52 protein-coding genes and 3 riboswitches (1 of these 55 running past the window's edge) are annotated in these 57,671 nt (G+C 59.2%); of the genes, 5 read left to right on the forward strand and 47 right to left on the reverse strand.

Translation table 11 applies throughout. The features are described from left to right. Positions 1-252: 252 nt before the first annotated feature. On the reverse strand, positions 253-606 hold the full coding sequence (locus H4684_RS14155; protein ID WP_192624230.1) for a hypothetical protein: 354 nt from the start codon (positions 604-606) through the stop codon (positions 253-255). A gap of 979 nt (positions 607-1,585) precedes the next feature. On the opposite strand from H4684_RS14155, the gene H4684_RS14160 reads away from it, so the two are divergent. Together H4684_RS14160 and H4684_RS14165 are read left to right on the forward strand one after the other, a co-directional pair. Beyond that, positions 1,586-2,026, forward strand: a complete 441-nt coding sequence (locus H4684_RS14160; RefSeq protein WP_192624231.1) for a flavodoxin — start codon at positions 1,586-1,588, stop codon at positions 2,024-2,026. A 74-nt stretch (positions 2,027-2,100) separates the two neighbouring features. After that, entirely contained in the window at positions 2,101-2,403 is a 303-nt protein-coding gene (locus tag H4684_RS14165) for a hypothetical protein (protein WP_192624232.1), read from the forward strand. A 302-nt stretch (positions 2,404-2,705) separates the two neighbouring features. Here H4684_RS14165 and H4684_RS14170 read toward each other — a convergent pair whose 3' ends face one another. From H4684_RS14170 to H4684_RS14245, 16 genes are all read right to left on the reverse strand, one after another. Then, positions 2,706-3,149 (reverse strand): HAD family hydrolase, encoded by a 444-nt coding sequence (locus tag H4684_RS14170; protein WP_192624233.1) that lies wholly within the window; start codon positions 3,147-3,149, stop codon positions 2,706-2,708. 241 nt (positions 3,150-3,390) lie between these two features. Continuing rightward, positions 3,391-3,855 carry a hypothetical protein gene (locus tag H4684_RS14175; RefSeq protein WP_192624234.1) on the reverse strand — a complete coding sequence of 155 codons (465 nt, stop codon included), beginning with the start codon at positions 3,853-3,855 and terminating at the stop codon, positions 3,391-3,393. A gap of 24 nt (positions 3,856-3,879) precedes the next feature. Then, on the reverse strand, positions 3,880-4,260 hold the full coding sequence (locus H4684_RS14180) for a type II secretion system protein GspG (protein WP_192624235.1): 381 nt from the start codon (positions 4,258-4,260) through the stop codon (positions 3,880-3,882). A 29-nt stretch (positions 4,261-4,289) separates the two neighbouring features. Continuing rightward, on the reverse strand, positions 4,290-4,853 hold the full coding sequence (locus H4684_RS14185) for a hypothetical protein (protein ID WP_192624236.1): 564 nt from the start codon (positions 4,851-4,853) through the stop codon (positions 4,290-4,292). Then, entirely contained in the window at positions 4,834-5,712 is an 879-nt protein-coding gene (locus H4684_RS14190) for a peptidylprolyl isomerase (RefSeq protein WP_192624237.1), read from the reverse strand. The genes H4684_RS14185 and H4684_RS14190 overlap by 20 nt, the downstream gene beginning before the upstream one ends. Before the next feature lie 35 nt (positions 5,713-5,747). Then, positions 5,748-6,956, reverse strand: coding sequence for a type II secretion system F family protein (locus H4684_RS14195; RefSeq protein WP_192624238.1), 1,209 nt, complete (start codon positions 6,954-6,956; stop codon positions 5,748-5,750). 10 nt (positions 6,957-6,966) lie between these two features. Beyond that, on the reverse strand, positions 6,967-8,613 hold the full coding sequence (locus H4684_RS14200) for a GspE/PulE family protein (RefSeq protein WP_192624239.1): 1,647 nt from the start codon (positions 8,611-8,613) through the stop codon (positions 6,967-6,969). After that, a complete protein-coding gene (locus H4684_RS14205) occupies positions 8,610-9,767 on the reverse strand; it encodes a type IV pilus twitching motility protein PilT (RefSeq protein ID WP_192624240.1) in 1,158 nt (385 codons plus the stop codon). Before H4684_RS14205 ends, H4684_RS14200 begins: the two co-directional genes overlap by 4 nt. After that, positions 9,764-11,575 carry a type II secretion system protein GspD gene (locus H4684_RS14210; RefSeq protein ID WP_192624241.1) on the reverse strand — a complete coding sequence of 604 codons (1,812 nt, stop codon included), beginning with the start codon at positions 11,573-11,575 and terminating at the stop codon, positions 9,764-9,766. The genes H4684_RS14205 and H4684_RS14210 overlap by 4 nt, the downstream gene beginning before the upstream one ends. Then, positions 11,572-11,955 carry a hypothetical protein gene (locus H4684_RS14215; RefSeq protein ID WP_192624242.1) on the reverse strand — a complete coding sequence of 128 codons (384 nt, stop codon included), beginning with the start codon at positions 11,953-11,955 and terminating at the stop codon, positions 11,572-11,574. The genes H4684_RS14210 and H4684_RS14215 overlap by 4 nt, the downstream gene beginning before the upstream one ends. A gap of 17 nt (positions 11,956-11,972) precedes the next feature. Beyond that, positions 11,973-12,515 (reverse strand): type 4a pilus biogenesis protein PilO, encoded by a 543-nt coding sequence (pilO, locus tag H4684_RS14220; RefSeq protein WP_225940453.1) that lies wholly within the window; start codon positions 12,513-12,515, stop codon positions 11,973-11,975. 11 nt (positions 12,516-12,526) lie between these two features. After that, on the reverse strand, positions 12,527-14,089 hold the full coding sequence (locus tag H4684_RS14225; RefSeq protein ID WP_192624244.1) for a hypothetical protein: 1,563 nt from the start codon (positions 14,087-14,089) through the stop codon (positions 12,527-12,529). A gap of 12 nt (positions 14,090-14,101) precedes the next feature. Then, positions 14,102-16,117, reverse strand: a complete 2,016-nt coding sequence (locus H4684_RS14230) for a type II secretion system protein (protein ID WP_192624245.1) — start codon at positions 16,115-16,117, stop codon at positions 14,102-14,104. Then, on the reverse strand, positions 16,117-17,082 hold the full coding sequence (locus tag H4684_RS14235; protein ID WP_192624246.1) for a type II secretion system protein: 966 nt from the start codon (positions 17,080-17,082) through the stop codon (positions 16,117-16,119). Before H4684_RS14235 ends, H4684_RS14230 begins: the two co-directional genes overlap by 1 nt. A gap of 94 nt (positions 17,083-17,176) precedes the next feature. Further along, complete coding sequence (locus tag H4684_RS14240) at positions 17,177-18,253, reverse strand: type II secretion system protein (RefSeq protein ID WP_192624247.1); 1,077 nt, start codon at positions 18,251-18,253, stop codon at positions 17,177-17,179. A 95-nt stretch (positions 18,254-18,348) separates the two neighbouring features. Continuing rightward, positions 18,349-18,433, reverse strand: a riboswitch (cyclic di-GMP riboswitch). A gap of 390 nt (positions 18,434-18,823) precedes the next feature. After that, positions 18,824-19,045, reverse strand: coding sequence for a hypothetical protein (locus H4684_RS14245; RefSeq protein WP_225940447.1), 222 nt, complete (start codon positions 19,043-19,045; stop codon positions 18,824-18,826). Between the two features lie 538 nt (positions 19,046-19,583). Here H4684_RS14245 and H4684_RS14250 point away from each other — a divergent pair. The 3 genes from H4684_RS14250 to H4684_RS14260 all read left to right on the forward strand — a co-directional run bounded on the left by H4684_RS14250 (position 19,584) and on the right by H4684_RS14260 (position 20,806). Further along, complete coding sequence (locus tag H4684_RS14250) at positions 19,584-20,024, forward strand: flavodoxin (RefSeq protein ID WP_192624248.1); 441 nt, start codon at positions 19,584-19,586, stop codon at positions 20,022-20,024. A gap of 74 nt (positions 20,025-20,098) precedes the next feature. Further along, on the forward strand, positions 20,099-20,347 hold the full coding sequence (locus H4684_RS14255; protein WP_192624249.1) for a hypothetical protein: 249 nt from the start codon (positions 20,099-20,101) through the stop codon (positions 20,345-20,347). Between the two features lie 117 nt (positions 20,348-20,464). Beyond that, on the forward strand, positions 20,465-20,806 hold the full coding sequence (locus tag H4684_RS14260; RefSeq protein WP_192624250.1) for a GGDEF domain-containing protein: 342 nt from the start codon (positions 20,465-20,467) through the stop codon (positions 20,804-20,806). Positions 20,807-20,904: 98 nt separating this feature from the next. On the opposite strand, the gene H4684_RS14265 is transcribed toward H4684_RS14260, so the two are convergent. The 30 genes from H4684_RS14265 to H4684_RS14410 form a co-directional block, all read right to left on the reverse strand. Beyond that, complete coding sequence (locus H4684_RS14265; protein WP_192624251.1) at positions 20,905-21,585, reverse strand: energy-coupling factor ABC transporter ATP-binding protein; 681 nt, start codon at positions 21,583-21,585, stop codon at positions 20,905-20,907. Next, the gene (locus H4684_RS14270; RefSeq protein ID WP_192624252.1) at positions 21,576-22,328 is read right to left on the reverse strand and encodes an energy-coupling factor transporter transmembrane component T family protein; all 753 of its coding nucleotides are present in this window, start codon (positions 22,326-22,328) and stop codon (positions 21,576-21,578) included. Before H4684_RS14270 ends, H4684_RS14265 begins: the two co-directional genes overlap by 10 nt. Beyond that, positions 22,325-23,599: a cobalt transporter CbiM gene (gene cbiM, locus H4684_RS21150; protein WP_318779645.1), complete on the reverse strand. Its 1,275-nt coding sequence runs from the start codon at positions 23,597-23,599 to the stop codon at positions 22,325-22,327. Before cbiM ends, H4684_RS14270 begins: the two co-directional genes overlap by 4 nt. Beyond that, positions 23,586-24,599, reverse strand: a complete 1,014-nt coding sequence (locus H4684_RS14280; protein ID WP_192624253.1) for a sirohydrochlorin cobaltochelatase — start codon at positions 24,597-24,599, stop codon at positions 23,586-23,588. The genes cbiM and H4684_RS14280 overlap by 14 nt, the downstream gene beginning before the upstream one ends. A gap of 172 nt (positions 24,600-24,771) precedes the next feature. Then, positions 24,772-24,972: riboswitch (cobalamin riboswitch) on the reverse strand. 138 nt (positions 24,973-25,110) lie between these two features. Further along, entirely contained in the window at positions 25,111-27,366 is a 2,256-nt protein-coding gene (gene metE, locus H4684_RS14285) for a 5-methyltetrahydropteroyltriglutamate--homocysteine S-methyltransferase (protein WP_192624254.1), read from the reverse strand. Between the two features lie 154 nt (positions 27,367-27,520). Beyond that, positions 27,521-27,633: riboswitch (cobalamin riboswitch) on the reverse strand. Between the two features lie 482 nt (positions 27,634-28,115). Further along, positions 28,116-29,111: an ABC transporter substrate-binding protein gene (locus tag H4684_RS14290; protein ID WP_192624255.1), complete on the reverse strand. Its 996-nt coding sequence runs from the start codon at positions 29,109-29,111 to the stop codon at positions 28,116-28,118. Between the two features lie 22 nt (positions 29,112-29,133). Next, complete coding sequence (locus H4684_RS14295; protein ID WP_192624256.1) at positions 29,134-31,026, reverse strand: TonB-dependent receptor plug domain-containing protein; 1,893 nt, start codon at positions 31,024-31,026, stop codon at positions 29,134-29,136. A 72-nt stretch (positions 31,027-31,098) separates the two neighbouring features. After that, on the reverse strand, positions 31,099-32,274 hold the full coding sequence (locus tag H4684_RS14300) for a tetratricopeptide repeat protein (protein ID WP_192624257.1): 1,176 nt from the start codon (positions 32,272-32,274) through the stop codon (positions 31,099-31,101). Positions 32,275-32,277: 3 nt separating this feature from the next. Beyond that, a complete protein-coding gene (locus H4684_RS14305) occupies positions 32,278-32,949 on the reverse strand; it encodes an energy transducer TonB (RefSeq protein WP_192624258.1) in 672 nt (223 codons plus the stop codon). 1 nt (position 32,950) lies between these two features. After that, on the reverse strand, positions 32,951-33,373 hold the full coding sequence (locus H4684_RS14310) for an ExbD/TolR family protein (RefSeq protein ID WP_192624259.1): 423 nt from the start codon (positions 33,371-33,373) through the stop codon (positions 32,951-32,953). Further along, complete coding sequence (locus H4684_RS14315; RefSeq protein WP_225940448.1) at positions 33,370-33,960, reverse strand: MotA/TolQ/ExbB proton channel family protein; 591 nt, start codon at positions 33,958-33,960, stop codon at positions 33,370-33,372. The genes H4684_RS14310 and H4684_RS14315 overlap by 4 nt, the downstream gene beginning before the upstream one ends. A 5-nt stretch (positions 33,961-33,965) precedes the next feature. Next, a complete protein-coding gene (locus H4684_RS14320) occupies positions 33,966-35,384 on the reverse strand; it encodes a MotA/TolQ/ExbB proton channel family protein (RefSeq protein WP_225940449.1) in 1,419 nt (472 codons plus the stop codon). Continuing rightward, positions 35,381-36,181: a DUF3450 domain-containing protein gene (locus H4684_RS14325; RefSeq protein ID WP_192624260.1), complete on the reverse strand. Its 801-nt coding sequence runs from the start codon at positions 36,179-36,181 to the stop codon at positions 35,381-35,383. The genes H4684_RS14320 and H4684_RS14325 overlap by 4 nt, the downstream gene beginning before the upstream one ends. 326 nt (positions 36,182-36,507) lie before the next feature. Further along, positions 36,508-38,931, reverse strand: coding sequence for an efflux RND transporter permease subunit (locus H4684_RS14330; RefSeq protein ID WP_192624261.1), 2,424 nt, complete (start codon positions 38,929-38,931; stop codon positions 36,508-36,510). Positions 38,932-38,950: 19 nt separating this feature from the next. Next, positions 38,951-40,198 (reverse strand): DUF1302 family protein, encoded by a 1,248-nt coding sequence (locus H4684_RS14335; RefSeq protein ID WP_318779646.1) that lies wholly within the window; start codon positions 40,196-40,198, stop codon positions 38,951-38,953. 6 nt (positions 40,199-40,204) lie between these two features. Beyond that, complete coding sequence (locus H4684_RS14340; protein WP_192624263.1) at positions 40,205-40,999, reverse strand: outer membrane lipoprotein-sorting protein; 795 nt, start codon at positions 40,997-40,999, stop codon at positions 40,205-40,207. 22 nt (positions 41,000-41,021) lie between these two features. After that, entirely contained in the window at positions 41,022-42,044 is a 1,023-nt protein-coding gene (locus tag H4684_RS14345; RefSeq protein WP_192624264.1) for a methyltransferase, read from the reverse strand. A gap of 354 nt (positions 42,045-42,398) precedes the next feature. Beyond that, positions 42,399-43,130, reverse strand: coding sequence for a DUF4405 domain-containing protein (locus H4684_RS14350; protein ID WP_192624265.1), 732 nt, complete (start codon positions 43,128-43,130; stop codon positions 42,399-42,401). Between the two features lie 39 nt (positions 43,131-43,169). Next, positions 43,170-45,251: a TonB-dependent receptor gene (locus H4684_RS14355; protein ID WP_192624266.1), complete on the reverse strand. Its 2,082-nt coding sequence runs from the start codon at positions 45,249-45,251 to the stop codon at positions 43,170-43,172. Positions 45,252-45,489: 238 nt separating this feature from the next. Next, a complete protein-coding gene (locus H4684_RS21155) occupies positions 45,490-46,476 on the reverse strand; it encodes a helix-turn-helix transcriptional regulator (RefSeq protein WP_192624267.1) in 987 nt (328 codons plus the stop codon). Then, a complete protein-coding gene (locus tag H4684_RS14365; protein WP_192624268.1) occupies positions 46,443-47,024 on the reverse strand; it encodes a methyltransferase domain-containing protein in 582 nt (193 codons plus the stop codon). The genes H4684_RS21155 and H4684_RS14365 overlap by 34 nt, the downstream gene beginning before the upstream one ends. Beyond that, positions 47,014-47,595 carry a tRNA (N6-threonylcarbamoyladenosine(37)-N6)-methyltransferase TrmO gene (gene tsaA / locus H4684_RS14370; protein ID WP_225940450.1) on the reverse strand — a complete coding sequence of 194 codons (582 nt, stop codon included), beginning with the start codon at positions 47,593-47,595 and terminating at the stop codon, positions 47,014-47,016. Before tsaA ends, H4684_RS14365 begins: the two co-directional genes overlap by 11 nt. Positions 47,596-47,635: 40 nt before the next feature. Then, positions 47,636-48,184, reverse strand: coding sequence for a flavodoxin family protein (locus tag H4684_RS14375; protein WP_192624269.1), 549 nt, complete (start codon positions 48,182-48,184; stop codon positions 47,636-47,638). 14 nt (positions 48,185-48,198) lie between these two features. Continuing rightward, positions 48,199-49,464 carry a hypothetical protein gene (locus H4684_RS14380; RefSeq protein ID WP_225940451.1) on the reverse strand — a complete coding sequence of 422 codons (1,266 nt, stop codon included), beginning with the start codon at positions 49,462-49,464 and terminating at the stop codon, positions 48,199-48,201. Beyond that, the gene (locus H4684_RS14385; RefSeq protein WP_192624270.1) at positions 49,461-50,294 is read right to left on the reverse strand and encodes an outer membrane lipoprotein-sorting protein; all 834 of its coding nucleotides are present in this window, start codon (positions 50,292-50,294) and stop codon (positions 49,461-49,463) included. Before H4684_RS14385 ends, H4684_RS14380 begins: the two co-directional genes overlap by 4 nt. Positions 50,295-50,442: 148 nt before the next feature. Continuing rightward, complete coding sequence (locus H4684_RS14390; protein WP_192624271.1) at positions 50,443-53,073, reverse strand: efflux RND transporter permease subunit; 2,631 nt, start codon at positions 53,071-53,073, stop codon at positions 50,443-50,445. 54 nt (positions 53,074-53,127) lie between these two features. Then, positions 53,128-53,598 (reverse strand): MarR family winged helix-turn-helix transcriptional regulator, encoded by a 471-nt coding sequence (locus tag H4684_RS14395; protein WP_192624272.1) that lies wholly within the window; start codon positions 53,596-53,598, stop codon positions 53,128-53,130. 193 nt (positions 53,599-53,791) lie between these two features. Further along, a complete protein-coding gene (locus H4684_RS14400; protein WP_192624273.1) occupies positions 53,792-54,673 on the reverse strand; it encodes a DUF4198 domain-containing protein in 882 nt (293 codons plus the stop codon). Positions 54,674-54,801: 128 nt separating this feature from the next. Beyond that, positions 54,802-56,970: a TonB-dependent receptor gene (locus tag H4684_RS14405; protein ID WP_192624274.1), complete on the reverse strand. Its 2,169-nt coding sequence runs from the start codon at positions 56,968-56,970 to the stop codon at positions 54,802-54,804. A gap of 222 nt (positions 56,971-57,192) precedes the next feature. Next, positions 57,193-57,671: the end of an ABC transporter permease gene (locus H4684_RS14410; RefSeq protein WP_192624275.1), read on the reverse strand. 2,893 nt of this gene lie beyond the right edge of the window; 479 of the gene's 3,372 nt are visible here — the last part of the coding sequence; the start codon falls outside the window, past its right edge — the gene reads right to left on this strand; the stop codon is at positions 57,193-57,195.

Raw genomic sequence — 57,671 nt, forward strand, 5'->3', positions numbered from 1 at the left:
ATTCTTTTGAATACTTGGCTGATCTTCCCATGTGTGTCTCCTCATGAGCGGAAGATAACCTCTCAAGCCGTGTCCGTCATCCTTAAGGCAGTCCACTCCACACACACTTCCACACACCATTCCACACACCATTCCACACACCGAAGGCAAAAATAAACAATAAAGAATCAAAAGCAATCAAAAAGTTTAACTACCTATATGGTCAAAATTATGTAATAAATATTAATGTTTGGAAAAGATTAATAATATCCATCAGTAAAAATTGATAGCCTCCGGAGCTAAAGGCCGCAAGTTCGATTCTTGCATGCGCACCAAATAAATCAAAGGCTTATGAGTTAATGACTCGTAAGCCCTCTTTCCTTTTCCAGCACCATTTCCCGCACACAAATCCGCGACCCGATGACATAGGGGGAAATCGCCTGCAGCCCATACCTTGTCTGCCTGGATACGGATGTGACCGCTTTCCACCAGCAAGCCGGAAATTGCCGCATCGCCCACAAGACGTAGCCCGGCGCTCACGGGATCGAGATATTTTGCGGTGAAGCCGAGCGTGCTCAGGAGTCTGATGCCGTCCACGATGCCAGGTAATCCGACCAGAATCGCCAAAAAGTCGCCGTCAGGGGCGGAGCGGCAAAACCGGCCGCCACCACTGCGTGCAATCTTGGATCAGGGTGGAGAGCTGGCGAAGTCTTGGAACGACCGGGCAAAGGCGGCCTTGGGCGTTTTCAAGGTTTAGTGGGGAAATGCATTCGTCCGGCCAGGCAGGGTATAGAACCCTTTTCGAACCGCCCTCCGGGACTGCCGGTCAGGGAGGGCGGTTCGAAGCAGGTTGATCATGGCGTTTTCAGGGCTTGCTGCTGGATTTGATGTCCGGACCTCCCTCTCACGCGTCCTCCCCCTGCTCCGGGGGAGGACTGGCGCATATTGAGGAGTTTGGAGGTAGCGAGTGAAATTTTATTGTTCCGGCACTCCGGGATAAGCTTCTGCAGCACCTTGTCGTGTTTGGGTCCGAGATTTGTTGGTGTAGACTTGACGATGTCAGTCACTTTTCGATTTCACCGGTTGAAGTTTTGCCTTTGATGTCTGGGCCTTTACGAATCTGTCCGGAATGGCTCCGGAAATTAAACCTTATTCGGTATGCACCGGGGAGGCCCGACCTGGGCCCGGGCCCTTCCCCCGGCGTCCGTGAGTCCAGTATTTAGGGATATTGTTTAGACATTACTAACTCTGGAAGCCAAATTTCTAACGCTACAGGCCATTGTTTGCTATTTTATTGGGCCCGGAGAGAATGCCCATCATTTCAATGTCGGGTTGGAGTGTCTTGCTTTTTTGCGCTTATCCCTAGACGGGATACCCTACATGTTTGTTTCGCAATATTATATGTTGTTCCGGCGTTCCGTGCACTGCGGCTTTGGCATTTGGTTGAGACAGGGCATTGTTTTTCGATTCTCCCTGCTCAGTGTCCTGACGATTGAAGCCGCAAGGTTTTGCGAAAATATGGCTCCCAGCGTTAGTCGTGTGGGCAGGTATTTCTATAGAGAAGATGTTAGTCATTTCAAACTTTAAATCAGGCAAGGAGATATCCATGGCCAAGGCTTTGATTGTTTTTGGTTCCACCACGGGCAACACCGAAGGTGTGGCGGACGACATCCTCAAGATTCTGAACAAGAACGGCATCCCGACCGAGGTCAAGAACGCCGCCGACGTGTCTCCGGCCGGATTGGCCGAGGGTTACGACACGGTGATCATGGGTTGCTCGACCTGGGGCGACGAGGACATCGAGCTGCAGGACGACTTCATGGACATTTTCGACAACATGGAAAAGGTCGGGCTTACCGGCAAGAAGGTTGCGGTCTTCGGGTGCGGGGACTCGTCCTACACGCATTTTTGCGGGGCCGTGGACGTCATCGAGAAGAAGGCCGAGTCTCTGGGGGCCAACATCATCGTTGGTTCCTTCAAGATAGACGGAGATCCTGAAGCCTCGGCAGTCGAGGAATGGGCCGCCGAAGTCATGCGCATGATGTAGTGATCACGCGCCCCGTCGGACCGCGTCCAACGGGGCGTTCTAGGCCGTGCCCTTGAGTGCGGCGAGGAGGACGTATGTGTTTCAAGCTTGATAACGGATCCGAGCTGTTTTCGGTGCAGGACATGCAAAAACTGAAGAAATCCGCCAGCGGGCGCATGGGGTCTAAGCATTGGGTCGACGTCAAGGCATCGTCGCCGGTCGCAAGGGATGGCAAGGAAGAAGGGCACGGTTGCGGGTGCGACGAAAATTGCGGGTGCAACGGGAAATGCGTGACGTGTAAATGCGCCGAAAAGCATGAATGGCAGGGCTTCGAGCACGATGCTGGCAAAAATCGTGGCCAGTGCGTTGTATGGGCCGACATGAGGACCGGCAGGTAGAACGAGGATCATGGTCAGCACGATGCCTACGGAGAAAAGCGTGCCTATGGTTCCCTGTCCGGAGATGACCGGTTTTGAAACGGTTGGAGGAGATGATGCTGTGTTCGACATTGTGGGGAACTGTCATGCACGATCGCAGTGGTCAAGGCCTTGTTACGGTACGCATTTCTCGTTTTTTCAGGCGGATTTAACGACAGAGTGCGTGTTCCTTTTTGGAAGGAATTCGGCCCTCGTCAAGAAGCTCAAGCCCTCCGCGCGAAAAAATCACATGGCTAGCGAGAGGTGGCCATCGACTACGCGGGTCAGATTCTTCCCTCCAAGGGCCGTCCAGCGGAGAGGTTTGTGAGCCCGGGTTTTTTGATGTGCCGGGCCGTGCACAGGGCGCGCAGATCGTCGTTCAGGATGACGGCCTGGGCCGAGGCCCTGGCAAGGTCGCCGTCGTGGGCCATGCAGATGCCGAGGTCCGCGCTGATCAGGGCCGGGGCGTCGTTGACCCCATCGCCGACCACGGCCACGTTGTATCCTTCTGCTTTTAGTTGGCAGACCACGCGTGCCTTGTCCTCGGGCGTCAGTTCCCTGCGTACGCCAATCACGCCGAGCAGGGAGCCCAGGTGCGCTTCCAGATAATCGAAGTCAAGCAACCCGTGACGCAGCACCCCGCCCTTGAGCCGGATACGGCGCGGCAGTTTATGAACCACGCGCGGGTGCTGTTTGCGGATGGCGGGCACGCCAGGAGAGGTGATCATGATGCTCCCGGGTGCCGTGTTTCGCGAAAGAGGGAGGTGGTCAGTGTTTGGGGCCGCCACGTGTCTACTCCGTGTTCACGATTTCTTTGCATTTGGGAAAACCGGCATTTCCCCGGAATTTTCTGGCGTTCGGCGCTTCTGTAAGGCTTTTCCGCAAGACCTTGCCGGTGCTTCATTTTGGGCGGCCCCGATGCGCCGCGTTATCTTTTCCGGAAATGATTTATCCTTGTTTGGCCTGGGGTCAGTCCCGGCGGGCGGAGTTTTGTTTCATGATATCAAGGCATCTGTTCACATCCTCGGCCAGTTCCTGGAAGGCGTCACCCTTGCGGAAGCGCACGGGCTGAGCGGGGAAGTTTCCTTGCGCGGCGTCTTGCAGAGTCCTACGGATCTTGCAGACCGGGCCCGCGATGGAATGGGTGCGTGCAACGGTCCAGATGACGACGCCGGCCAGCATGAAGGCCGCGATGATTCCCGCCTTGGTCCAGAACATGCTGTCGGTATCCGCCCACAGGCGGTCGTTCAGGAAATAGATGTAGAACCAGCTGGTGGCCATGGCGGTGACCAGCATGCAGACCAGGGCCATGAGCAGCATGTTTCCAGCCATGGTCAATTGGAACTTCTTGTCGATGAAGAGCTGCCGCCGCAGGATGCGTTTTACGAGGCAGCGGCAGTTCGTGTCGCACGTCTGTTCAAGAGTGGAATTCATGGGGTACTCCATTGCGCAACAGATTCAGGGTCCCGTGATGCGCAGGTCGTCAAGAGTGTTGGGAAGGCCATCGGGTCCGGCGCTTGAGAGCATGAAACGTTTGCGGTCCTCGCTTGAGGTGTAAATCAACAGAGTGTTCCAATGATCGTACCCCAGCTTGTCGGTTGGGCTTTCCTTGAAATTGGCCTTCATCCAGCTCATGAAGTCGTCCTGCTCTGGATAGCGGCCCGTCTTCATGAGCTGGTAGTCGAGCATGGTGCCAATGCTGCGTAGGTCGGCGGCGGTGGCCAAATGGCGCGCGCTCTCAACGGTTTCGTCGTAGAATCTGGTGAATTCGTCAGCATTTCCGCCGATGACGCCAATGGCAAGGCCCGCCACGAGGAGCCGCCTGATGATATCAACCATGAATGGGCCTCATCGAGTCTTATGGGTGTTTACGCATTGCTCGTTGCTTGCGCCTGACGGACGGCTCTTGCCTGAGCCTTGCGTTCCTCCCGTTTCACATGCCACAGGGCCACCGGCGACAGGCAGGACAGCACTCCGAGGATGATGGCGATGCGTTTCCAGCTTGTTTCCCAATAGTATCTGGTCTTGGTCACATAGGTATAGATATCAACAGGTTCGCCGCCGTCCTTCGGCTGGTGCCGCCAGATTCCTCCGGCGCCGCGCTGGATGCGCATGCTGTCCTCGAAGGATTTGTTGCCCTTCTTGTCCAGGGTGATGAAGCGGACCAGGGCCGTATCGCCTTCCTGTTCAACGGCAACGAATTCCTTGACCACGAAGCGGTTCTCGGTGGCAGGGGTGTTGTCGCTGTAAAGGAGGCGGTGCACGTAGGACTCGACGAAATAGGCCACGTCGTCGATGGCGGGGCGGTCTTCCTTCAGTTCAACCTTGACCCGGTCCGCCGTGCTGTGCGCAAGGGCCTGTCCTGCAGTCAGGATCACGGTGCACGCGACTATCCATAAAATCATGTTTGTCTTAGCCGTGCTTGTGGTCATGACCGTCCTCCGGGTTCAAGAAATGCTGCAGTTTGTGCTCGTCGACCTTGAGCTTGTGCTCACTCTTGAGTTGCGTATAGACCTGCTCCCAGGCTTCGCGGTACTTGGAATAGAGCAGGTCGTTGCGGACATAGGCCTTCTTTTCCTCGAAGTCCGGGGCTTCGAAGGAGGTCTTGTCCGTGACCTGGAACAGGTACCAGTCGTTCTTGATGCGCACGGGTTCGGATATCGAGTTGATTTCCAGATTCTCGATGGCCGCGCGCCAGTCAGGGCGGTAGCTGGTGATGGCCCGCTTGCCTGCGTAGCCTCCGTCCTCGCGTGTGGAGTTGTGGGTTGACAACTCCTGGGCCGCTGTCTCGAAGCTCTCCTCGCCAGCCAGGATACGTTCCCGCACAGTTTTGAGCACGTTCTTGTCGGGATTCTCGATGACACGCACGCCGTATTGGGTCGGTGGGATGTAGCTGGCGATGTTGGCGTCGAAATAGGCCCGAACTTCCTCTTCAGTCAGGGAATCGCGGTCGAGCTGGGGTACCAGGTGGTCCTGCATGACCTTCAGGAAAAGATCGGACATGAACTCATGAATTTCGGCCCGGATGCGCGGATCCTGATGCAGCTTCTCCTTTAGGGCCTTGGCGATGATCATCTCCATGTTCACGGCGTGTTCGTAGACGAACTCCGGGGTGATCCTGTCGGGGTCCTTGTTGAACCGGGAACTCTTCTTCATGATGGCCTGATGAGCCTTGAGATCCTCCAGGGTCAGGCTGCCGCCGTCAAAGGTGACCACGGCGTTGTCGTTCTTGGTCTGGTTGCAGCCTGCCAGGAAAAGCAGGCACAATATCACGAGCGCTAGATTCTTCATGTTTCTCTCCGTTATGGTTGCGGGAATCGTCCCCGTTAATTTGCACCGTACATGGCCAGCATTCCGGCCACGAGTCCCCAGGCCACGTAGCCGACCACCCCGCCCAGGACGATGATGAGCATGGGCTCGATCATGGCCGTCATGCGCGAGATCTTGTCCTGCAGGATCTTTTCGTGCAGCTGTCCCACGGTGTGCATGGCCTGGTCCATGAGCCCCGAGTGCTCGCCGATCTTGACCATGGCCTTGACCATGGGCGTGAAAAAACGGTCGCTTGCAAAAGCCGAGGACAGGGTTTCACCGGCCACGACCTTGTTGTTCATGTGCTGGATCTGCGCCCGCGCCGCTTCGTTGGTCACGGTTTCGGACGCGGCCCGCAGGGCGTCGACCAGGGTGATGCCGCTCTCGAGCAGCGCGGCCAGGGTCTTGGAGAACTGCACGATGACCCCGAAGCGGAAAATTGGGCCCAGGACCGGGATATGGATTTTGTACCTGTCATAGATCAGTCGCGAGGCGGGGATGGTCAGCATGAGCGCGAAGCCCAGGGCAGCTGCGGCCGTGGTGGCGATGATGGTCATGGCGTTTTTGGTCAGGAAGTCGGCCGTGTCGAGCAGGAACTGGGTGTTGGCGGGCAGCTTGGCTCCGCCCAGCAGGATGGCGAACTTTGGGATGACGAAAACCACCAGGAACACGACTACGACCACAGAGACGACGACCACCACCGCCGGGTAGATCATGCTGATGATCATCTTGGAGCGCAGGGCCGCCCTGGCCTCCAGGTATTCGGAGATGCGCTCCAGGACCACGTCGAGGATGCCGCCGAGTTCACCGGCGCGGATCATGTTCACGGCCACGATGGGAAAAACACGGGGGTGCTCTGCCATGGCCGAACTCAAGGGCTCACCGCCTTCGATTTTCCGGCGCACCTTCTCCAGCACGCTTTTGAGTTTTCTGTTTTCGGTCTGCTCGTGGAGGATTTCGATGGATTCGGTCACCGTCACCTGGGAGGCCATCAGCGCCGAAAACATGCGGAAGAAGAGTACGATGTCCTTGGTGCCCACCCGGCCGAGCATGGCCAGCGCGTCCCCGGCGCTGGGAGAACCGCCCGCCTGGGTCTCGGCCACGTCCGTGATCATGATCCCCTGGGCGCGCAGGCGTTCGGCGGCGGCGCCCAGGTCCGAGGCCTGCACCACTCCCCTGGCCCTGTCGCCCTTGGCGTTAAATCCGCTGTATTTGAATTGTGGCATGATCCCTTTCCTACTCGATGGTCACGCGCATGATTTCTTCGGGGGTGGTCAGTCCGGCGCGGAGCTTGGCGATGCCGTCCTCGCGCAGGGTGCGGAAGCCTTTGCGCTCGATGGCCGCATCGCGCAGGGTCTCGGGCGTGGCCGCGGCCATGATGTGATCTTTGAGACTCGTGTCCACCTCCAGCAGTTCGTAGATGCCCATGCGCCCCCGGTAGCCGAGGTGGCAATGCGCGCAGCCCGTGCCGCGCCGGATGGGAAAAGGCTCGCCGTCAAGGCCGAGCATGCGCATCTCGGCCGAAGTGATCATGACCTCCTCCCCGCATTCCTTGCAGACCTTGCGCACCAGGCGCTGGGCCAGCACGGCCCGTACCGAGGCCGCCACCAGGAAGGGCTCGGCGCCCATGTCGATCATGCGGCTGAAGGCGCTCGGCGCGTCGTTGGTGTGCAGTGTGGAGAGGACCAGATGGCCCGTGACGGCGGCGCGCAGGGCGATGCGCAAGGTCTCGCTGTCGCGGATCTCGCCGACCATGATGATGTCCGGGTCCTGGCGCAGGATGGCGCGCAGGGCGTCGGCGAAGGACAGCTTTTCCCCGGCGTCGACCTGGGTCTGGTTGACCCCGCGTACGGTAAGTTCCACAGGGTCTTCGATGGTGGTGATGTTGGTGGTCTCCGAGCGCAGCAGCTGCAGGGAGCCGTACAGGGTGGTGGATTTGCCGGAGCCCGTGGGGCCGGTGACCAGCACGATGCCGTAGGGCGTGCGCAGGAGTTTTTTGAAAAGGTCGAGCATCTCGGGTTCCATGCCCAGCCCATCCAGATCGATGATCTCGTCGTGGGGCGGGAGCAGGCGCAGCACTCCCTTTTCCCCGTTGACCACGGGTAGAATGTTGGCGCGTACATTCACTCCGTCGATGGTCAGGTCCAGACTTTGGGGGGTGAAGGCAAAGGAGCCGTCCTGGGGCTTGCGCCGCTCAGCGATGTCCATGCCGCCCATGACCTTGATGCGCGAAATGAGCCTGTTTGCCAGGTCATAGGGGAGTTCCTCGGTCCTCAGCAGCATTCCGTCCACACGGAAGCGCACGATGAGGGCGTCCCTCTCCGGCTCAATATGAATGTCCGAGGCACCCATGTTGATGGCCCGGACCATAAGCTTTTCCAGCATCTCGATGACAAAACCCGAGTCGTCGATCTCCACCCTGGTGTTCAGCTTGATGGAGGTGTCGAAGTCGCGGCTGAAGAACATGTTCTGCATCTTGCGCAGCCGGTTGGGCGAGGTCAGGACCAACCGGATCTGACGCTTGGCCAGGCGTGAGATGGTCTGTAGCATGGCTTGGGGCAGAGGTCCGCTGCAGGCCAGGAGCAGTTCGCCACCCGGGCCGGAGCCTACGGGCAGCACGCCAGCCTTGAGGGAGAGCTGCTTGGGAATGGCCAGGGTCACGCCCTTTTCGATGGTGTCCACGGAACTTTTGAACAGGGGGATGCCCAGGAACTCGCCCAGATATTCGGTCAACTGGTCGTCACTGAGGAGCCCTTCGCGTACGGCTATGGTGCCGATCTTTTCCCTGACCATGCGCTGTGCCGCAAGGAGTCGGGTCAGGTCATCGCGTCGGATTGCTCCCTTTTCGATCAGAAATTCGCCGAAGCGTTCGAGTCGGGTCATCTCGAAAAACACCTCTTGTACTCGGGAGCCTTCACGGGTTCCGGTCCGGCGGCCAGACGGCGGGCCGAGAGGCGCTGACGGAGCAGGTTTTCGTTGCGGGCAGCGGACAGCCCTGTCTCCATGCCGATCTTGCCTTCGGTTATAAGCCGGATCAGGCACTGCTCCATGGTCTGCATGCCGAGCTGCATGCCCGTTTCGATGGAGGAGTAGATCATGTCGTCCTTGCCCTGACGGATGAGGTTGGAGATGCCGGGGGTGGAGACCATGATCTCCACGGCCGGAATGCGTCCCGTGCCCGAGGCGTTGGGCAGCAGACGTTGCGAGATCACGGCTTTGAGCGTCGAGGAAAGCTGCTGGCGGATCTGGGCCTGCTCGCCCGCCGGGAACGCGCCGACCAGACGGTTGATGGTCGAGACGCAGTCGCGGGAGTGCAGGGTGGAGAAGACCAGGTGCCCGGTCTCGGCGGCCATGATGGCCGTGCGCATGGTCTCCAGGTCCCGCATTTCGCCCACCAGCAGGACGTCCGGGTCGGCGCGAAGGGCGTCGCGCAGGGCGTCGGCGAAGGTCGGCACGTCGGAGTGCAGTTCGCGCTGGTGGATGATGCTCAGGTTGTTCTGGTAGACGTACTCGATGGGGTCCTCGATGGTGATGATGTTGCGCCGTGAGGTGGCGTTGATGTCATCTAGGACTGTAGCCAGGGTGGTGGACTTGCCCGAGCCGGTTACACCCGTGACCAGGATCAGTCCGTCGCGCAGTCTCGTCAGTTCGGCGATGGCTCCGGGCAGGCCGAGGCTCTCGAAGGATGGGATCCCCGCATGCAGGAGGCGGGCGGCTACGCTCATGGCGCCGCGCTGGTAGTACACGGCGATTCGGAAGCGGCCTTCGCTGGCGCTGACCGCAAAATCCACGGAACGCTTGTCTTTCAAGACCTGGGCGTGCCGGGCGGTGAGCATTTGGCCCACCAGAATCTCGATGTCAGCTGGACTGTACGGATCGCAGCCAGCCCGTTGCAGTTCCCCCTTGATGCGGAAAATGGGCGGCATGTTGGCCGTGATGTGCAGATCAGAGGCCTTGCGGCGCACGGTTTCGCGGAACAGCGCCGTCATGTCGCAGGGCCTCTGCTCGGTCACGGGAGGGATGGGGCACAGGGTCATGGCTGGCCTGTCTTGCTGGTTTCTGGTTCGAGGATGTTCTCCTTGCCCTCGGTGATCTGCTCGTGGGAGCTCTTGCGGCGCATGAATTCTCTGGATACGGCCTCGGCCTGGGCCGGGTGCATGATGACGTGCGGAGTGAGCAGGATCACGGTTTCGGTCTTCTTCTTGGTGTTCTTGATTTCGCTGAACAGCAGGCCCAGGCCCGGGACATCCCCCAGGCCCGGCACCTTGTTGGTGTTGTAGTCCAGGGACTCGCGGATGATGCCGCCGATGGCGATGGTCTGCCCGGACCTGGCCGAGAGGATGGATTTGAGTTCGCTCTTGCTCTTGCCGTCCAGTGGGAACTCCAGCACCTCACCGCTTTTCTCGTTGACCACGGAGATGCTGCTGTAGTTGAGGATGGGCGCGGAGATTTCGGCCTCGAACTCCATGGTCACGGTGCTGTCGGCGTTGATGAAAGTGGTCATCTCCACGTCCGTGCCGAGCTCCTCGCGGATGATGTTGACCTGAAAGGTGGTGATGGTGTCGCCCTGGTCGCCCACGGCCACGGTCTTGGTGGTCACGTCGTCGCGCAGGGGCGTCTCCTCGCCGACGAAGAATTCGACCTTGCTGTTGTTGGCCGTCATCAGGAATGGTGTGGAGATGATCTCGGCTCGGCCCGCGTTCTCATACAGAGCCAGACGCGCGTATAATTTTTCAGAGTTGAATAAAAAGTTCAGAGTGTTGGAACCCATGGACGTGCTGCCACCTAGGCCCAGAGTCGCGGCATAATCGCCCATGATGCCGCTGCCCGAGATTACATCCCAGTTCACGTCGAAGAAGCTTTCGAACCCGTCGCCTAGCGTCAGTTGCAAAATCCTGATTTCCAAAAGCACCTGGCTGGTGGGCGTGTCCAGGGCCTCGATGATGCGGCCCATCTCGTTCAGGAGCCCCCCGTCCAGGGAGCGGGCCACGATGCAGTTGTTGCGCTTGAAGACCGTCAGGATGGCCATGGTCGGCTTGGCGCCAGCCGATCCGCTTCCTCCCATTCTGGCTCCGGTGGTGGCCGGTTCGAGCAGGGGTACGTCCTGTCCGTCACCTTTGCCCGCGTCCACGGACAGGGTCGGGGAGCCGCCGCTGTTCTGGTTGATCACGGCCGCTTTTTCGGGGTCGATGTGGCCGTAGATCTTCTCGTCCTCGATCACCGCCAAGTGTACTTCCTCGCCCATGGATGCCTTGATCAGCTTGGCCATGTCCGCCGCATTGGTGTAGCGCACGTAGAAGGCCCGGGTCTGGTCGCTCTGTCGGGCCTGGATGTCCTGCACGTATTCCTCGCGGGTCATGAGGGTGATGATGCCCTGGCCTTCACGGTACCACAGGTTGTTCAGGCGGCAGATGGCGTTCAGGGCCTCGCGCAGGCTGATGTTCTGCAGAAAGATGTTGACGGGACTTGCGGCCACGGTGTTGGTGGCCACCACGTTGTAGCCGCAGATGTCGGTCAGCAGTTCGGCGATGGCCCTTACGTGCACGCCGCGAAGCATGAGGGATCCGATATGGGCGTCCATGCCTCCGCGCAGGGGAGCGTTGGCCTGGGCCGTCATGTCGCGCAGGGTCGTCTCCACATCATCAACGGGTTGCCCCTTGATGACGCGCACGATGGGGCCGGAATCCTCCAGCAGGGGCAGCGCCTCGGCGGAGAGGAAGCCCTGGTTCCCGGCGGTTTTGAAGGTGGGGCCGCCCTTTGGGGCGATTTTTTCCTTCATTCCGGCGCATCCGGCGAGCAGCAGCATTGTCGCGCACAGAATCGCAAGTCGCACGGAGCTGCTCATAGCAGGAAGACCTCATAGGAGAAGGTCTCGGGATCTTCACCTTTTTTGGAGTGTTTTGGCCCGGCCTCGAAGCTAATGCTGCGGGGGGTGACCTTCATGATCTTGAACTCGTGGGGCAAACCCTGGAAGTTCACGGCGATGGTGTCCCCGCCCTTGAACACCGCCAGTTCATCGTAGCCGTTTATCTGGACGATGACCCGTTCAACCTTGCCCGCCATGACGATGCCCATGACCACCACTTGCTGAATGGCCTGGGCATACTGGTAGGGATTGGTGATGGCCTCGGTTTGCCTGAACGGGTCGCGCTGGGCGTTATCCGCCCTGGCCGGAGCCGATTGGAGCAGAAGTGCCAGGAGCAGGGCCGCGATTATCTTGTGCATGTAAAACCTCTGCATGTTCAGATCATGAGATTGAAGGTGATTTCCAGAAATTCGCCGTTACCGGCCGTAAGTGCTACCTCGTCGACCCTGATGGCGTCGGGCATGTTTCGCAGCGACTCCAGCAACTGCAGAAAGCCGTGAAAGGAGCCGGACAGGCTGAGCTGGAAGAGGTTCCATTCCAGTTGCAGCAGGGTGTCCGATTTGCGCCCTCCCGGAGTTAGGGACACTACCTTCAGTCCGCTTGCCGCCACATGCTCGTTGATCTGACGCAGCATGTGGGTGACCTCCCTGGCCTCTCCGGTGTGCATGAGGGTGCCCTTGAGCCTTTTGTTCACTTCCTCAAGGTCCTTCTTGGCGTTTTCCAGTTCATGTTTGACCTGGATCAGGGGCGGGATTTGCTTCAGCCCGTTGACCTCTCCGACGACCTTGTTCAGGGCCGCCACGGTCTTTTTGAACTCCTTTTCCTGGGGTTCGTAGACCTTCTTCATGTAGAAGAAGGTACAGGCGATGATGATGGCGGCCATGATGCCGTACTTTTCGAACTGGGACAGTTTCTTCATGCTCACGGCATTCACCCCTTGATGTTGACGGTCATCTCGAATTCCAGCCGTCCGACCCCGGCCGTGATTTTGTCGATCACGGCCGAGTCGCACCAGCCCCGCTCCTGTAATTTGGCAGCGTAGGATCCCAGCGCCTCCAGATCAAAAGCGCTGCCCGTGAGCTTGAAGGCGCTTTTATCCGCCTGGGCAAAGGATTTGAGGACAATGTGTTCGGGCATGTCCTGCCCCATGTCCCGGAAGAATTCGATGAATCTGTTCATTTCCTGATCGGCCTGGGTTTCCATGTAGTGCAGCCGTTTTCCGGCTTGCTCCACTTCCTTGCCCAGCTTGTCCTTCTCGGCGAGGAGCCCCTCGTAGGTGGCTATCTCGGCCTTTCTCTTTTTGAGGTCGGTTTCGTAGATGGCGATTTGCGCCTTGTAGTCCTGTTCCTGGTATCTCATGAAGGCGTAGTGCCCGGTCAGGCTCAGGACCAAAATGCCTGTGATGGCCACGGGCACGAGGTAGGCGCTCTGTCGGATACGCACGGAGAGGGGCACGCTGTCGTCGATGCCGGCTTGACGCGCGCCCGCGCCATGCAATTCGCGCATGGCCGCGCCGACCACAGTGCCGTATACGGCGTGGGAGGGGTCTCCCTTGGCGTCAGCCAGTCCGGCCGAGCGAGGCAGATCCAGGGGCATCGCGCCATTGGGGCAGAATTCGGAGATGAAGTCGACGATGTCCCTGTCCGTGGCTCCCAGACCCGAAAGAATCAGGGGTTCGGGCTGGGGCACCTGCCGCACCGTGAAGCGCATGGTGTCGACCAGGTCCTGGGAAACGAGCTCTCCTGAAACATGGGCAGCAATGGACTCCTGGCTGAGGCTCAGCGTGTTGATCTGCTGGGGGATGCCGCCGCTCAGGACCGCGAAATTCGAATAGTCCTGTCCTACCTCCAGCACGGCCCGAGGGGTGTCGCGGCCGTCCATGTGCAGGACGTAGTAGAAGCAGGCTTCGGGCGGATAGATGCGCGTCAGGCGAAAGCCCGCCACCTTGAAGCGCTCCCGCACGGCCCGGTACACGTTGCGTTCGATGGCGGCCACGTTCACCGTGGTCTGGTCGTCGTCCTCGTAGACGATGTCGCCGGGCTTGGCTTTGAGTTCGGGTTTTCGTTCCACGGCGATGAGGGCCGTGACGCCGTTTATGCCCGTGTACGGCTCCACTTCCCACTTCACGGCCTCGCGCAACTGGTAGGCTTTCATGCCCCTGATCTTGGCCCGGTCCATGAGCAGTTCGAAGGCCCGGGCCAGGGGCGAGACGAGAATGGCCGCACCGCCGCTCACGCCCAGGCGTTCGGCCAGGGCCTTGAGGCTGGCCACGTCGGGCAGGTCTTCGTGGGTGTCGGGGCGCTTCAGGGACGCGTAGTCGATGATTTCGAAGCCCCGGCCCTGGCGGCGGACCACGGCGGCGCGGATGTCGTCGCCGGCCATCTCCACGGCCAGGATGCGCCTGCCGGGCGAGGGAAGACGAAAACCGCCGCTGCTTGATCCTTTCTTGGAGGAACTCGCCCGCCACGGGCGCGGCATCTTGGGAAAACGCATCAGTTCATATCCTTAAGGCAAGAGGCCAAAGTCGTCGGTGTCCACGGTCAGGGCCGTTTTTTGCCCACTGCCGGGAGCGGCCGTGACGGGGAAGAGTAGGATAGTTCCGCTCTCGCTCGCCTCGGGTTCGTCGTCTCCGTCGGTGTCGTTCCAGAAGATCAGGCAACGCCCGCCGGTGGTGGCATTGGTTGCCGAAAAATCGGAGTAGGCGAAGACAGGCGGGCTGGTGGCGTTGCCTGCGGCCCAGTCGCCAGCGATGGCAGCTTCAAGGATGTCCACACCGGCCACGGGAGCCTGGGTGGAGGCGAGAAAGCGGGCTTTGGTCGTGGTATCGGCATTGATGACTGTGAAGCGTTGCAGTTCGAAAAAGCCCTGCCGCCACTGTGTGCCGCTCACGATGAGGTGGCGGTTGTCCTTGTTATCGTTGAGCAAGGCATCGTAGTCATCCACGTCAAAGGCTTCCGTGAGAATCGTAGGGTCGGTGCCGTTGTTGCTGCCGAAGTCGAACTGTCCGTCGAACCCGCGTGACAGGACCAGCATGGCGTCGTTGGTGTCATCCTTGAAAAAGAGGAATTCCCGGCCCCAAGCGTCGCGCAGCACGTTGTCCGCGCCTGCCTTAAAGGGAGCTCCGATATAGGGGTGCCGCCAGCCAAGTCCAAAGCGGGTGGCGTTAAGGTCATCGTCGGCCAAGCCCGGTTTGTCGGTCCACAGGCCGCGTGGTTGGCCCGTGGTGTAGGGGGTGTCCGAGTCGTCGGCGTTGTTCCAGAAATCGTCGGAAGGATCGGTTGCCGTGTCTTTGTCGTCCCAGCGGAAAAGCTCCGGCCAGGCGGTCATGTCGCCGGTGTAGCCGGTGTTGAGCCCAAGCAGGCCTTCGCCGATCAGGGCGCGGCGGATGCGGTCCAACAGTTCTTCGGTCTCCCTGGTTTTGCGGGAGTCTTCGGCGTCAAAGATGGCTTTCCAGTCGCGGGAGTGGAGCTTCATGACGATGTTGTCGCGGTTCTTGGGGTGGTCCGGGTCATAGGCTTTGGACATGATGTCGTCGGCGTTTATGGTCCAGTGAAAGGACGAGCATTCGCCTTTGGTCGGGTAGAAACCCTCTCTGTCCGGGCCTTCGGACAGAATCCAGAAAAGGGTGTGCCCGGGGCTGTCGGGATCGGCGGTGATGAAGAAGCGCAAGGCCCGGTCCCAGCCGTCGGCCAGGCGGTCGGCCGTCTGCAGGAGGCGGAACGATTCCTTGTCATCATAGAATTCTCCCAGTTCACCGTCTGAGGGTGTGTAGTCACCGTCTTCCCAGGTCGCGTTGGTGACTTCCCAGCGTGGCTGAAGATTGGCGTACATGTCGTCGTCCGTGGCCCAGTGGTCGGAGTCGGCGGGTTTTCCTTCCTGGGGCGGGGTCAGGTACGGCCCTTTCCAACCGTCGCCGAGCACTTCGCCGGGCGCGGGGTGTCCGGGGTGTTCGGGAAGGTCGACAGGAAGATCTTCGACATACCGGGTCCATAGACCACGCGGTTGGCCTTCGTTTTCCGTTTCCGGGCCGCCGATGTGGTCGTCGTATTTGTCTTTGTCGTCGATGAGCTTGCGGTAGGGCTGGTTCCAGACCCATCGATCACCAGCGAAACGACCCGAAGGACGATAGAATACCAGAGTCGGGTCCATCCGGTATTCAGGGCCCTGGCCCACGTTTTTGCCGGACAGGGTGGCCGGGACGGACCAGTCGACACCCAGAACATTGGGCTTGATCTCGGCCCGCGCTTCCCACAGGTCCGGCCACTCCCGCATGTCGCCCACGTAGCCGCCGATGATGGGGCGGCCCTGCTCGTCGAAGCGGCCCTCGGGGCCAAGGATGGCGTCGCGGATCTGGTCCATGCGCTCGCGGGTGCGGCGCTCGCGTTCCATGTCGTCGAGCATGCCCACGGCCGGGACCATCATGGCCGCCAGGAAGCCGAGGATTGTCAGCACCACCAGCACTTCCAGTAGGGTGAAGCCGCGTGGGGCAGTGAAAAAAAGATGTATGGCCGGGCGGCGCATCAGTTGATGTCTCCGTCGGCGTTGAAGTCGATACCCCAGCCGGTCATGTCCACGGAGGGGTGAATGAGGCCCTCACTGTCCAGAATGGCGAAAAAGGCCGGGTGCTGAGCCTCGTAGGCGTCCAGGGTGCGGCGAGCCGCCGTGGTCAGTGCTGCACCAGGCAAAACGCCTTCGGCGGCGTAGGCTGTAATGGTGCCATTGGAGCTTGTGCCCAGGGGATTGTCGAGGCGTAGCCGCTGTGCCGTGGCCTTGAGTCGGGGCAGGAGCAGGCTGTACCATTTCCACTCGTAGTTGATGGGGTCCTGGCCGCTTTCCGGGCAAGTGGGCGCGCCGTGGACCTGTCCGTTCTTGATCAGGGAGGTTTCCGAACCCAGCCCGAAGACCATGCGAAAAAGGGTTTCAGGGTGATCGCGATCTTGCTCAGTCAAATCGGCGGTAATGCTGCCCGTGGCGTTGTCCCCGCCTCCGGTCATGAGCACGGCCACATTGGCAGCCACGGGTTGCATGTTGGGAGAGCGGGTGGCCACGTCGCGGTCATAAGGAGAATTATAGTTGTAGACGTGCAGTACGCCCCTGCCGCGCAGTTCTAAGGCTTCAGCCTCGCTCAGATGATGGATGTGCAGACGGTGGCGTTGGTCCATCCTGTGACCGAGGACTTCGTATCCGGTTTCCGGGTCCTGGTCCGAGACCATGGGCTTGTGGTAGGCCCCCGTATTTTTATCTACGGAAACGATATTGATCATGCCCGTTGGGTATTTGCCGTTTTTTTGAAGATCCGCAGTGACCAGTCCGATGAGGGCTGCCATGTTGGTGCGGGTGACTGTGGCCAGGGCCTCGCTCCCGATCCCGGCCAGGCGCGGGGCGACCATTGCGATGACAAAGCCCAGAATGACCAGCACTACCAGCAGCTCCATGAGGGTGAAGCCGCGCTGGCGGAAATAATGTGGCTGGGGTGATCTGGACATGAATGCGCGGGTCCTTGAAAAGAATGACGGGTGAAGAAAAAGGGCGGGGAGAGGATCTCCCCGCCGGATGTCAACCAGAGGTCAGATAAGATGTTTAGTCGATGTTTCCAACAGTACCAGCGATGTCGATGCCCCAGAATTCTTCGTCGTCAGCCGGGAACATGTGGCCTTCCGGGCACTGGGTGGCGTACTGCCATTTGGGCTGTGCCGTGGTGATGTCGAAGGTACGAACTTTCAGGTTGTCGCCGTTGGTGGCGATAACGTAATCCGCTGCAGGCTCGTCATCATATGCAACAGCGACCAACTTGCTGGGAGTAGCCGTAAAGTCGGTTAATGTGCCGGTTTCGATCCTTTCAGCAGTTGCCTCCAAGCGCGGAAGTACGATGTTGTAGTCGTTGTAAGTCACGTTGTCGGTGTTCTGGATACCGCCGGGGCAATGAGCTGCATTGGCGACAATGCCGGAGGTGACCAATCCGTTTTCTGGTCCAAATCCCAGGACGATGCGCCCGAACCAGTCAGGCTCGCCCCAATTGCGTTCGTCTGTATGAACGTCGAAAGTCGGATCGTCGGCATTATCTTCAGCCCCCATGCCAACCATGGCCACGGCGATGCCGCTGTCAATCAGGACGGAATCCATACTTGCATTACGAGCATTAGCGGCTACGTATGTATAGCCCAAGTCATCAGCCTGGGTGAAGCCAGATTTAACAGCACCGTTGTCGTCGTCCATGGCATCATATGCGTTCAGATTAAGAACGCTGACGATTCCCAAGGTTTTCAGTTCCGCAGCTTCACGAGCATTGAGGTAGTGCATGCGAAAATGATTGCGGTCCATAAATTCAGATGCCAAAGTTTCAGGCCCATTATCTGGATCGTCATCAGAAACGGCTGGAAGCTGGTAGGTGTTGGCACCGATTTCTTCCACCAAGTTGGTCAGCTTATTGGGAAAGCGACTAGTCTTCTCAAAATATCCGCTCATCATAGACACCATGCGGTTCTGGTTGCTATCGCAAACCGTATCTACCGCGTCACCCGAAATACCCGCCAACCGCGGCGCGACCATGGCAATCAAAAAGCCCATGATGGTCAGGACGACCAGGATTTCGAGCAGCGTGAAGCCTGCTTGCCGTTTCATTTTTTTGGCCAATTTCTTGGCGATGCTTGCGTGCATGAAAAAAATCTCCCTTGAACTGTTTTCCGTTTCGTGCGCACAACCCCGCCGCAGGGTCTGTCCCGCCTGATGCATGTACCTCTGTGCCATGTATTTCCGGCGGCCCAGCCATCCCCAGCACCCGCCTGGGGATCCGTGACTTTCCGTCCTCCGGTTGCCCGGAGTTTGGCTATGGTGCGGAAATTCCATCCTTCAGGCTCCTCGCCATGACAGAATGATATGTGCGCGTGTCTTTGATTCACCTCCTTATAGTCTCTTGCCCCAAAGGACCTTTTTCAGATCGCTCACCGCAAGCTCCAGGCAGGGGAGGGCGGTTCGAAACAGGTTGATCGTGGCATTTTCAAGGTTGTTGTGGTCAAATTTTTTAAATCGAATGTATTGATTTAGAACCCTTTTCGAACCGCCTTCCGGGACTGCCGGTCAGGGAAGGCGGTTCGAAGCAGGTTGATCATGGTACGTTCAAGGCTTGCTGTCGGATTTCAAATCCGGTCCTTATTCTCAAGTCCTCCCCCTGCCCCGAGGGGGAGGACTGCCGCGTTTTGAGGAGTGTGGAGGTAGCGAGTGAAAATTTTACTGCTCGAGCACTCCTGGATAGTTGATTACGAACCGGTACTCCTTGCCGCAATTGATGAGCACTTCCTTCTGGCCTTTTTTGAGGAAACGCATCTCCAGATGCAGGGTTCCGTAACCGTCGTGCCGGAACAGGTCGCGATAGACGGTGAAAAGTTTCTGCAGAACCTTGTCGTGTTCGGGTCCGAGATTCGATGGTATGAACTTGTCAATGTCAGTCACTTTTTGATTTCACCGTATATAGTTATTATTAAGATTCACGGCCTTTTGGGAGCTGTTCTGTATATTGCTGAAAAATTGAATTTTTTCGGTATACACCGGGGCGGCCCGTCTTGGGCTCGGGCCTTTTCCCCGGCGTCCGTGAGTTCAGTATTTAGGGATATTTTTTAGACATTACTAACTCTGGAAGCCAAATTTCTAACGCTACAGGCCATTGTTTGCTATTTCATTGGGCCCTGAGAGAATGCCCATCATTTTAATGTCGGGTTGGAGTGTCTTGCTTTTTTGCGCTTATCCCTAGACGGGATACCCTACATGTTTGTTTCGCAATATTATATGTTGTTCCGGCGTTCCGTGCACTGCGGCTTTGGCATTTGGTTGAGGCAGGGCATTGTTTTTCGATTCTCCCTGCTCAGTGTCCTGACGATTGAAGCCGTAAGGTTTTGCGAAAATATGGCTCCCAGCGTTAGTCGTGAGGGCAGGTGTTTCTGTAGAGAAGATGTTAGTCAATTCAAACTTTAAATCAGGCAAGGAGATATCCATGGCCAAGGCTTTGATTGTTTTTGGTTCCACCACGGGCAACACCGAAGGGGTGGCGGACGACATCCTTAAGATTCTGAACAAGAACGGCATCCCGACCGAGGTCAAGAACGCCGCCGACGTGTCTCCGGCCGGATTGGCCGAGGGTTACGACACGGTGATCATGGGTTGCTCGACCTGGGGCGACGAGGACATCGAGCTGCAGGACGACTTCGTGGACATTTTCGACAACATGGAAAAGGTCGGGCTTACCGGCAAGAAGGTTGCGGTCTTCGGGTGCGGGGACTCGTCCTACACGCATTTTTGCGGGGCCGTGGACGTCATCGAGAAGAAGGCGGAGGCGCTGGGGGCAACGGTCATCGTGGGCTCCCTCAAGATCGACGGAGATCCAGAAGCTTCGACGGTCGAGGAATGGGCCGCCGAGGTCATGCGCATGATGTAGTCAATCACGCGCCCCGCCGGAATGATCCCGACGGGGCGCTCTGGACCGTGCCTTCGAGCGCGGCGGGAGGACGTATGTGTTTCAAGCTTGATAACGGATCCGAACTGTTTTCGGTGCAGGACATGCAGAAACTGAAGAAATCCGCCAGCGGGCGCATGGGGTCTAAGCATTGGGTCGACGTCAAGGCATCGTCGCCGGTCGCAAGGGATGGCAAGGAAGAAGGGCACGGTTGCGGGTGCGACGGGAAGTGCGTGACGTGCAAATGCGCCGAACGTCGTGCCCGTCAGGGCCATGAAGCGGAGCGTCTGCGCGAGGTTTCCTGACGGACAGCAAGGTCCGCCCGGCGGACGATTCTTGCGGAGCGCTCTTGGATTGCGCGGATCAGGGAGAGATCGTGACAGCAGTATTGTGTGAAATTGGCAGAGGTCTGAGATTTCAACATGACCCACTGCCAGGAGACCGGGGACCAGATCCGGGCCTTCCTGGGCAAGGTCATTTTGTTTTCGGTGCGTGAATCCGTGGACATCCCTTTTCGCTTCGGCCGCGACGTGTTCGGCGTTGTCTGTGGCATCGGGTACACCTTCTGCATGTTGGCCTGCGAGCGGATCCGCCAGCGCTTCGCGGCGGACTACGCATGCGGCTGCACGGTCTCCATCGGACTTACCACCAGGAGCCTGGAAGTGGGCTCCGATCAGGCCGGCCTCCTGTCCGCCTGCGAGCGGGCTCTGTACCAGGCCAAGAGCCTGGGTTGCAACAGGGTGTGGGCGACGCCGATTCTTTGACCCTGCAGAGAACCTTTCCGGCAATATTCCCGCCCCCATTACAGCTTTTTCAGAAGCGCTCGTAGCGATAGCCAAGAGCTTTTTTGGCAAGCTATCCGCTAAAGTCCCTTGGAACCGCCCGTAATCCGGCCTTCCATTAGATGGATGCGCCGTGTGGTCAGCGCGTCGAGGAAGCGTTCGTCGTGGGAAACAACCAGCAGAGTCAGACCGCTTCGCGGCAGATAGTCCTCCAAGACGGCGCGGCCTTTGGCGTCGAGGTCATTGGTGGGTTCATCGAGGATGAGTAGTCGTGGTCGCATGGCCAAAGCCGTGGCCAGGGCCACCATGCGTTTTTGCCCTCCCGAGAGGGTGTGCGTCATGCGCTCGGCCAGGACGGCGACGCCCAGTGACTCCAGGATTTCCAGAGCCCTTTGCCGGGCTGCGGGAGGGGTGAGACCGATGTTCAGAGGCCCGAAAGCCACATCTTCCAGCACAGTGGGGGAAAAAAGCTGGTCTTCGGCATGTTGGAACACAATGCCTGCCTCCTTGCGCAAGGTGAAGAGCGCCCGCGTGTCTGCCACCGTCCGCCCATGATGGAGAAGCCGCCCTGAGCGCAGGGGGCGCAGCCCGATGAGCGCCAGCAACAGGGTGGTCTTGCCGCTGCCGTTGTCTCCGGTCAAACACACTCGCTCGCCGGAATGCAGGGCAACATCCACGCCGTCCAGGGCTGGGGAGGGGCTGGAAGGGTAATGCACGGTGGCATTTTCCAGAGCCAGCAGGGGGCTTTCTTTCATATCCATTTCTGGTCCAGAGCCAGCAGTACTACCCCGCAGAGCAGGGCGGTCAGGGCCAGGCCAACGGTCTCCGTCCGCTTCCCGCTGGGCTCCTGCAGCACATGGAACACTCCGTCAAAGCAGCGCGCCCGCATGGCGTCACGGATACGCTCCGCCCGGTCCAGGCTGCCCAGCAGCGTCTGGCCGAAAAGGATGGCGATGGTGCGCCATGTGTGCAGGGACATGCGTGGCGTGAAGCAGCGCGCGGCCAGAGCCTGTCTGCGGCGTTCCCATTCATCGGCGGTGACGAAAATCTGGCGGTAGGAGAAGGCCAGCAGCAGGACCAGCTTTTCGGGCAGTCCAAGGCCACGCAACCCGTGGGCCATGGCCGCCACGCTGCTCGTGCGCGACAGGGCCAGGAGCAGACACAGGGCGGCGTTGCTTTTGATGGCGATGCGCAGGCCCAGGACCGCGCCCTCCACGCGTACCATGGGCCATGGCTCCCACGCTGTACCGGGGTAGGTCAGGGCCAGGGATGCCGCGAGCATCAGGAGCAGGCCATTGGCCGGAGCCAGCCGTCGAGCTGCTTCCGCCGGTGAGACGCGGGCCAGGGTCAGGGCGGAGAGACCCACGCCCAGCGCGGCCAAGGAGCCCTGCGTCGTGTGCAGGAGGGACGCAACGCAGACAAGCCCGCCGGTTGCGATCAGCTTGATGCGGACATCCACCCGGTGCAGCATGGTCTGGCCCGGTCGATAGGGTTCGCTGATCATGCCTGGGGCGGGCGCGATGCGCCTCGACTCGGCCTGCGCACCAGCACGGCCACTCCGGCCAATCCCAGAATCCAGCCGATGCCGCCCACGATGTCGGCCACGCTCGGACCCTGTTTCTGCAAGGCCCGCAGCTCGCGTCGCAGGGGCTGCAGCTGTTCCTGCACCACGGCGCCGACTTCCTGGCGCACCAATTGTTCCAGGAGGTCGGCATCCATGCGGGAGTCCCCTGCGTCGTCCAGCCGGATTTTATCATGGGGCGTCGTCGCGCCAGGCTTCGTGGAGGCTGAATTTGGCAGTGTGAATTCGTCCGCCGGGACCGAGCAGGTCGCCATATGGCCCTGGCCCCCGTCTGCTGTGACCTGAAGATCATTTTCGGCCTTACGCACCGTCTTGGTAAGCGGCAGGCTCAGCATGCCGTCCTTGTCCGCCACGCCCTGCATCAATACCTGGCCTGAGGCCAGATCCTTCACCGTGACTTCGGCTCCGGCACCGGTGCTTCCGTCGCCAAAGGCGGATTCCACCAGCAGCACATCGCCTTCGGTCCAGGCGGTCACCAGGAATTTGTGGGCCTCGGCCGCGCTCGGCAGAGCCAGACAGCAGGCCAGCAGCAGGAGCGAACGGACCGGCATGCCTGACCCGGAAGGTGACACGGGCTGTTTTGCCGGAATGTCCGCTTGGATGCCCAGCAACTCTGGGCGGGTGCGGATAAGAAAGGTCACGGCGAACATGGTGATGATACCTTCGATCAGCATGACGGGCAGGTGGGCCAGGACCACGATCTTGGCGGTTGGCAGGAAGCCTTCGTCGCTCAGACCAAGGCAGATGGCCACCATCAGCGCGGTCCCCAGAACGGCTCCGGCTCCGCTCATAAAGCCGCTTATGGCGGCGTATCGGCCACCCTTGCTCATGAAGCCCCGCAGGAAGAGGTGGCAGAGCACGGCGGGCAGGGCCACATTGAGGGTGTTCACCCCCAATACGGTCAGGCCCCCGAACTGGAACAGTACGGACTGGAGGATGAGCGCCACCAATATGCAGGGGAAAGCAGCCCAGCCGAGCACCAAGCCTGCCAGACCGTTCAGCAGCAGGTGCACGCTGCTGGGGCCCAGGGGCACATGGATGAGGGATCCGACGAAGAAAACGGAAGTGAGTACGGCCGTGGTAATCATGTTGTCGAGGTCAAGGCGGCGCAACCCCATCCAGACACCTGCCAGGGTCAGACAGGCACCTCCGACGAGTACGGGCGCGGCCAGGGCGCCATCAGATATGTGCATGGTGTTCTCCGTGTCCGTGGTTGGAAGCCGCCTTGTTTTCCAGATGGAGCGAGGCAAAGGCATGGCGCAGGTGATCCATCCACAGCGCCCGGAACGGGCAGTGCTCCAGCGTGCCCGTGGGTTCTGACAGAACCTCGATGCCCGCCGCCTGCAGTCTGTGCTTCCAGGAACGGGGGGATTCGCCCAGGATGTCCACCAGCACATGGTGACCGGGTACGCTCATGAAGGGCAGCAGCCTGCAACGGCTGATGTTGGCCTCTTGCAAGCGTGAGATGATTGACGAGACGCCCAGGGTTTCCCCGGAACGGCTCATCAGGGCCCCGAGGAATACGTGTGGGTCGCGAAGTCGTACGCGGGCCTCGAAGTCAAGGTAACGCTGCTGTCCTTGATGATAGGTGCCATGTCCCACCAGGACCACGGCTTCATCCGGCAGGCGCTCGGCGGGAATGTAGCTTTGCAAGGCTAGAGCGGCGCGATCAAGGTCCTTCTCGGAGGTCAGCAGCGGCGCACCGAGCGCGATCTCCCGGAATCCCTTGCGGGGATGCACGAAGGCCATGGCCTGGGAGTGGGTCCAGTGGTACTCGACCCCGGGCACGGTGTGCAGGGACTGTACAGCAAGGTGCGTCACGCCGTCGTCATGCAGGCGCGAAAGTGCCACGGCCACGGAATCGTGTCCCTGGCCCATGGCTGCCAGTTTCTTGCGCACCTTGTGGGCCGTGTAGGCCCAAGCCACGGGGATGCCGGGAAACTGTTCCCGGACCTCGGCTTCCATCTGTTCGTAGCCCCTGCGAGCTTGGGCCATGGCGACTCCGAAGGCGGCCAGGAGAATGCCCGGTCGAACGGGCTTGGGGCGGACATGGTCGTGACCGTGATCATGATGGTGGTCATGGTCGTCGTTACGGTCGTGATGGTGGTTATGGTCGTGATCGTGATGGTCATGGCCGTGGTCATGCCCGCTCCCGTCATGGTTGTGGGGGTGGCAGTGCAAGGGTGTGTTCATGGGTTGGTGTCCGTTTTGAGATCATCAGATGTCCACGTCATTGCGGGACATATAGAACTCCCAGCAAATTTTTGGTTGCAGGGAAACGGGACAAGCCGGATTGAAGAGGAGGAAGGACACGCGCAAGGATGAGGGGCGGGGCCGTCTTCCCCGTGTCGGCAAAGACCCGTTGCCTAGGGAAAAGTGTCTGGCAGGTCTTCTGGCTCCCTCGGACTTGGCCTCGCCTTCCCGTCCGCGAAGGACAGTGGCGTAAATGAGGCGTTGTGCTTCCCTGCGTGTGCAGGACCGAGGTTACAGCGGCGGGTCCGCTCCGGATTCACACCGGATTCCCTATTATGCTCCTGTTCGGAGCACCAGATCTTGATTCGTTATCTTACGGTGATACGGGATGTCAAATCGTCAGTGGCGACGGATGCGGAGCCGGTAGGGGAAAATCCGGCAAGCGGAAAGTGTTTTCCGCTTGCCGGCAGGGTCGCCTATGGATGCAGGCAGTGAAGTGCTGAGTGGTCCATCAGCTCAGGCTGGCGCGCACTCTCCGGGCCGCCTCCACCATGTTGCGCAGGGAGGCCAGGGTTTCGGGCCAGTCCCTGGTCTTGAGCCCGCAGTCCGGGTTGACCCACAGCCGCTCCTTGGGGATGAACTCCAGAGCCCGGCCCAACAGATTCTCCATTTCCTCCACCGACGGTACTCTGGGACTATGGATGTCGTAGATTCCGGGGCCTATCTCGTTGGGATAGGAATATTCCCGGAAGGCCTCCAGCAGTTCCATGCCACTACGGCTGGACTCGATGCTGATCACGTCGGCGTCCATGGCTGCGATGGATTGCACGATATCGTTGAATTCGCTGTAGCACATGTGGGAATGGATCTGGGTCGAATCGGCCACACCGGAAGTCGCCAGGCGGAAGTTCTCCACTGCCCATTCCAGGTATGCGCCCTTGTCTCTGGACTTGATGGGCATGCCCTCGCTGAAGGCGGCTTCGTCGATTTGGATGATGCGAATCCCGGCCTTTTCCAGGTCCGTGACCTCCTGGCGGATGGCCAGGGCCAGCTGGCGGCAGACTTCGGCTCGTTCCATGTCGTCGCGCACGAAGCTCCAGCACATGATGGTCACGGGTCCCGTCAGCATTCCTTTCATGGTTTTTTTTGTCAGGGATTGTGCGTAGGTGATCCACTTCACGGTCATGGGCATGGGCCGGTCGATGTCGCCGTGGATGATCGGCGGCTTCACGCACCGGCTGCCGTAGCTCTGGACCCAGCCGTTGGCCGTAAAGCAGAAGCCGTCCAGTTGCTGGCCGAAGTATTCCACCATGTCGTTGCGTTCGGCCTCGCCGTGTACGAGTACATCTAGACCGAGGTCTTCCTGGATGCCTACCACTTTGTTGATTTCGTCGCGCATGGATGCTTCATAATCCTGGGTTGTGATGTCCCCGTTTCTGAAGAGGCTGCGCTGTTTCCTGATTTCGGGAGTCTGGGGGAAGGAGCCGATGGTCGTGGTCGGCAACAGGGGCAGACCGAGCCAGGATTGGGCATTTTTTCGCGCGGGGTACGGGGCGTTGCGTCGGGTCATTTTCTCGTCAACCCGGGCGCACCGTTCGCGTACCGCCGCGATGGTCACCTGGGGACTTTGCCTGCGAGAGCGCATGGAGATGGCGTTGGCTTCAAGCTCGGCCGCGCAGTCCTCGCCGTTCATGGCCCGGGCCAGCAGACGCAGTTCCGCGCATTTCTGGACGGCGAAAGCCATCCAGCCTTTCAGCTCCTTGGGCAGGGCCGTCTCGAGTTCCAGGTCCACCGGGGTGTGCAACAGGGAGCAGCTGGAAGCGAGCATGATCCGATCCGCACCCAGACCGGCGTGCACGATGTCGAGTGTGCGCAATGCGCGGTCGAGATCGGTTTTCCAGATGTTTCTGCCATCGACGATGCCTACGGACAGGGTCATTTCGCGTGGCAACCCCTTCAGGATGGAGTCCAGGGCCCTTGCTCCCCGGGTCAGATCCGTGTGCAGACCTGCACATCCCGAAGTCAGGGCCAAATCCATGTTGTCATCAAGGGCATCGAAGTAGGTGGTCAGGAGCAGTTTCGCTCCGGCCTGATTCAGGATTTTGTAGGCATGGGGGAAGGCGGCCCGCGCAGCCGGGCTCATGTCCGCGCACAAAATGGGCTCATCGATCTGGATCCAGGAGCACAGGGGCCGAAGTTTATCCAGGACGTGAGTGTAGCGGTTCAATACCTCGTCCAATTTGTTCCATGGATCAAAGCCTTTCACGCCCTTGGCCAGAGACAGGTAGGTGATGGGTCCGAGCAGCACGGGCTTGGCCGAGCAGCCAAGATCCAGAGCCTGAAGGGTGTCCCGGACAATGGTTTGCGAACCAGATTTCAGCGGAGCGGCTGAGATCTCCGGGACCATGTAGTGATAGTTGGTGTTGAACCATTTGGTCATGTCCAGGGCCGGAACATTGCGCTCGGCATCGCCGCGCGCCATACAAAAGTAGGTGTCCAGGTCCGGTTGGTCCGTGGTCAGGAATCGCTCGGGGATCGCACCAAGCATGAGAGAGGTGTCGAGAACGTGGTCGTAGAGGGAAAAATCACCCGTGGTGACGTGGGTCAGACCGGCCTTGGCCTGGATCGTCCAGTGGCGTCGGCGTAGTTCCTGGCCCATGTCCAGAAGGTCTTGCCGGGTGGCCTGCCCTCGCCAGTAGGCCTCCAGAAGGCGCTTGTGTTCCCTGTTGGCTCCGATTCGCGGGAAGCCGAGAATGTGGGTTTGCATCCGTGTAACTCCTTTTATTGAGGTGGAATAAAAGGAGCACAAACACTCGAAATGAAGACAACGCAAAAAGACGGCCCATCCCAGGGACGTAACGGCCGGTTTTCGCAGGATGCCTGTCTTATCGCGAGACAGTCGTGCTCCATGCGTTCAGGGCGTCTCCTGGCTTCCGGTCCGTTTGTGCCCTGGCCTTCCCGCTTTCGCAGTGACCATGGCCGGATTTTGTTCCGGTTACAGTGGCGCGTCCGCGACGGATTTTCACCGTCTTCCGTGTCCTGAACGCTTGTACAGAGCGCGCCAATAGCCCGGCGTGCCCGGGATGGCAAGGCGGGTTCGAGGGCGCGCGGCGGGGCCAATCAGAGCGGGTTGGTTCTGGAAGGCCGCCTTTTCTTTTTGGGTGTGTCCAGACAATTCAAGTCCTCCGGCGGATTCATGGACAATCAGGGCGATGGGTGCGGTAGCCAGCGCTTGAGTTCGACTTACCGCTGGTACGTCTTTTTCGACATTGTTGAACGTGCGCCATCCAGCGAGTCGCGCGATTCTGTGCTAACTGGGATTTCATGAAGCCTTTCTTGAATTGGATGCCCGTTATTGCACATGAAAAATTAATGGATGGATGGATACGGATCGATGAGCGCTTAAGTTGAAGTGGATCAAGGCCGGACTCGCTCGGGGATAGCGGGATGCGAAAGACCTCCGGACAGAAGTCCGGAGGCCGCTGTTAGGGATGATCGAATCTGAATCTCATGACGTCACTCACTCAGGGCGTCGGCCCAGAGAAAGAGTGCTTCTGGATACTCCAGAACCCCGGAATCAACATACTGGGGCAGCACGTATACGGCGTGATTCCTGATGGCCGGGATTTCGGCCAGGGCCGGGTTCTGGCGCACGGCTGCGGCCAGGGCCTTCTGAACGGCATAGGCGTTGCCGAAAACGGCGATGACGTCGGGCGCGTTGGAGAGCATGGGCTCAAGATGCACCCCGTGTTTGCGTTTGGGGGCGGTGAAGTATCCCTTGCTGGCCGTGGCGTTGTTAACGGCGAAGGCGTCGCCGACATTGGTTGCGTCCATTTTGGACAGAATGAAGCGATCTGTGTAACCGCCGGGGGCTTCAATCTGGACCGTGATCTTGCCCGTGCTTTTCTGCTGGATGCCGCTCAACATGAGCACTTTCTTGCCGGGTTTGACAGCCTTGGCTTTGTCTTTCGACGTGGCCAGGGCCGAGGCGTATCCGTCGAGCACCGCGCCGACCCTGTCTTCTCGGCCAAGTAGCTTCGCGGTTTGCCGCACGGCGGAATCAAGGCCCTGGTTGAAATCGACGAATTCAACGCTCAGTCCCTTGCCTTCAAGCAGAGGAACTGCCTTTTCCGGACTGACAGAAGGCATGTACGTGCAGAAATTGGCGTTCTTTTCTATGATGACCCTGGTTATGCCCAGGCGTTTGGCCGCCTCGGGCACGGTTTCGGGTTTTTTGATCGCCCGACTAGGGCAGCCCAGGATCTCGGAGCCGCCTCGAAATGTTTCGGTCAGGGGCCATAATGTGGCGCGTACGGCCATGGCCTTGGGCAGCACGCCCAGATTGTAGGCCACGTCCACCAGCCGGTCGCCGATCATGATGACCTCGGCGTGATCAGGGGCCGGGTTTCTTTCGGCCATGACAACATCTGCCTGGAGAACGCTCAGCCCCAGGAATATCGAGGCCACTGCAAGAATTCTATTAAAGGTCTGGACTGATCTGTATTTCAACATGGGCATTTCTCCTGATAGTTGCTTAGAATTTCATGGTCAGACCGGCGTACACCGTGACCGGTTCAATCTGCTCTACGTCGTTGCGATTGAGACGGGTGCCGAAGATGTTTTCGGCGCCGGTGAAAATCTCGAAGTTGTCATTGATGTCTTTGGCCAGATAAACACCGCAGATTGTGTACGATTCCTTGTCGCCTTCGGCATAGGTCATCTGGTCCACAAAAGAGGCATGGAAGTTTGCGCGAAGACGATACTCGGGCAGGGTGTAGCCGAGTTTGGCGAAGGCCTTGAATTCGGGTTGACCGCCAACATCCTCGCCGGACTTGTTGTCCGCGTCCAGCCAGATGGCGTTTCCGTCCAGGGAGAAGCCCAAGGGCAGCTTGACGCCAGCCTGAACCTCCACGCCCTGCAAGGTTGCCTCGGCGATGTTTTCGTAGATGTAAAAATCCTTTTTGTTCTTGCCGGTACCTTCGGAGCGATCGAAGACCGACTCGATCAGGTTGTCCACCTCGGTCCGAAAGAGGGTGACACCGCCGTACATGTCGCCGTATTCGCCTTCGACTCCCACCTCGTAACTGGTGGATTCCTCTTCCTTGAGGTCTTCGTTGGCCTCGTAGACCAGTTTGCCCTTCTGGCGCAGGGATTTGACATACAGTTCCGACAGGGACGGAGCCCTGAAGCCCTGGCCGAAGGAGCCCTTCAGGCGTAGCCCTTCCAGAATGGTGTAGACTACGGAGGCGCGCGGAGACCAGTGCTCGCCGAATTCGGAGTGGCTGTCGTAACGCAGGGACAGGGTCAGGGTCAGAGGATCGAGGATCTGGAATTCGTCCTGGAAAAAGAGGCTGTAATTATCCGTGTGCTCGTTGGTGCCCATGTCGTTCTGGGTGTCATCCAGGCCTTCGCGACGAACTTCACCGCCAGCGGTAAGCAGGTGGTTGCCCAGGAAGAGGCCTGAATAGCGAGCTTCGAGCTGGTTGGTGTACTGCTCCGTGACGCGCTCTCCGGAAGCGGCAAAAGGAGTGAATCCGAGTTCGTTGTCGAATTCCGAGCGGTTCAGACGGACCATGACGTTGTGCACGTCCATAAACGCGGCGTCGTATTGCAGGAAGTATCCCTGGCGACTTTCGTCGGCGGTGCGTGTGCGGTCCGATCCTTCATAGAACTGGAGCCCGTCGTAGGTGTTCTGCATGTACTCCGCACCCGCGCTCAGGGACTGACCGTCGGTCAGATCCCAAGCCAGACGTCCGGCCAGAAAAGCGGGTTCCTGCGAGAAACCGTCGTCCGGGGCGGCGCCATTCCTGTCCCATCCGTTTTCATGCCCGGCCTCCATGGCCAGCAGCGTTCGCACCTGATCCGTGCCCCCACCGAGATACCCGCCGAAATTGAAGCGATCATTTTCGCCGTCAATCTGCCTTCCGTATTGGCCACTGGCCTTGGCCGTCACTTCACGTGACGCCTTTTTGGTTATGATGTTGACCACGCCGCCAAGGGCGTCGCTGCCGTAGAGGGAGGAAGCCGGGCCGCGAACGATTTCAATGCGTTCGACCATGGTGGTGGGGATCTGGCGCAGGTCGACCATGTCGTTGAACCCGTAAGCCAGACGGCGACCGTCGAGCAGAATCAAGGTGTGCTTGGCGCGTGCGCCACGGATGGAAGGCACTTTGACCCGTCCGGATTCGTTGCTGACGATCAGGCCCGTTGCTGACTCCAGGGCCTGGGCCACTGTCTGGGCGTTCAGTTCGGTTATGTCCTGGGCCGATATGACTTCGATGCTGCCCGGAGCGTCTGCGATGCGTTTTTCGGTCATGGTCGCGGTGACAACCATTTTATCCATGTTCTGATCGGTTCCTGCATGTGCGGCCGCAGTGGCGAAGAGCAGGGCGCCGAGCAGGGCCAGCCGAAAGAGGTGCCTTGGCATGTCTTGATTTCCTTTGTTTTTGGCCGTTCGCCGGTCCGGCGGCGCTGCGACACGTTGATGATATCCGGACGCTTAGAGGGTTGCGGCGACCTTGAGCAGCGCTGCCGCCTGGGCGCGGGTGTTGGGAAAATGCTGGGCCCGCTCCAGGGCGGTAAGGGCCATGTCGCGGTTTTTGATGCGCAGGGCGCAGTAGCCGCGCATGAGGTGGGGATGGCCGTCGCCGGGATTTAACTGGGCGCTGTGCGCAAAGGCGTCGGCGGCCTGGTCGTATTCGCCCAGTTCGAACAGTGCGCGCCCCATGGCCTGCCACAGGGCTCCCGATGGCCGTTTGTTGATGGCTGTCTTTGCACTTTCCACGACCTTGGCCGGATTGCGTGCCGCCAGATGGGCGTTGACCATTTTTTCGCGCAGTTTGGGGCAATCCTTGCGCACCAATGCGTGTTCGTAGCTTTCTGCGGCCTTGGCCGGGACACCGATGGCTGCGTACAGGTCGCCCATTAAAACCAGTTCCTCGGGCGTGGGTTGGTGCATGCTGGTGTATATTTCCCAGGCGGCCAGACTTTTCCGGTATTCGTTCTGTCGGGCCTGGATCTGCGCCAGGAGCTTCCAGAGTGCGGCATTGTTCCCGTCATTCGCCAGCATGCCGTCCAGGATCCGGGCCGCCTTTTTTTCCTGTCCCAGATCCAGATAGACCTTGAGCAGGGCTTCCAGCCACGGAGTCTTGGGGTGTCCGGCCTTGCCCGAGGTCAGGTGTTCCAGGCCGGACAGGGCCTTCTTGGCTTCGCCACCCAGGATATGGGCCGCGCAGGCGTGGAAGAGCAGATCATGGTCCTTTTTTCCGCCCAGTTCATAGGTGCGGGTCAGGGCTCGGCCGGCCAAGGGATGATCGCCCAGATCCAGGGCGGTTTTGCCCAGGTTTTGCCAGCCCGGAGCGTAGTCAGGCTCAAGCTCGGTGCAGCGCTGGTAATGGGGTAGCGCATCCTTGGGTTTGTTTTGCATGGACAGGGCGTTACCCAAGGTGAATTCGACCAGATGGTGAGGAGTATCGGCATGGGCTTGCCGAAATTGGCGTAAAATCTGGGTGGCCTTGGCGTGGCTGCCATTTTCCATGGCCTGTCCGGCCTCGTACAGGGTCTTTTGCACAACCGGGGGCAGTTCCGAAGCCTGGAGCACGGTAGCCATGGACAGCAGAATCAGAACGGTCAGGACCACCGGTCCTCTGTTCGCGGAAAAGAAATACGTAGTCATTGCTCAACCCTCGAATTTGAATTCAATGGTAGTCACGAACCATGTGCGCACGGCGGTTCCGGACTTTTGGCCCGGCGTGAATTTCCAGCCGGACAGGGCCCTGCGCACGCTTTCGTCGAAAACGCCCTCGGGTCTGGCCGAGATGATCTCGACATTGTGGACCGCTCCGGTTTCATCCACCAGGAAACGGACATCCACAGCTCCATTCAGGCGCATGCGCTTGGCTCGCTGGGGATAGATGGGCTTGATCTGACTCAAAGGTATCGGAATCTGGTCGACCTCGCCCATGGCGTAATCCTGGCCGAAGGCGGCAACAGGAGCGGACGAACGGCCAACCGGTGCGGCCACTGGGGCACCCGTGGCCAGTTTGGTGTTGAGCTCGAAGTTCAGGCTGGGCAGGACCAGGTCCATTTTGGGAATGTCGGGGCGCGTGCTGGGCATGGACATGGGCGGCAGCTCCTTGGGCGGTTCCCGGGGCGGTTCCTCCTTGGGTGGAGAGTCCTCTTGCGGTGGGGGCGTTTCGCGACGGAGTTCCACCATGTTGACGACGTTCAGACTTTCCAGGTCCATTTTGGTCACGGGTTTACCCACCGTTGCCGGAAGCAGGGCAAACAGGAGCAGGTTGACCGCCAGGGCCCCGGCCAGAGCCGCGTAGATACGGAAACGAGCGGTCATCTCAGCTTTCCCCGTCGGTCCGGGAGGCGGCAATGCTCACGTTTTCGGCACCGGCCAGGCGGCATTGGTCCATGACCTGGATGACCACACCGGTGTTGCTCTCTTTGTCGGCGACAATGACCACCGCGCCTTCGGGATTCTCGGCCAGGGAGCGCTCCACGTGGGCGCGCACGCTGCGCACGTCTATTTCCTTGGATTCCAGGAAAATCTTTCCTTCGGAGGACACACCGACGAGAATGTTGCCGGCCTCCTTGAGGGTGGCCGTGGAGGCCTGGGGGCGCTGAACGTCAACGCCGGTTTCCTTGACGAAGCTCGTGGTCACCATGAAAAAGATGAGCAGCAGGAAAACCAGGTCGATGAGCGGAGCCATGTTGACTTCGGCGGTCTTGCCCCTGCCGCGTAGGTTATGTCGGGCGTTGATCACAGGCACCTCTTAAGGACAGATACGGTTTCATCGAGTCGGCCTTCGAGGCGCGTGGCCCGGCGATGGAGGAAGACACTCATGAACAGGCCCGGAATGGCGGCCAAGAGTCCGCTCTGGGTAGTGATGAGCGCCTCGGAAATGCCGCCAGCCATGGCCTTGGCGTTGCCGGTTCCAAACAGGGATATGACGTCGAAGGTCGTAATCATGCCAGTCACGGTGCCGAGCAGGCCGAAAAGAGGGGCCACGGCGGCCAGGGTGGTGATGATCGCCAGGGAGCCCCGGATGAGGGGTCTGGCGCGCATGGCATGACGCTCCAGGATGCGACGGTCGATGTCCCGGCGGCCGGTGCGTTCATCGAGGAACTGTCTGACCAGATCGGCGCGTAGTCCCCGACACTCTGTTGGCAGGATACGATCCTTCAGGGCGTCCATGGCCTGGCGGAGGCTGATGTCCCGGCGGGCCTGATCGGCGAACCAGATCCCGCGCTCGATGATCAGTACCCACATCCAGCAGGATGCCCCGATGAGCGGAATCATGATCAATCCCCCGGGACGGAGGTAGTCGAAGGTGGTGCTGAACATGTCCATGGCTGTCAGTTGCAGGCTGATTCGCGATAGATGATATTGGTCAGGGCCACGGCCTTTTCCTCCATGTCACCGACGATGTGGTCCACCTGGCGGTTCAAGAAGGTGTGTGCGAGCATGATTGGAATGGCCACAGCCAGGCCGAGCATGGTCGTGACCAGGGCCTCGGAAATGCCGCCGGACATCATTCGCGGATCTCCCGTGCCGTACAAGGTGATGACATGGAAGGTGCTGATCATGCCGGTCACGGTGCCGAGCAGGCCCAGCAGAGGTGCTACGGCCCCGAGCATGTTCAGCATGGGCAAAAAACGCTCCAGGCGCGGCAGTTCCTTGAGGATGGCCTCTTGCAGGATGCTTTCGAGAGTCTCGCGGTTCTCGCCGCGCGCGGTCAGGCCGGCCTTGAGCACGTTGTAGACCGGACGGTCTTTTTTCTCCCGAACCATGTCGTCGCATTCGGTCCAGCGGGCTTGCAGGGCCAGAGTGTTGACCTTGCCCATGACCCGGTCGGCGTTGTCGTGGACGCGTTTCAGAAAGATGGTCCGCTCCACGCTCATGAGCAAAGCCAGCACGGCGATGGCCAAAATGGGCCAGACGAGCAGTCCGCCGTTCTTGATCTGGTCGATGAGGGAATTTGTGTGCATGATTTGTCGCAGTGCCGCGCCGCCGGTGATGTCCAGGGGCATGGTCTCGGACTTTCCGTCGAAATAGAGGTCCAGGGTCCGGCGCATGAACCAGTCCGGCAGGGCCGAGAGAGCGAAGAACTGACCCGTTTCCTCTGAATAGCGCAGGAATCCGGTCTCCGTGCCGGTGCGGTAGGCGGCGGTGAAGGGGCCGACGACCAGGACGTCGCCGTCCACGGTCTGACCGTCGCGGCCGACAAACGCGTGTTTGCGCAGGGATACTCCGGCCGTATGCTCCATTTCCCCGAACATGAGCTCGCCCATGCGGGCTGCGTCGGCAAGGCTTGGAAAGCGGTCCTTGTCTATCATGGGGGCCAGGATTTCGCGGCGATCGGGGAGCAGGGCCGTGGTGGGGGATTGGTTCAGGGCTGCATCCAGATCGCGGGCGACCACGCGAAGAGTTCCGATCAGTTCGCGCTGGCCCAGTTCGCTGTCCGCACGCTGGAGTTCCAATTCCTGTTTCTGTCCGACAAGTTCCGTGATCTCTTTGTTGAGGGACTCCAGTTCGTCCGCGAGCCTGCGGACATCTCGCTCCAATCCGCCAACTTCCCCTTCCAGGGCATTTCGGTCGTTGAGGATGCGTTGTCGGGCTTCCTTGGCCTGGATGCCCGCAGCTTCGTACTCGCTCTTGGCCTTGCGGGCCGCCGCGCGCATGTCTTCGGCCCCGGCAGGCAGGACCAGGCTCAAGCCGAGGGCGAGAGCGCAGGCAGCTATAATGATGTGGTGCATGGTGAATATGATTTTCATTGCGGTTCGATCCTTCCGATGGGGAGTTCAAGCAGTTCGGCCGTGCGTTCCCGCCGGGCTACCTCCATGGCTTTGGTCACCTGGTCGAGGCTGTCTTTGGGCAGGGGTGTGAATTGCCGCGTGACAGGGTCGAAATGTCCAGCCAGGAGGCCGTCGGGAGTGCGCCAGAACAGGCTGATCCGACCCAGACGCAGAATGTCGACCAACAGCGGGACGCCATCCACGGACACAGTGTCCTGATAGACCTCGACACTGCGGCCGTAATCGGCTTCGATCTGCAGTGCCTCCATGATGCGGCGCAGTTTTTCGGCGGCCGAGGCGTCAGGCCTGATCAGGATCTCGTGCAACTCGGCCAGACGCTGGGAGCGTTCCTGGGGCAGGAAAGGCAGATCGCGGGCAATGGCCTCCTCCAGACGGGTCAGGGTTTTTTCCAAAAATGGCATGAGGTCACGCTCGAACTCCGTCGCCCCCTCGATGCTCCTGCGGGTCTCGGCAACCATTTTGGCCTCGAGATCACGCCGCTCCATAGCCAGCGTGCGTCCGGCCTGGAGGCGTTCCTTTTCCGCAAGCAAATACTCGTGTCTGGCTTGCAGTTCCTGTTTGCGGCCGGACCATTCGTCGGTTTGCTTTTGTGTCTGCTGGTGGATTTCGATGGCCTGCTCCATGGTTCGCTGCACCTGGACAGGGTCGTCGGCCAGGGCTGGGCAGGCTGTTCCCAAAGTCAGGCATAGGGCCAGGCTGGCCAAGCTGTTGCGAACGAAAAGACAGGCTTTCGGTTTGGTTGTGAACTGTCTCATTTTTCTCGCCTTTGGTGTGATTGCGCGTGTGCTTTGATGTGGCTGGATTGTTACTGGCATCGTATTTTTAATCCCGACTTTTTTTGTAAGAAATTGTTTCAAATAAATATGTTAAACATGAAAGCGACTACTTTTCCTACATGTAAATTTAGTTTTGTCTAACGCATGCGGCCAGGAATTACCGGTGGAAGCCAAAGGCTGCTGTATCTTAAACAGGAAGGCGATTGCCTTTCCTACATGCAAATTTAGTTTTGGCTAACGCGTGCGGCCAGGGATTGCCGGTGGAAGCCCACAATCCCTGGTGCGTCCAGATGGATCGAAACTGGTCAGGAGGACGGAGAGTCCGCCGGGTGTTGGCCTTGGGCGTGAACCGGCCCTGATCGGTTTGATGATATCGCAGCTCGGTTTCTTGTCGTTTCCGGTCCAAAGGGGCGCAGACGGTTCAAAAGAACGGGGGTCACGAAATAGTCCGCGCCCAGAGCAGCCAGTATACCTGCGGCGACGAGGAAGGACATGTTGACAAAGACCTTGGCAGCCGAAGCTGCGTAGGCCGAGAAGCACAGGATGAGGACCAGGGAGGTCAGGAGCAGGGCAGATCCTACGGATTCGAAAACTCGGCGTACGCTTTCCCGGTAATTGCCGGTGCGTTCGAATTCGAGCTGGCAGTGGTTGATGAAATGAATGGTGTCATCAACGGCCAGACCGAGGAGCATGGGGATGATGGTCACGGTCATCATGTCCAAGGGGATACCGGCCAGGCCCATGATGCCGCCCACGACCATGGCCGGAGCCAAATTGGGGACCATTGCCACGAGGCCCAGGGGCAGACTGCCGAAGACCAGGGACATGAGTATGGCGATGACGGTCAGGGCGATGAAGAAGGATTTGATCTGGCCCCAGGTCACGTAGTCCTGCATGACCGTGAACTGCGAGATGGAGCCAATGAGCAAGACCTTGGCGTCGGGAAAGAGTTCGCGGCCACGCTCCTGGATGAGGCGCAGTTCCCGCACGGCTTCGCCGGAATTGTAGTCGTCGATCTCGACCATGAGCCGCAATCGCTGGTATTCATAGTCAATCCACTTTTCCGCCTCGGATCCCCCTGCGTTTTCATAGAGTAGCAGCACCTGGGCCACGGCGTTTCGATCTTCGGGAATGGTGTGAAAGTCGGGGTCGCCATTGTTCAGAACCTGGTGCGTATCCTTGATGATATCGATCAGTGATGTGGTCTTTTTGGTCAGGGGCAGTGTGTTGATCTCTGAGATGAGCTGGTCGAATTTCTTCAGATTTTCCGGTTCCTTGGCCTCTCCGGGTTGGCCGAATTCCAGGGCGACACCGTAGGAGTAGAGGGAACCGACCCTGGTGTGACCGATGTAGTCCAGACGTTCCACGTAGGGCACATCCATGCCGAAGGTGCGGCGGATGTCGAAGGACACTTCGAACCGGGCGATGCCCAGCAGGCAGACCACGGTGATCAGGCCAAGGGCGGTCATGGTCAGTCCGGGACGGTTCAGGACGCGGGTTCCGAGGATTTCCATCACCCGGTCCAGACCCGCCAGTACCCCGGCTCTTTGCTGCGTCTGTGGTACCTTGTCCCGGCCGAAGCTGAGCAGGGATGGCAGCAGCACTATGACCAGGATGTACGTCACGCCGACCAGGCAGGCCCCGGTCAGGCCGACCCAACGGATTGGCCGCAGCGGGATGAACATGAAGGAGCACAGGGCGGCCATGGTCGTCAGGGCGCTGAACAAGAGCGGCCAGCCTGTCTCGGCAACGGCGTGGATCAGGGCAGGCCGTCTTCGTCCCTCGGTCGCCAGTCCGTGCTTGAAGGCGTTGAAGACATGGATGGAGTAGCCGATGGCCTGGGCCAGGCTCAGGAATACGGGAAGGAAGATCATGGATGGGTCGTTGCGGATGTCGAGGAAGCCCTGGGCTCCGAAGACGATGACGTTGGTGCTGATGGCGGTGAGCAAGGGAAAGGCAACCCCGCGCACGCTGCGCAGGGACACGGCCAGGACGGCCATGGTCAGCAGGAGGGAAATGCCCAGCAGGCGCGGAGTTTCCTTGGCGAAGAAATTCCGCTTGTCCACGTTGATGACTGGTAGGCCCGTGGCCTTGGGCTGGAGAAAGGCATATTTTTCCTGGGAAATGATCTCGGTGACGATGCGTCCCACCGACAGGTCCGGATTTTCCGTGGAGTCCTTTTCCCAGTCGTCTGGAATAGGCTTCATGCGCAGCATGATCCAACTTTGTCGGGCGTCCTCGGACACGATGCGATTTTTGAACAGCGGCTTGGCCATGGCCAGATCGCGGATGCGGGCCAGTTCCCCCGGATCGCTTGGGATGGTCGCGGGCACAAGGTCGATGATTTCCATACCGTCCTCGGTCCCCAGGGTGAACTCGAAGTCGGTCAAGGAGACTATGTCGTCGGCGTAGGGGACTTTGGTCGTCAACTCCCTGCCCATCTCGCGGATGGCCCCGAGCACCTCTGGCGTGTAGACATTGTCGGCCTCGACCAGGATGGCACAGAAGTCCTCATTGCCGAAGATGTCCTCGAAGTGTTGTTCGGTGATCCGTAGTTCGTCGTCTTCCAGGAACCAGTTGTCCTGGTCGATGTCGCTTTCCAGTCGGGTCAGGCCGACTCCGGCGGCGAGCAGGACGCCAAGAAACAGGATGATGTTCAACCAACGGTATTTAATTATGATTTCGGCGACTGCCCGGAACCGGGAATTGATCTTCTGAATGTTGAGCATGAGCACCTCCGTGCGGATGTCAGAAACTGTATTTGAGTCGGACCCAGACCTGGGAATTGTCTTTGTAACGTCCGAACTGACCGTCATCGCCGCAGAAATAATCTGCTCCGACCAACAAATGGATGCCGTCGCGGATCTCGTAGTCGGCCTTGACGCGGTCAAAGATTTCGCCGTCGTTCAGATCGCAATAGAGCATGTTGGACAGGGTCAGGATCTGGCGCATCAGTTTTTTGGAAATATTGAGGGTGACCATCGAGGAGAAGGGCTCATCGCTGAGGTCGGACTCATGGTCCAGGATGTGCGTGCCGATCATTTGCGCGGTCACGGTCCAGTCGTCGCCGGGCGTCCAGTCCAGTCCGGTCAGCCATTTCAGGCCGTCCTTTTTGCGCGGATTGACGAACACCGAGTCCGTGTTCCTGTACTGGCCGAGCGTGTAGGCCGCCTCCCCCCGGAATACGAAATCGGACCAGGGCCGTGAGCATTCCAGCCCTAACACGGTCAGACGATGGTGTTCGGGCCTGTAGTCCACGTGCAGGATGTTCCCCTCGGTCCAGGCCGTGCGATGCATGGTCGCGAAGTCGTCCCAGGTATGAAAGACCGAAGCGGCTACGTCGAAGCCAGGCAGGTAGGCCGAAACCTTTACCGCAAGTTCGCTGTTCTCCAGGCTTGTGGCCGGTTCATCGGTTGAACGCTGGTTGATTCGCATGGAATCCGACACGGATTGTTCCACGGCCCACGGATTGTCGCCCTCTGGCAGGACCGCCGCCCTGAAGACCGGAATCCAGACGAGTTCCGTGTCGAACCACGTGCCCAGCAGGCGCAGTTTCATGGCGTCCACGGGCATGCGGATCTCGTCCAGGTCGCGGGACATGGATTCGGTGTAGTCCGGCGGCGAGATGAGATCCGTGATCTGCACCCCATCGGCCTTGCCCCAGATGACGATTTGACGGCCCAGACGCACGTCCCAACCTTCTCCAACATATTCGAGCCATGCCTCGTGCAGGTCAGCCCCGGTTTCCGAGTCGATGGTCCAGTTTTTTTCCGCGTCGGCCGAGGTAAAGAGATAGAGCCGGTCCAACTCGGCCTCGGCTTCCAAGCGTAGCTTGGCCCTGGCTGTTACCTGGTCGTGGGGGGCGCGGATCCGCAGGGACTGCATGGTCTCGGCCCAACCGGAGATGTGCAGCCAGTCCGGCAATTTCTCTTCCGCCCGGAGCGGGCTCGCTCCCAGCAGGGCAAACAACAGAGCCAGGATGGCCACGACGCGCATGGCCAATTACCGGATGCGTCCGCGTTCGATGGCGGAAACCTGAAACATGTCGTCGGCCAGCCCCGCATCGTAGCTGATGGAGCCGATTTCCATGATGGTTTTGTGATCGCGGGAAACGTTGTCCATTTCCGAGCGCAGCACTGTCCAGAAGCCACCCTGTTCCTGGAATTCCAGGACATTGTAGATTTTAACCAGCCCGTCCTTGTCGAAGTATTCAGCCTTGAGGGTCACGTGGGCGGTCTTGCTGACCCAGAACATCCGACGGGTGTACAGATCATTCGGGTCCACGGGCACGGATTCAACCTTCCAGCAGTCATGGTCCATGACAGTTTCGCTTCCGATCAGGGTGTGCGCGTCCTTGGCCACGGAGCGCCTGCCCATGTCGTCGTAGGTGAAGTCGGTGCCCATGAAGTATTCGTTGCGAGAGGAACCGCTGATGCGGCGAACTTTTTTCATGGCTGGCATGTACAGCCATTTGTCGTCATCCTTGCCGATTTCCTCGTAATCCCAGGCCAGGTAGGCCGTGCCCCGGACATCGGCCGGTTCCCGGAAAACCATGACCGATTTGCGGTCCGGACCGTAGTCCTTGGACCAGCTCTCCACCTTGCGCACGCGCTGACTGCCGCGCTTGTTGATGAGGGTCATGGTCAGGATCGATGTCCGATCCTCTCCGTCGGCGCGGTTGTAAGCCAGGGTCATGATTTTTCGCCCGTCGGGCTCGTCCGCGAGGACCGGGGCGGCGGCCAGACAGAAGCTCGCCAGGCAGATCCAGCAGGCCAGAGTGTGGATAAGGTGATGCATGCACAGTTCTCCGTGAGTTTTGTTAGCCTTTGCGGGCGATATCGAGGTCCATGTCGCCCATGGGGGTCGATACGGTGCGCGAGCGCACGGACTTGAAACCGCGGCGCAGCATGCAGTCGGCGATTTCGCCCTGATCGAAGTAGAAGGCCTGGCCGGCGGCTAGCGCCGAACCCAGATGTCCCAGAAGTTGGTCCGGACGAGTTCGCTCATGGGTCAGCCCGTCCTGGAAGGCCATGAAAACTCCGCCGGGGTTCAGGGCCGTGTGGATTTTTGAGAGCAGCCGGTCCAGGTCGTGGCGGGCGAAGTTGAGGGTGGCGCAGGCCCAGATAAGATCGTAGCCCCCTCCGATGTCGTCCTGCAGGTAATCGCCGCCGCGTGTAACGACGCGTTCCCCGAGTCCAGCCGCCCCAATGAATTCGTCGGCCACGGCGGTTACGGCCGGCTGGTCAAAGATCACGGCCGTCATCTTTGGATGGGCGGTCACGAAGGCCTGGGCGAACATGCCGTGGCCGCCACCAAGGTCGAGCATGGTCCTGAAGGTTGGAAACTCCGGCAGGGCGGTCAGATGACCGGTCATGATCGCGCCCACCCCGCCCGTGACCCAGGCCGCGCTGGTCCTGGCCGATTCGGCCCACAGGTCTTCCGAGGAAAAGTGGGCGTCGGCGGGATTGGGGTTGGGGCCCTTTTGGACCAGTTCGGTCAGGTTCTGGAGGGGATCAAGGCACATGGCGTTGATCAGGCGCAGCAGTCCTCCCAGGAAGGCCGGACCGTCCGTACGCAAGTAGACCGAAGCCTCGGGCTCGTTGCGGTAGACGCCGTTTGTCTTGGAGAGGAGACCGATGCAGGTCAGGGCGTCGAGAAACATGCCCGTGTTGCCGGGGTGGGTCCTCAGCAGTTCTGCCATTTCCACGGCCGTGCGCGGGGTTTTCAGATGGTCGAAGACCCCCAGTTCAAGGCCGGACAGAAGAAGCCTGGAATGGATGGGAGCGGTGATCATGTCGTACAGGCGGCCGTAACCGGGCGCGGCAATGGTGGATGGGTTCATGAGATCCTCGCAAAAGAAATGAAGTGTTGTGGAACGTCGCCAGTTCTGTGCGCGTCGCGCCGGGAAACGTCTCCCCTGGCCGGGAGAAAAGGTGCCCCGAGCGGGAAAATGCGGATGCGGCGAGAACTGTTTCGGCTTTCCGAGTGGTCGCTCCTGCCGACCTTACGCCAGGGCGTTGGAAAAGATAGGCCCGGCCAGGCCGCTTGGGTGCGGTCCGGCCGGGCTGTTTGGAGGGGCTATTTGACGGTGAAGGTCAGGCTGGCGCCGTGGTAGACTTGATCGGCCTTGCTTACGAGGTCCTTGTTTGCGAAGCTCGGTCTGTCCGGCGGATTAGGGTCCTTTGTGTTCTGGCAGTCAGGAACCGCTCACAGCCACGGGCCGATTCAGCGGGGATGTCGGGGCCACGGACTTCAATATGCTTTTCGAGCCGGACAACGTGGTCGGAGTGCTCAACGTCTTTTCTCCGATACTGCCAACAGATGAATTGCTTCGGGCTTCGTGCATGGCATCAAGTAGGGCTCCGATGCGCAGGCCGTTGTGGTTGGCGATTGCGGCAAGGGAGTCGTTGGTGGAATTGACCGACAGACCATTTTTTTTCAGCATGGCCAGGCACAGTTCTTCTTTCCATCCCATGAATCTGATCACTTCCCGCAGTTCCGCCTGTTCGGTAAAACCGTAGGGGGGCACGCCGTAGTCACGCACATGCATGCCTTTGATAAGCCTAAGTCCATCTACGAACTGACGCATGGGCGGCAGACCGGCCAGGCTTCCGGCGCAGATGTAGGCGGTAAGCACGGCGGCCGCCACGACGGGCCAACGGAATGGCGTCGCGCTGTCTTTCCGGCTGAGATAGGCCCGGACCGGGTTCCAGTTGAGCCAGGCATGGACGAGGCTGGCCAGGACGAAGAGCAGTCCGCTCATGATATGCACGAGATTCCATTGGCATCGGCCGAGTCCGATCATGCGCCAAGGAGAAAAATGTCCCACGTGGGTTGGGGGCGCGACTAACAATATGATGCTGCTGATCAGGAGTACGATGCCGGAAAAGAGCAGGACAAGGGACGTGGTTGCTCGTAGTTTTTTCATGTCTTTGATTCACCTTGCTGTGGGTTGTGGTGTGAAGCGTCAAAAATTCCAGATCAGTGTGACGCCGACGGTGCGTGGTTCACCGTCCAGGCAGACTGTCGTGTCCTCGAACGGGGAGATGAAAGTGCAGTATTCCTCGTCGAAAATGTTTTTCCCCCATAGGTACAAGCTCCAATTGTCCAGTTCGTAGCCCAAGCGCAGGTTGACGGTGCGGTAGGCCTCTTGGGTAGTCAGGTTCTCCTCATCGCCATGGAAGCGTCCGGAACCAAGCAAATCGGCGCGGGCAAAAAGGCCGTTTTCGGACCGGTATTGTGCGCCGAGACTGTAGGTGTAGCGAGGCGCGTTGGGCAGGAAATTGTCCGAATAGTCCTTTTCGATCAGGGCGGTCTGGGTCTGGTTCCACTGCGTGGCGGTGAAGTCGTCGAAACGCGATTCGTTGTAGCCGGCGCTTCCGAAGAAATCCCAGCCCGGAGCCGGTTTAGCCTGAAGTTGTACCTCCACGCCCTGGGAATGGGCCTTGGCCGCGTTGGTGATGGTTTTGGACAGGGTGCTGCGGTCATACTCCATGACCTGCTTGTCGGTAATGTCGATGTAGAAAAGGGCTGCGTTGGCCAGCAATCGGCCGCCAAGCCACTGCGTTTTCAGACCCAGTTCGTAATTCCAGGAATACTCGGGATCAAAGGTCAGGGTATCCGGTTTGGGTGTCATGGCGAAGTTGTAGCCACCCGTCATGTAGCCTTTGGACACTGACAGATAGGTCATGGCCTCGGGCGTGACATCATAGGCTATGACGGCCTTGGGCAGGATTTCATTATAGGTGAGGTCGTCCGAGCAGGTCGTGGCCTTGGTGAAATCCTCCACAGTTCCATCCATTTGCTGGTGATCCAGACGCAGACCGGCAGTCAGGTGCAATTTGTCCACGGGTGTCCAGGTCGCCTGTCCGAAGAGGGCCAATCCATAGACGTCGATGTCCGCGACCGGATTCATGAGTGTTTTGCCTGTGACTGCATTGATGAAGGAAAAATCGGTTTTCGTGTTGTCGGCAAATCCGTGCAGGCCGACCAGCCATTGCAGCGCGCCGTCTTTGTCTGAGGAGACGCGGATTTCCTGACTGTACTGGCGGGTGGAAAGATTCATTTTGTTGTAGCGCCGTCGGGCCTGGGCTGCGGTCATGTCCGCGTCGTTCAGTTTGTCAAAATGCTTGGCCATCAGGGTGGAGATGGAGACAACTTCGTATCCGTGGCCTTTATGCCTGGCCCGAAGGACTTGGGAATTGCCGTATTCCGTATAGGCTTGGTTCTCGTCGCTGGAGAAATCCAGGAAATCTGTTGCCTGGGGTCCGTCCAGAACCCGGTGTCCCCCTGAATGGTCGTCCAGGCACATGCCTTCTGCGATGAGGGAAATGTCCCAACGGGAAGTCGGGGTCCATCGCAGGGTACCTCGTCCGTTTAAATGCTGCTGGTCGGGCTCGGATCCGTCGGCCTGATTGTCCATGAAACCGTCGGAGGACTTGAATTGTCCGGCCGCACCAAGAAAGAGGCGGTCTTCCAGAACCGGACCGCTCACACTAGCCCCGGTTCGCACGGTGTTGAAGCTGGAATACTCGGTCAGAACCTTGGCCCGGATTTCGTCATCGGGTTGCCTGGTGACGATGTTGACCACCCCGGATTCGGTGTTGCGGCCGTATAGCGTGCCTTGCGGTCCCTTGAGGACTTCGGCCCGCTCGATGTCGTAAAGATCCAGATTGGGCATGAACTGGGACGGATAGCAGATGTCATCCACATAGAATCCGGCCGGGGAATAGAGCGATGCCTGGGAGGTGGAAATGCCCCGTATGACGATCAGATTCTGAAACGCGTTGTGCCGGTGCAGATGCAGGTTTGATGCGAATCCGGTCAGGGCCATGGCATTGTCGATGCCCGCGTCCTGGAGCTGGTATTCGGAAAAGGCGTCCATGCTGATGGGCACGGATTGCGGGTTTTCCTCCTTTTTTTGAGCGGTCACGGTGATTGTGCCCAAGTGGTTCGCTTGGCCGGTGGAGTTTTGTTCGCAGAATGCCTCACCTCCCAGAAAAAGCCAGAGTACGCATAATAAAAGGGCCATGGCTGAGTTGTTGCGCATCTGTTTGATCCTCCAAATTTTTAAATTTGTTTTGCGCGGTTATAATTGTTATAAATATTTGAAAATAATAAATATTATTAATATTTGTTGAATAATTAAATATGCAGCCTCAAACTCTTGGGGTCCTTTTATGCACGGAGCAAAGGAATGTATTTTGCGGCCCGCACGTTTTTTGTTGCGGGCCGCAGGACATGATTGCGTCGAAACGCCAGGGGCCTGATGGCGGCTGCGCCAGCGTTTAACGGGCGGAGGGGATTGGATGGACCGCTTTTTGGCGGCGGATTGTGGCCGGAGTGTGGCCAAAGCGGCGGCGGTAGGCTGTGGTGAAGTTGGCCTGACTGTTATAGCCCACGGCCAGGGCTATTTCGCTCAGATTAGTTTCGGTTTTTCGGAGCAGGTCTCGGGCCCTGCAGAGCCGCGCGTCACGCAACAGGGCGAAGGCCGTGGCACCGTAAATTTCTTTGAAACCTTGGTTGAGCTTGTTGCGGTTCAGTCCGGTTGTGCGGGCCAGATCCTCCAGGCCGGGCGGGTTCTCCAAACGCGCAAGAAGCAGGGCATGGGCCGCGCGTATCATCTCCTGTTCCCGGAGGGAAAGTGCTGCTTCGGCTGTGGGGTGCGGCCCCAGTTCGGCTAGAAGTATGGTGAATAGCTCAAGGGCCTTGGCTTCAAGATATACGCGCCGCATGGCATCGCGAAAAGGGCAGGACAGGATGTGTTCCATGACCAGTCGTGATTGCGCGGTCATGGCGGTCTGCCGGAGCAGGCCGCAACGGCTGACGGAGCAGTCTGGGACGTGGGTGTCAACAAAGGCCGGGTTCGTCGTCCCAAAGAGCTCTCGAAACGCGGGCAGGGAAAAATGCACGGACACTCCGCGAATGGGACCGGGGGCAATTTCCGTCACTCCGCGCGTCTCGGGGAGCCAGGACAAGAGACCATGGCCGGGCGGGCGTTCAAGCACCGTGCGGACGGGGCCGTGATTCAGGGTGAGGCGCTGGCGCTGGGTCAGATTGCAGCAAAGGCTGACGGGTGCGCATTCAATTTCAAAGGGGATGTGTACGGCGGTCTGACATTCGCCGGACATCAGCAGCATGGCCAGACCGGGACGAAGTTGGATAATTTCCGGCGTGCATTGAGCCGCAGGATCGTCCATACGCACGGACGTAGTGTGCGCGGCGCAGTTCAGGCGTCTGGTCATGGCGTCGCCGCCGCGAGGAGCAGAAGCCACGACCCGTCCAGTTCCATCAATTCCAAGCGGGAAAAGCCATGACTTTCGGCTGCGGTCGTGAACCATTCCGGCGTGAGGCGTCGGGCCGGATGCCCTTCGGGCAGTTGGACATGCCCGGCGTGTTCCAGGATGCCCAGCCGCCCGCCGGGTTTGAGTACGCGCCGGACCTCGTCCAGCATGAGGCCCAGATGGGTCGTGCGGCCGGGCATGTGCAGGACCATGGCCAGCAGGCAGGCATCCACGCGTTGCGCCGCCACGGGCAGGGAGGCGGCGATGTCCGCGCGCACAGGCAGGATGGTGGTCAGGTTTGCCCGCCTGGCGTCCGCATGCAGTTCGCCAAGGACGCGCTTCCAGGTATCCAGGGCCAGCACCGCCCCGTGTGGGCCAACCCGTTTCGCCGCATCAAGGGCGTAATCGCCCGGCCCACAGCCCAGATCGACGAAAACATCGCCAGCCTTCAGGCCAAGAGCGTTCCAAACATCTGGGGCGATGCCGGGCTGGTAACTGCTGGGACCGGACCTGCGTCGGCCGGGCGGTTCAGGCGTCATTCCCGTCCCCGGCCACGATTTCGGCTTGAATCCGCTCCATCCATTGCGGCATGCGTACTCCGTCGCGGGGCTGGCGCTCTGGAACATAGGGCTTGATGTCGATGACCGGGCTGTTGTCGATGGCGTCGAGGCCGGTGACATGCAGGATGTTGCCGCTGCGGGCGGTCAGGCGCACCGTGGTCATGAGTACGGGATTGGGCCGGGCCGGGCTGCGCGTGCCAAAAATGCCCACGCGCGGGAGTTCCTTGCGGCCCATGGGGTGAACCCGGGTCAGGAGGCGTCCATGGTCCGGCACCTTGTGCCCCCAGTAGAGGACGATCAGATGCGAATAATCGTCAATGCCGTCCAGAAGTTCCATCAGCTCTTCCCGAATGACGATTTCAGAAACAGCGGTTTTGGTTTCGCGGATGTGCCGGTGCATTTCCTCCATGCGCGCATCCATGGAGATGCCCTGGTCGTCGGTCTTGAGTATGGGTTCCGCGACCGCATTGCGGATGATGCCCACGGCCTGCACGGGCAGGTGCGGAAAATCGGTGCCATCAAAAACGGTGCGAGCCATTGATCCTTCCATCTTTTTCTCCTTGTTGGCCGCGGCGCGTGCCACGTCGTGTTTATTGGCGCCAGGCTTCCAGCGAAGCCAGCAGGCCGGTGACACGGTTTTGGACCTCCAGCACATCCTCCGCATGCGGCCGGTACTGGATATTTCCGAGTCGTCCGTATGCGTTTAGGTCTTCTTTGTGTGAAAATTGACCGATAACGTGCCACGAATCAAGAACTATGTATCCCAGATGTTCCAGAAAGGAGCGCAGCCACGCGGTCATGGGTTGGGCCTCGCGCTCGCCGATGTGCGGGCCGCCGAACGTACCGAAGCACACGCCGAACTTTCCGGGAATTATGGGTGAGGCCGGTTTGATCAGTCCCTGGCTGTTGTAGTGCTTCATCCGGGCCATGATGAAGTCCATCATCTTTTTGGTTGGCAGCCAGTCGATGACCGGTGAGCCGGCAAAGACGAGATCATAATCGAAAAAGTCCAGGTCCAGACTTTTGTCGATCTTGACCAGTTCGGAATCCAGGTCGTGCTCCAGGGCTGTTCCGTGGATGGCGCGGGCGATTTTTTCCGTGTTGCCGCTCAGGGAATCGTACAAAACAAGTGTTCTCATGGTGTCTCCGTGAATCAGAAGCTGTAGCGGACAGCGAGGTAGAGGTTGGTGTTGTTTTCAAATTGACCGAAAAAAGTGGTTCGGCTTTCACCCAGAAAGATGTTGCCCCCGCCTTCCAGGGTTAGATGATCCGTGCATGTGTATTGGATGGTTGGCCGCAGATAGGCGTCCTGGTCGCTGGGGCAGCAGTACGCGGACAGGGCGAGTTCGAGGTTCTGGTTCATGAGCAGTTGGACAAGTTGCAGGGTCAGCACATGGCGCAGTTCGTCGCGCGGTGCACCGTCGTGATGATTTTCCCGGTATCCTGCGTAATCCAGCATCTGCTCGACGTAGTATTGCAGGGTGGCTGTGCATTCTGGAGCGATTTCCCGGCTGTAGCCCACCAAGTAGCGCAGTTCCGAATTGGGGATATTCGGATCGTGGCCGTACGTGTCGTCCAGGGATTGGTACCAGGCGAATTCGGTGTTGCCGATGCCCTGACCTACCTGCCCGCGCAGGCTCGCACCCAGGCTGCGCAAGCGGGAAAAGGTCGCCTGGCCGTCCCGTGTCCGGGCGTTTGGGGTTTTCCAGAAACCATCATATCCGTAGGCCGCCAGTTCATAGCCTGTAAACGTGCGGGACAGGCGGGCCGCGAACTCGTCATCCTTGAACCAGGCGTTTGGCGTGACTTCGTTTACCACTGCGTCCTGGCCCGCGAGGCGATCACCGTCCCAGTATGAGACGTATTCGCCGGTGATAAACCGGTCCGGATCAAAACGCGGCGTGTAGACGAGGTCGATGTCGCAGACGTTCGTGAACAGACCTACCTTGATCGCGTCCGACGGGGCCTTGAGGTATTCGGCGGCGCGGCCGATGAAGAACGACCGCCAGTCCTTGGGGAAGAGGTCGTTCAGGAAGACGAGATCGCCGGTGCCCCAGGTCAGGATCTGACGGCCGATCTTCACGTCGAGCATGTCCAGGGGGCGGGCGAAGAACCACAGTTCCCTGGTGTCGTATTCGCCTTGTTCGGACACACCATCGGCCCAGGCATCCCCCTTGTACTTGAGGTCGAACCAGTCCGTGGTCTTCAATATTTCCATCTGCAGACGGGTTTCCATGACCGAGGCGTCGGATTCCTCGGGGTCGTCCTGCAGGCGCGCGCCGTAGCGCAGTTCCGTGTAGCCGTGCACTTCCGTGTCGAGCCGTTCCAGCAGGGAGCGTTCCCCCGCGTGCAGGTTGGCTGCGTTGGCCCAGATCAGCATGACCCAGGCCAGCGCGGCGAGAGCGGCCTTGTCTTTCATCGCGTGAGTTCTCGTGGAGGTCTGCGCAGATAGCGCTCGGTGAACAGGTCCGCCTGAAGACCCTGATTGTAGCCAATTCGAGAAAAAGACATGACCGTGGCGCTGCCGGAGTCCAGATTTCTGGCCACGGACTCGGCCACAGTGGGATAGACGACGGACTGGTCGTTTTCCTTCGCCTGGACGTTTTCGACCCTGGTCACTTCTATGGTTCTGTAAGCCCGGTTTCCTTCCCGGAAGAATTGCAAGCGCATCGGAAGGAATGTCTTTTTGTCCACATGCACGAAATAGTGGCTGAACTCCACGGATTCCGGAGTCTTGGGGACGTTATCGAGGATATATTCCGTATCGGTTTCGCCGATCAGTTCGTGGTTGTCTTCGGTGATGGCGCGTCCGGAGATGTCTTCGTACAGAAAGTCCGAACCCACGAAACTGGTCCGCTTGTCACTGGCTGCGATGCGTTTCACCAGATCAAGGCTTGGCATGTACAACCAGCGGTCGTCATCCTGTCCGGGTGCGGTGTGTTTGTGGACCATGAAAACCATTTTGCGCACATCGGCGGGTTCGAGGAAATAGACGTAGTACTGCTGCTCGGCGTCATTGTTTTCGTCCCGGCGCAGCATGGCCATTTCCCGCTTGCGAACACGGCCTTGGCTGTCCGTGATGGTCAGCTCAATCCGTCCTGTGGCGTCTTGACCCTGATACAGGGACGCGTGATTGGCCTTGCGGACGATGTTGTCCACGTCCAGGTCCGCGGCCCCGGCGGGCAGGACCGGTGCTGCCAGTACGAGGGCCGTCAGCAGTATGCGTTGAAGCAGTGACTGTGCGTGCATTTGTTTCTCCGATTGTTTCATTGTTTCTCGATAGGTGCCGCAATCAGGGTGTGAGATGGTAAGAATTTGTTTGCCGTCCCTTCCCTCTGCCTCCCCCTTCCTTGGCAGGAAGGGGAATCACAATGCTGCCGTCTCGATCTGCGTGGCCTTATCGTGCCCGCGTGGTGCCGAATAACCAGCGTTGGCACACGGTCAGCACGGCTGGCAGGCCGACAAGCGTCATGACGCCGGAAAAGGCCAGAATGCCGAAGAGCAGTACGGCCGTGGTCTTGTAAGGCACGAGTTGGGCGACCATGAGGGGCAGAAAGCCCAGGGCTACGATCAGCACGTTGCGGGTGATGGCCAGGGCCGGTTCGCCGAAGACATGGGGCAAGGCCGCTCCCCAAGACCCGGTTTCTCGCTGCAGTTGGCGGGCCCGCTCCAGGAAATGGATGGCGAAATCCACTGCGATGCCCAGGCTGATGGCACTCAGGACGGCTACAGGCATGTCGTAGTCCTTGCCCACAAGTCCGGTCACGCCGTAGATGGCCCCGATTGTCAGGGTCAGGGGGAGCATGCACAGGGAGCCCCAGAGTACGGAGCGGAACAGGATGACCATCATAACAAAGACGATGACGAACGATCCGCCAAAGGAGGCGAGCATTTCCCAGAACATTGTCTCTTGGAAGTGGAGATTGACGTAGTGCAGTCCGGCCCAGCGAACCAGCAGGTCCGCCGGCGGCTGGTGGGTGGCGATGTAGGCGTTTGCCGCGCGCACGGTCTGTTCGGTCAGGGTGCTGTCGCCTCGCGGAAACTGGAGCATGATGTTGGCCTGCATGAAATCAGGGGTGACGAAATGCCACAGGTCGTGCGGCCGATGACTTTGCTGGTACTGCATGCAGCATTCGGCCACGCCCTGGATGGTTTCGGGGACGCGGTGGTTCTGGGGGGTGCCGTCGATCAGTTCCTGATGGACCTTGCGCACTATATCGGCCAGGGACGTGCTTTTGCCGATCAGTCCGGCCCCATGCAGATGGGCCTGAAGGCCAGCCATGTATTCTAGTACGTCTGGACGTTTGAAAGGTTTGAGTCGTTCTTTTTCCAGTTCGAGGGCGGTTTTCAGTTCGTCAAGTACGGCGGATTTTGCTTCCGGGATTTTGGTCCGGCGGTTTTCGATCTGGCGAACGGCCAGATCCAGAAATCCTGCCATGGTTTCGGACTGGTTTGCCCATGCAGGCAGGCTGTCCGCGATGTCGCGGGCGATTCGAGGTGCGGCCGGATCGTTTTCAAATCCTGCGGCCACCTCCAGAAGGTGCGCCCTGATCCGGGCGACGTCATGCTCCGTCGGACTGCCCGCTTCCTTGCCCTCAAGCACCATATAGGCGGTATAGGTTCCGGCGAAATGACTGTTCAGGGCTGTGTCCGCCTGGCGGATGGGGTGACTTGTGCTGAACCGCTTGGCGTAGTTGTCGTTGACGTTGATCTGGGTCATGCCCCAGATGGCGACGCCGATCAGGGCGACCATCGCGGCCAGGACCAGCTTGGCCTGGTTGTGTGCGAATCGGCCGGTGGCGTGCAGAATGCGCGTCAACCGGGACACTTTCTCTCGCGCCCGGGCCGCCTGGCCAAAATTGGCCAACACGCGTTCCGGGATGAACATGACATAGGCGGGAATGAGCAGTACCGTGGCTGCCCAGGCGACCATGACTCCCAGAGCGACAAAAACCCCGAAAACTCTGGCCGGAGGAATGGAGGTGGTCACGAAAGACAGAAAACCGGCGGCCGTGGTCAGGGATGTGTAGAGGATAGGGGTGAACAGGCGACCCATCACCTCCCGAATGGTCTGTCCGCGCCCTTTGGCCGGGGTGTAGGTTTCGAAAAAGTCGGACAGGACGTGTACTGAGTCGCAAATGGCGATGGGCATGAGGAAAATAGGCAGCATGGAGCTTAAGATATGTACCGGATGGCCGAAGGCGATCATCAACCCCAGGGCCGAGACCACGGCCACAGTGGCTACGATCATGGGCAGGAAGATCAATGCCGGCTTGCGGAAAAAGAAATAAAGGAGTCCGAAAATGACCGCCATGGTCAGTGGGGCGGCCACGGTCATCTGCGTGAACATCTCCACGCCGATGGCGCATTCGGCCACCGGCAATCCGGCGATGTGGTACCGCTCTTCTCCGCCAAGTTCCGCTATCTTGCCTTGCAGTGCTTCATAAATCTTGTAGCTGAGCAGCTTGTCCGTCAACGGCAGATACAGGCACAGGGCCTTCCCGTCCTCGGAGATCATCTGTCCTTTGAGCAGCGGATTGGACAGGGCCTTGTCCCGGATGGCCAGGGCCTGCTCGCGCGTGGTCGGAGGGCGCGGCATGAGCCACTCAAAACGGATGGAACCCGGTCCGTTCTGGGCCATGTGTTCTGCCACGGACGGCGCGATCATGTCCGCCTCGATCACGCCGGAATACAGGCCGGGTTTGTCTGGATTCTCCCAGCGCAGGGACGTGGCGAATTTGGTCAATTCGAACACGCGACTCAGTGTCTCCGGGCTGAAAACTCCGTCCGGATGCCCTTCGTTGACGACCCCAATTACGATAGTTTCGCTTAAGGCGAATCGCGTCTTGCTTTCGTTGTGAAAGGTTCGCACCGGCGCGCTCTGTTCGAGCATGTTTTCCGGGTCGGTATCCATGGTGATCCAGGGAATAAATGCGCCCGTTGACAAAGTGAACAAGGTGATGGCCACGGCGATCCACCGATACCGGCGGATCGAAAATTCAATGATGCGGGATTTGAGTGTGAACATGGGAGCCTCGTTAAAAGTTAAGCTGCTTAACAATAAGTGCAAAAAAAAATGGATTCAGTCAGATCCTTTCAAACGCTTGTCAATGACATCGTCAATGGCTTCGAGCAGGACGGACAGGGTTGCTACCTGAGATAGGCTGAACGCACCCAGTCGAGATTTGAGACGGGCCAGATCCTGCCCGTGAAAGCGCTCGTGCGCGGCGAATCCTCTCCAGCCCAGTTCGGTAAGGGTCAGGATGAATTCCTTGTTGCTGTGCGGAGCCGGACTTTTGTCCACGAAACCTTTCTGCACGAGTCTTGAAACCATCTGCGAGGCCGCGCTCTTGGTCACTCCGAACCGCTTGGCCAGAGCCGTGACGTTGATTTCCGGCGTGTCGCCGACAGCTTCGATGATATGCGCCTCACGTGTGCTGATTTCCCCGTGCCCTTCAACCGGAATGGGCAGATTTTCGGCGTCGGCGTACTTGCGGGCCACGCGCACGAACTGGCGGATGGTGGTGAGGATGAATTCGTTCGTGTCGTTCATGAAATTTTTGTAAACATGCTTAACTATTTTTGTCAAGCAGCATGCGCCAAAAAAAAATGATTTGTAGCTGAAGAGTCGTGGTGTGAATGGAAACAGTGCAGAATGTTAATCGGACTGGGTGTGGACTGCTCGCTAGGTTCGGCGGTGCGCCGGTTCGTGCCCGCGTGGACACGAACCGGGCTGTTTGGAGGGGCTATTTGACGGTGAAGGTCAGGCTGGCGCCGTGGTAGACTTGATCGGCCTTGCCTGCGAGATCTTTCATGGGGCCGTCGGCAGTGACGTCATCCTTGTGGTTGACGTTGATCATCCACTGGCCGGAGCTTTGCACCCGGAACTGAGCCTTGCCGTTCATGAGATAGGAGAACAGCGTGAATCCATCGCTTTGGCCAAAGCTCTGGGAATGGGCCGTGACGAACTCCATGCTTTTGGCCGAGACCGTCAGGGGTTGGCCGTAAAAGAGCACATCCACTTCGACCAGATCGCCGACATGCAGGTTGCTCAAATCCGTACGGGGGATGATTTCCAGACCGTGGCCCAAGGGAGCCGGGTTGGTCCATGCACCCACGGTCAGATACGATTTGGCGAAGGCTTGGTATTTGACGGACATGAGCACCTTGTCGATGTCCTTGATGGCGTCACGCGGCTTCATCTGCAAGCGTTCCTTGCCGTTTTTGTCGATGTACTGGGTGAAGAAGGACGGGGTGGACACTGCGGACACCTGATAAACGCCCTGGACAGCTTCCTTCTTCAAGGCGATTTTCTGCAGGGCCATGTCAGCGGCGGTTACGTCGAAGCTGTTCGTGCTGTGCACGGTTTCCGCTGGTTTGGCTTCGGGCATGCGCAGGGCGGTCTTGCCCATGGCCGGATCAATCAGGTCAAACGATTCCAGGGCAATATGGCCGTCCTTGGAGCTTAAAATGTCATCCATGGGCAGGGCGTGTCCCCAGCCCAGGGAAACCATGGCGTGGTGTGCTCCGTGGGCGTGTGATTCAAAGACGTTGACCCAGATGGAGTGGGCCTGGGCCGAAGTGGCCAGCAGGGCCGTGAAGCAAAGGGCGAGTAGTATTTTCTTCATGCCTTGTTTCCTTGGTTTTTATGCGGCTGATGTTGCCCCCCCCCATTTTAGGAGGGGGAGTGAAAGGGCTCGATCATTCATTCGTCATGCCGGGCTTGAAACGTCTGGCATGTCCGCGGCCGTTTTCATTAGAAGTAATATGTCGTCCCGATACCGAAAGAGCGTGGGTCGCCGTAGGAGATCAGGCCGACCATGGAGTTGGACATGAACATGCTGACATACTCCTCGTCGGTCAGGTTACGGCCGTAGACGTAGAAGTCCCAGTCATCGAGCCGGTAACCGATCTTGGCGTCGACCAGGGTATAGCCGTCCTCTTTGGCGAAACCCTTGTTGGCGTCGTCGTAGAAATACTGCTTGCCGAAATTCCTGACATCGGCGCGGCCGTAGAAGCCGCTCGGATGGGTGTAGGCCACGCCGGCACGCAGGGAATGGGTGGGAGTCATTTCGATGTTCTTGCCGTCATAGTTGCCGCTGCCGTAATCGTAGTCGTCATATTCGGCCTCGATAAGGCCCAGGGCGGTGCTCAGTTCCAGTCCGTCCAGAGGCCGGTAGGTCGCTTCAAGTTCAACACCCTGAGAGTGGGCCTTCTTGGCGTTGTCCGTGACGTACATGGTACCGATGGCCTTGTAGACATGAACGTCTTCGATATCCATGTAGAAGATGGAGGCTGCTACGGAAGCGCGTTCGAATGAGCCCTTTATGCCCCATTCGTAGTTGGAGGAGATTTGGGGTTCAAAGCTGTTTTCCTCAACGCCGCCAGCCTGGGCAAAATAGTTGAACCCGCCGGGCATATAGCCTTTGGAGTAGGAAACAAAGGTGCTCCAATCGTCGGCAAACTGCCAGGAGAAGGCCGCCTTGGGCAGGAAGGCGTACCACGCCTTGTCGGCTTTGAAGTCGAACATGGATGGTCCGGACACGCCGACTGGCAGGTAGTACACGGACATGTCGATTTCCTTTTCGATGCGCTGGTAGCGCCCGCCCAGAGTCAACTCGAACTGTTCGGCAAAGGGGATCATGACCTGCCCGAAGGCGGCCAGCGTAGTGGCGTCCGTCTCGGATTCGGCATTCATTTCGAAATTGCCGAAGCCCGTCGGAAACTGCATGCCGTATGGGCCCTGGTCGCGGGTCTCGGTGTCGAAGTAAACGCCGGCCACCCAGCGGAACCCTTCGTCATTGGTGCTGGACAGGCGCAGTTCCTGGCTCCAGTTCTCTACCTCCGTGTCGTCGAACTGGGTCAGTCCGGTGAAGAGCGGATCGTTGCCGAAGTCCGCGTCATATGTGCCGTCATATTCCAGAAGTTTATGCGTGGTCACCGAATCCAGGTTCACGGTACCGAAATCATAGCTCAAGGCCAGGCTCTGGGCATTGTTTTCCGTGATTTGTCTGGTTCGTGCGTCCATGTCGACGTGTTCGGCATCGTCTCTGGAGAAATCGCTCAGCCTCGGCCCTCCCAGCAGTCCGTAACCGTCGATCCCGTATGTTCTTGTGTATTCGTTGGTCAGTGAGATCCTGGCCGTGAATTTATCCGTGGGCATCATGGTCAGGTTGAGGTTGACGCGGCGATCGTCTTCCTTGTTGAACTCGTCGTCCCGTTCGGGGTTGTCATTTTCTATCCAGCCGTCGTCCTGGCTGTACTGACCGTTCAAGCCGAGATAGAGTTTGTCGTCGATCAGGGCTCCATTGGTATTGAAAACGCCACTCATGTGGTTCTCACTGCCGTATTCGGTACCGATCTTGCCATGCCAATCGTTGTCCGGCTTCTTGGTCACGATGTTGATGACCGCGCCGATGGCGTCCTTGCCGTACAGGGTGCCCTGGGGGCCGCGCAGAACCTCGACTCGCTCCGCATTGGCCAGGGAAGCGTCAAATCCTTCGCGTCCGCTGTGCGCCACGCCGTCGATGTAGATGACCACGGGGTTGTTGTTGGTGAACATGGACGGGTTCAGGCCACGAAAATTGACGGCATTGCCGTGGGCGCTTGAACTGGCCGTCATGTTGGGAATCTCGCGGATGAGATCAGGCACGCTTTTGATGCCCTTTTCTTCCAGCATGACCTCGTCGATGACGGTGATGCTCTGGGGCACCTTGACCAGATCCTCTTCCATCTTGTTGGCCGTGACCGTGATTTTTTCTATGGTCACGGGTTCTTTGGCCGCGCTGGAGTTGGTGTCTCCGGCCCAGGCTCCAGAGCAGGTCAGTACCGCAGCCAGGACCAGGGGTAGCAGGCGTGTGCCCAAGCCGGGCCAGCCGCTTGGCGTCTGGGTCTGCTGGGGATTTATAAACGGGAACTCGAACATGGTGATCCTCCGTACGGGTGTATTTCGGAACTGACATTGTTCAAGTCCTCTAACTTCTCCACCCCAAACGGGAATAATTTTACCCCGGCCGGGAAAGGGTCGTGGTTGACTCTTATCCGCCCTTCGTTTTGGCGGATTCTCATCTGCCAAGGTCGAGGCTGCGGCGGTGAATGGAAAGAATGCAGTCCCGACCGGAAAAATATTCGGCCGGGACTGCGGTTTTCATCGGGTACGACCGGACGCCATGTTGTCCTTGGGCTCTCGTTCGTAGGCCGGCCAATCGTCGAGCATGAGGGTGGAAGCGGCCGGGGATGTCGGTACGTCTGTCCAGACAAGACGGCCGTTCTTCGTGCTGATGCCGCGCGGAACCGGTTTGGCATCCTGAGTCTGCCAACCGCCGCCTTGCCACGTCCAGCGTTCACCTCCGGTCCCGTCGTCCTGGACATGAAGGTCCACGGCGCTCGGCGGCCCGAGATAGCGCTTGGCGTCGTCTTCTCCAAACATTCCGGCCAGAGATCCGGCAATGTCGCCGCTTCGGCGCACGGACTCAGCCAACGCCTCGATGTCTTGCGGGGACAGCCTGGATGCCCATTGCATGGCCGCCAGGGAGGCATAGTCGGCACCCCATTTATCGTGCACGGCCAGTGCCAGCGGTCCGACCGGGTTTTCGGCTCCGGCCAGGGCTTTGGTGGTGCTCTGGG

The organism is Desulfomicrobium macestii (assembly GCF_014873765.1).
GTDB lineage: Bacteria > Desulfobacterota > Desulfovibrionia > Desulfovibrionales > Desulfomicrobiaceae > Desulfomicrobium > Desulfomicrobium macestii.

Coding starts and splice junctions, on each gene's coding strand:
- H4684_RS14160 (WP_192624231.1), top strand. CDS start 1,586: ATGGCCAAGGCTTTGATTGTTTTTGGTTCCACCACGGGCAACACCGAA.
- H4684_RS14165 (WP_192624232.1), top strand. CDS start 2,101: ATGTGTTTCAAGCTTGATAACGGATCCGAGCTGTTTTCGGTGCAGGAC.
- H4684_RS14170 (WP_192624233.1), bottom strand. CDS start 3,149: ATGATCACCTCTCCTGGCGTGCCCGCCATCCGCAAACAGCACCCGCGC.
- H4684_RS14175 (WP_192624234.1), bottom strand. CDS start 3,855: ATGAATTCCACTCTTGAACAGACGTGCGACACGAACTGCCGCTGCCTC.
- H4684_RS14180 (WP_192624235.1), bottom strand. CDS start 4,260: ATGGTTGATATCATCAGGCGGCTCCTCGTGGCGGGCCTTGCCATTGGC.
- H4684_RS14185 (WP_192624236.1), bottom strand. CDS start 4,853: ATGACCACAAGCACGGCTAAGACAAACATGATTTTATGGATAGTCGCG.
- H4684_RS14190 (WP_192624237.1), bottom strand. CDS start 5,712: ATGAAGAATCTAGCGCTCGTGATATTGTGCCTGCTTTTCCTGGCAGGC.
- H4684_RS14195 (WP_192624238.1), bottom strand. CDS start 6,956: ATGCCACAATTCAAATACAGCGGATTTAACGCCAAGGGCGACAGGGCC.
- H4684_RS14200 (WP_192624239.1), bottom strand. CDS start 8,613: ATGACCCGACTCGAACGCTTCGGCGAATTTCTGATCGAAAAGGGAGCA.
- H4684_RS14205 (WP_192624240.1), bottom strand. CDS start 9,767: ATGACCCTGTGCCCCATCCCTCCCGTGACCGAGCAGAGGCCCTGCGAC.
- H4684_RS14210 (WP_192624241.1), bottom strand. CDS start 11,575: ATGAGCAGCTCCGTGCGACTTGCGATTCTGTGCGCGACAATGCTGCTG.
- H4684_RS14215 (WP_192624242.1), bottom strand. CDS start 11,955: ATGCACAAGATAATCGCGGCCCTGCTCCTGGCACTTCTGCTCCAATCG.
- pilO (WP_225940453.1), bottom strand. CDS start 12,515: ATGAAGAAACTGTCCCAGTTCGAAAAGTACGGCATCATGGCCGCCATC.
- H4684_RS14225 (WP_192624244.1), bottom strand. CDS start 14,089: ATGCGTTTTCCCAAGATGCCGCGCCCGTGGCGGGCGAGTTCCTCCAAG.
- H4684_RS14230 (WP_192624245.1), bottom strand. CDS start 16,117: ATGCGCCGCCCGGCCATACATCTTTTTTTCACTGCCCCACGCGGCTTC.
- H4684_RS14235 (WP_192624246.1), bottom strand. CDS start 17,082: ATGTCCAGATCACCCCAGCCACATTATTTCCGCCAGCGCGGCTTCACC.
- H4684_RS14240 (WP_192624247.1), bottom strand. CDS start 18,253: ATGCACGCAAGCATCGCCAAGAAATTGGCCAAAAAAATGAAACGGCAA.
- H4684_RS14250 (WP_192624248.1), top strand. CDS start 19,584: ATGGCCAAGGCTTTGATTGTTTTTGGTTCCACCACGGGCAACACCGAA.
- H4684_RS14255 (WP_192624249.1), top strand. CDS start 20,099: ATGTGTTTCAAGCTTGATAACGGATCCGAACTGTTTTCGGTGCAGGAC.
- H4684_RS14260 (WP_192624250.1), top strand. CDS start 20,465: ATGACCCACTGCCAGGAGACCGGGGACCAGATCCGGGCCTTCCTGGGC.
- H4684_RS14265 (WP_192624251.1), bottom strand. CDS start 21,585: ATGGATATGAAAGAAAGCCCCCTGCTGGCTCTGGAAAATGCCACCGTG.
- H4684_RS14270 (WP_192624252.1), bottom strand. CDS start 22,328: ATGATCAGCGAACCCTATCGACCGGGCCAGACCATGCTGCACCGGGTG.
- cbiM (WP_318779645.1), bottom strand. CDS start 23,599: ATGCACATATCTGATGGCGCCCTGGCCGCGCCCGTACTCGTCGGAGGT.
- H4684_RS14280 (WP_192624253.1), bottom strand. CDS start 24,599: ATGAACACACCCTTGCACTGCCACCCCCACAACCATGACGGGAGCGGG.
- metE (WP_192624254.1), bottom strand. CDS start 27,366: ATGCAAACCCACATTCTCGGCTTCCCGCGAATCGGAGCCAACAGGGAA.
- H4684_RS14290 (WP_192624255.1), bottom strand. CDS start 29,111: ATGTTGAAATACAGATCAGTCCAGACCTTTAATAGAATTCTTGCAGTG.
- H4684_RS14295 (WP_192624256.1), bottom strand. CDS start 31,026: ATGCCAAGGCACCTCTTTCGGCTGGCCCTGCTCGGCGCCCTGCTCTTC.
- H4684_RS14300 (WP_192624257.1), bottom strand. CDS start 32,274: ATGACTACGTATTTCTTTTCCGCGAACAGAGGACCGGTGGTCCTGACC.
- H4684_RS14305 (WP_192624258.1), bottom strand. CDS start 32,949: ATGACCGCTCGTTTCCGTATCTACGCGGCTCTGGCCGGGGCCCTGGCG.
- H4684_RS14315 (WP_225940448.1), bottom strand. CDS start 33,960: ATGGACATGTTCAGCACCACCTTCGACTACCTCCGTCCCGGGGGATTG.
- H4684_RS14320 (WP_225940449.1), bottom strand. CDS start 35,384: ATGAAAATCATATTCACCATGCACCACATCATTATAGCTGCCTGCGCT.
- H4684_RS14325 (WP_192624260.1), bottom strand. CDS start 36,181: ATGAGACAGTTCACAACCAAACCGAAAGCCTGTCTTTTCGTTCGCAAC.
- H4684_RS14330 (WP_192624261.1), bottom strand. CDS start 38,931: ATGCTCAACATTCAGAAGATCAATTCCCGGTTCCGGGCAGTCGCCGAA.
- H4684_RS14335 (WP_318779646.1), bottom strand. CDS start 40,198: ATGCGCGTCGTGGCCATCCTGGCTCTGTTGTTTGCCCTGCTGGGAGCG.
- H4684_RS14340 (WP_192624263.1), bottom strand. CDS start 40,999: ATGCATCACCTTATCCACACTCTGGCCTGCTGGATCTGCCTGGCGAGC.
- H4684_RS14345 (WP_192624264.1), bottom strand. CDS start 42,044: ATGAACCCATCCACCATTGCCGCGCCCGGTTACGGCCGCCTGTACGAC.
- H4684_RS14350 (WP_192624265.1), bottom strand. CDS start 43,130: ATGAAAAAACTACGAGCAACCACGTCCCTTGTCCTGCTCTTTTCCGGC.
- H4684_RS14355 (WP_192624266.1), bottom strand. CDS start 45,251: ATGCGCAACAACTCAGCCATGGCCCTTTTATTATGCGTACTCTGGCTT.
- H4684_RS14365 (WP_192624268.1), bottom strand. CDS start 47,024: ATGACGCCTGAACCGCCCGGCCGACGCAGGTCCGGTCCCAGCAGTTAC.
- tsaA (WP_225940450.1), bottom strand. CDS start 47,595: ATGGAAGGATCAATGGCTCGCACCGTTTTTGATGGCACCGATTTTCCG.
- H4684_RS14375 (WP_192624269.1), bottom strand. CDS start 48,184: ATGAGAACACTTGTTTTGTACGATTCCCTGAGCGGCAACACGGAAAAA.
- H4684_RS14380 (WP_225940451.1), bottom strand. CDS start 49,464: ATGAAAGACAAGGCCGCTCTCGCCGCGCTGGCCTGGGTCATGCTGATC.
- H4684_RS14385 (WP_192624270.1), bottom strand. CDS start 50,294: ATGCACGCACAGTCACTGCTTCAACGCATACTGCTGACGGCCCTCGTA.
- H4684_RS14390 (WP_192624271.1), bottom strand. CDS start 53,073: ATGTTCACACTCAAATCCCGCATCATTGAATTTTCGATCCGCCGGTAT.
- H4684_RS14395 (WP_192624272.1), bottom strand. CDS start 53,598: ATGAACGACACGAACGAATTCATCCTCACCACCATCCGCCAGTTCGTG.
- H4684_RS14400 (WP_192624273.1), bottom strand. CDS start 54,673: ATGAAGAAAATACTACTCGCCCTTTGCTTCACGGCCCTGCTGGCCACT.
- H4684_RS14405 (WP_192624274.1), bottom strand. CDS start 56,970: ATGTTCGAGTTCCCGTTTATAAATCCCCAGCAGACCCAGACGCCAAGC.